Source organism: Bacillus sp. B4EP4a (genome assembly GCF_006680105.1).
GTDB lineage: Bacteria > Bacillota > Bacilli > Bacillales > DSM-1321 > Peribacillus > Peribacillus simplex_E.
In genome coordinates, this window is sequence record NZ_VHIK01000033.1 from 1 (window position 1) to 57,671 (window position 57,671).

A 57,671-nucleotide genomic window follows, 5' to 3' on the forward strand; every position below is an offset into this window, starting at 1 on the left:
ATCATCAGTCGCAACCGATTGAGCGAAATCATAAGACTTTGTTAAAATATTCACTAACTCAGTTAGTTTTGGTAACTGCTCAACTAAAGTGTTCAATGATTCCTGAACCTCAGGGTTTAATAATTGGTCCAGTACATCTAATTGTTTTTGGCTGGCATTAAGTTGTTCAGTTTGTGATTGGGTAATCGTTTCTGACATATCCAATTCTCCTTTGCAATAAGCATTTTGTTGATGTAAATAGAAAAACTTGTAAAATATTACACAATGTGTGGCAAGAAAAAATACTAACAAAAATGTAATAAAAGCTAAACTATAGTATATCCCTTTAGTTCCATGAAAACAGCTGATTTTTAAAAAAAGATTCATAAAATAATCTTTTCTCGCTTATTTAAGTACAGATTCTGCTGGAGGATTCCATTCTTTACCTAAAATGGACTTTGAGGGTGTCTATCATCATCGCCTGTCATACATATTTCCATCTTGATTTGCCATCCTAAATGATGGAGGTGAAAAAATGTGACTGATTCAGAATCTAAACTTACAGAAGAGAATGATGATAAGAAGCTTCATAAACTGGTTGGCAGTATGGAATATACTAAAGCTCAACTATCGGAAGGCATGAATGGAATTTCTGAAGTTTACCTCAAAAACAGTGAGGAAGGCACATCGGAAACACCTGATAATGTTGTGTAAGCATAGCGAAACAGTTATGGTTCCTTAATTTTACTTATTTTTGTAAACTTCTTACCCCTGTAAGTTGTTTGACTATTCTAAAAAACACCCTTGACTTTATGGTGGATTGACGTAAGATAAAGTATATAGCCATAGTGAACAGGTAGTTTTATCTAGCAAATACTACTCTGCCATCGCCTTAAATGGACTTGGTGATTTAAAAGATGAATTCTATAATAACTGTCGAATCTAATAGACTTCGCCGCCCAGCGAAGCTAAACCTAGATCAAAAACCAGTTATATCAATGATTTTTTATTGATATGACTGGTTTTTTTTTATTTCATCATTCATCTTGTCCCTTTTTTTGCCTAAGAAAATCCAGCGGCTGGCTGACACTCTTTCACACAATTAAGCGGTGAAATGGGCACGAAGCAATGTCAAAAGGTATAAATTATTTTAAATCTTGTAGCAGGGGTGGGAATTAAATGATAGGTACGAAGCAAACTAGGCTCGCAATTGATGTAGGAGGAACATTTACGGATGTGTTCGTTTTTGATGAAAGCACGAAGGAAATTTCAATCACGAAAACATCGTCGACTCCTCTGAATCCAGAAATCGGCATTTTGGATGGAATTGCAAAGGCGGAAATAGATTGTGAAAATATTAAAGTGTTTTCCCATGGTACAACAGTGGGCACCAATGCCTTGATTGAAAGGAAATTGCCAAAGACAGCATTGATCACATCCGCTGGATTTCGGGATGTATCGGAAATCCGCCGAGGAACCAAGCTTGAGTTATGGGATACATATGATGATGTAGCCAAACCGTATATCCAAAGAAGAGACCGTTTTGAAGTGGAAGAGCGCATCGATTTTGCAGGGAATGTCTTGACGGAAATCAATGAAGAGGAAGTACGGTCACTGGCAAGGAAATTAAAAAGACGCGGTACTGAATCAATTGCGGTTTGCTTCATGAACTCGTATGTAAATGGAAGCAATGAGGCGAAAGTGAAACGAATCATCCAGGAGGAACTCCCGGAAGTCTATATATGCATTTCAAGTGAAGTCCTTCCTGAGATTTTTGAGCATGAGCGCATGAGTACGACGATCGTCAATGCGGTTTTAGGACCGACTGTCAGCAACTATATTAAAACCCTTGAAGGTGAAATGAATAAACGGGGGTATGAAGATGACATATTAGTGCTTCACTCCGGCGGAGGGGTAATGACATCCCAAACCGTACCCCGTTATGCGGCAAGGCTGGCAAGTTCCGGAATCGCTGCAGGTGCGATTGCCAGTAAACATATCGCCCAGCTTTGCGGGTTCAATAATGCAATTGGGCTGGATATGGGAGGAACGAGCACCGATATTTCCTTGATGCATGAAGGTGATTTGCGGATTACTAAGGATTGGTATATCGAGTATGGATATCCGATTGGATTCCCAAGTATCGAAATCTTGACGATAGGAGCAGGAGGCGGAAGCTTAGCTTGGGTGGATGAAGGCGGTTCTTTACGCAATGGCCCTCAAAGTGCAGGCGCGGTTCCTGGACCTGCTTGCTATAGCAGGGGTGGCGTGGAACCGACCAATTCCGATGCCAATATTGTATTGGGACGGCTTGGCACACAACTATTGGATGGACAAATGGAACTTGATAAACAAAAAGCGATTGAAGTCGTGGATAAGATCGCCAAGAAATTCGATTATACGATTGAAGAAGCGGCGAATGCCATCACACGGGTGGCCAATGCCAATATGTGTGATGCGCTAAGGCTGATTTCAGTCAGAAGGGGATACGACCCCCGCGACTTTGCACTTGTGGCTTTCGGCGGGGCTGGACCCTTGCATGGAGCGTACCTGGCCAAGGAAATGGAAATCCCGACTGTCATCATCCCGCCGCATCCGGGTGTTGCCGCCGCAATGGGATGCCTGTTGGTCGATGTTCGTCATGATATATCCAAAACCTATGTCAAGAACGTCAAGGATGTATCGTTAAAGGATTTAGAGAAGGAATTCATCGGAATGGAAAAAGAGGCAGCGGAGTTATTGCAAGAAGAAGGGGTCGCTAAGGAAGCTTCCACATTGGTGCGCTATATTGACATGAGGTATTTGGGACAGTGGCGTTCATTGGCGATAGAAGTCGATTGCCCGATTTCTTCATTGGAAGAGACCCTTGATCGTTTCCATCAAGAGCATGAACGGGAATTTTCTTTCTCCGATAAAGAACAGACTGTGGAAATCTACGGGCTGCTCGTTACGGCTATCGGAACTGTGCCAAAACCTGAATTCCCGACTTATGAACCAGGGGGCACACTTGCTGATGCCTTGAAGGAAACGCGTGATGTCTATTTCGAAGAGGAAGGGTATGTGAATACGAACGTGTATAACCGGGAGCTCATTCCGGCCTTTTCTGAAATCTCGGGACCTGCCATAGTGGATCAGCTTGATACAACGACTGTCATTCCGCCAAATTTCACGGCAAAAGTTGATAAATACAGAAACTTGATTCTTTCCCAAAATAAATAAAAAGAGGTGGATTTCATTGTCGAATAAACAGTTAATTGACCAATCTGGAGTTGGAACAGGTTTAGATCCGGTGACATTTGAAGTGATAAAAAATGGCTTCGTTAACCTTGTAGATCAGATGGCTGAACAAATCCTTCGGACATGCTATTCCTTCGTCATTTATAATCGGGATTTCAGCTGTGCGCTTTGTGATGCAGAAGGAAATACAGTCATGCAAGGGACGCAGGATATTTCGGTTCATGTAGGAACACTGCATCTAACGGCAAAGGCGGTGCTCGAGGACTTCGATGGTGATATCCATCCCGGGGACGTATTCTTGGTCAATGACCCGTATCGGGGCGGTACTCATTTCAATGACACACGGGTTCTCTTGCCAGTCTTTCATGAGAACAAGCTCATTGCGTTCACGCAGACGAATGGCCACTGGGCCGACATGGGGGGCTCGACACCTGGCTCCTTTGATATCAATGCCAAGGAACATTTCGGCGAGGGAGTAAGGATTCCGCCTCTAAGGATATATAGTAAAGGAACATTTTTAAAAGATGTCGTCAATGTGCTCGTTTCGAACATGCGCGTCCCTGAGGAACGTGTCGGCGATCTTCGTGCTCAAGTGGAAGCGGCCAAGGTAGGCGAGCGCCAGTTGTTTGCCATCATCGAGAAGTATGGAATCGATACGACTTTGTCTGCCTTTGCGGAAGTTCAGAATTATGTGGAGCGATTGGCAAGGGCCAAGGTTGCGGCTTTACCGAATGGAACCTGGGAGACCGTTGATTATATTGATATGGACCCGGAAGCCGGAGACGGTCTGATCCCGATCCGGGTTAAGATGACCATCACGGATGACGAGATCCATTATGATCTTTCTGGATCGCATTCTTATATCGGCTGCTTTTTGAATGCCGGTTTCGGGGCATCTTTATCAGCAGCATACTCGGGAACCAAGACATTCTTTCCTGAAATACCTTTGAACTCTGGCTTTTACAGAGTGGTGAAGATCGAACTGCCGGAAAACTCCGTCGTCAATGCCCCTGCACCGATTGCCGTAACCGGTTTTTGTTCAGGGGCCTATGAAAAAATCATGAGTGCGTGCTTCGAGCTCTGGTCCAACATCATGCCGGAAAGAGCGATCGCATGCTCATTTAACCTGGAGTATTTACTTATCGGCGGTTGGGATCAACGCCAGGAGCAAGATAAATACTTCATGTGGTATGACTGGATGGCCGGCGGTCATGGAGGACGCTATGACCGGGACGGTGTGAACGCCACTTCGCCGACATTCGGTTTGGGCCTCAGTGTACAGCCTTGCGAAGGGCAAGAAAGATTGTCACCTGTCGTGACGATGAAGCATGAAATCATCACCGACTCTGCCGGGCCGGGGAAATACCGCGGCGGGTGCGGTGTAGAAAAGGGCGGTACTCTCACGAATGTCAAAAACACCGTCATGTCCTATTGCTGTGACCGTTCCCGTTCAATAACATGGGGGATTTTTGGAGGGCTTCCTTCTTCCCCGCATGGAGCATGGCTGAATCCGGGTAAAGAAGACGAACGATATTTAGGTGCGATTTTCTCAAATGTGAAGGTGCAGCAAGGAGATTCCTTTGTACGCCCATCCGCTGGGGGCGGGGGACTGGGAGATCCGCTTGAAAGAAGTCCCGAAGATGTCTTGGAAGATGTTATCGATGAGTATGTTTCAATTGAGCGAGCCAAAAAAGACTATGGTGTCGTGATCAAGGAAATCGATAAAGATCTCGATTTATTCGAAATAGATGTTGAAGCAACAAAACAAGCTAGGGCGTATATCAGGAACAACCGTAAACAATGGCTTGAGGAAAACATAGAAAGCGTGGAAGATAAATTCGCAAATGGCGAGCTGGATAGTCTGGATGTCATTCGCCAGTATGGTGTCATCATCGATTATGCAACGAATAAAGTCCTGCCAGAATCAACAAAACAGTTCCGTGAATCAATGAAAACCCGTTCATTGGCTTATTGGAAGTAACGTGAAAAAAAGGTTCCGAATTCATTCGGAACCCCTGACTGTAGATAAACTCGAAAAAATGAGTTTGCCTGCAGTTTTTTTAGTTGAAAAAAGTTTCAGTTGATTGGAGCGGGTGTTCGAGAACCCTGCTTAGAAAAGCGCGTCCAGGGGAGACCCCGCAGGCGCAAGCCGAGTAGGCTCCCCGACTGCCCGAGGAAAGCGAGTGCCTGAGCGGAAATCAACCTTAATGGAAGCCCATCAATTCCTTCACATGTTTACAATTATCTTTGGAAGTGAGCATTTCCAAGAGCGTAAAGGCAACGTCGAATCCTGTGGAAGGATTGTAGGATGTAATGATATTGTCCGTGACGACAATCGGTTCATTAACGACAATCGCACCAAAATCTTTTAGCTGCCCCTGTCTCTTACTGGTTGGATGATTGTATGTAGTGGCCTTTCTTCCATTCAATATCCCGCTTTTTCCTAGTGGTAGAGAGCCTACACAAATGGTTGCTATGATTTTGTTTTTATCATGAAAATACTTGATCACATCAAGAAACCTCTGATCATAAGCATCCTCATAGAAACCGGCTTCTTCAAAACCTCCTGGAATGGCCAAAGCATCGAAGTCATCAAGGTTCACTTGATCGAGGGTCAATTCCGGCTGCACGATGAAATTCCATGTGCATTTCAATTGTTCATGAAGTCCCACCGTAACCAGATCAGTCGTACCATCACCCTCTAATTTATTCCAGCCCAATACATCTGTAAACACACTTGCTTCAACCGCTTCGAATCCATTGGATAGCAGCATCAATACTTTTTTCATCGTGAATCCCCCTTATTTATATTTGTAATTTATTATATAAAAAGCGAATTCCCTAATACATACGATAAATTACGTAATCATTTCTTTTCTGTTTATTTTATAATGTATTTAGGTAAATTCTATTAATAATAAAAAGTGGGAGTGATTGAATTGGATCGAACGGATAAAAAGATACTTTCCTTGCTGGAGAATAATGGGCGCATGTCCATGAAAGAACTGGCACAGGAAGTTTCCTTAACGGCTCCAGCAACGAAAGAACGTGTGAATAAATTAGAGGAAAGCGGAGTGATAAAAGGATATAAAACGGAAATATCACTTGAAAAACTTGATAGGAGCATAACGGCATTCATATTATTCGAAACGGATAGATGCAAAGACTTTTATCAATTTAGCTTGAACCATCCGGAAGTACTGGAATGCCACCGGTTAGCCGGTCAATACAGTTATTTGGTTAAAATAAGTACATTTTCCATGGAAACGCTGGAAGACTTCGTCGATGAAGCCATTAAATATGGGAAATCGTCCACCCATCTGATATTTTCTTCCGCATCGAAAAATATTTTTTCAGGCGAGGAGATGTAACCGGTTTTTACCCATTTACTATCCGTATTTTTAATATAGGAGCAATTAGCAGGAAAAAACTCCACCCATATAGAAAGTAATTAGTAACAAAAATCACAGTTGGAGTTCAAAAAGGGAGTGGGGAAGAGTGAGTTTTGTTTATGAGGAAGAAAAGATAATGGAATTCCTTTTGCAGAATAAAAGTGAGTTTGAAGAATATCTTTTATCAGAAGCTGTCAATGTCAGGGGTAAAATTGAAGAAATTCTGCTGATTGGAAATGTCGACCTTTTGAATAATGCCCATAAGCTCATCCGTTATATAGTGGAACAGAATGAAACGGATATGATTGCATTTGCCGAACAAGAGGGAGTTACGTGGGCAACCCACTCTTTGACGCTTTCATTCAAGCTGGAATGGATTCAGGCCATCCGCAGAACGCTTTGGACATTTCTTTATAAGTTCGAAAGTGCAAAAGTAGTGTTCAGTGAATCCAAAACCTTTTTTGAATTAGAGAAAAAAGTGAATGAAAAGGTTGATGTATTTCTTAAATCCTTTTTCGTCAGCTACTCCGATTACAAAGACAAATTGATTCTGGCTCAGCAAAACTTGGTGGAAAATCTATCCGTCCCGATCATTCCAGTCACTTCCACTACCTGCGTCCTTCCGTTAATTGGTACAATCGATAATACACGTATACAGATAATTGAGGAAAAAGTATTGCAGGAGATAGGTAAACTGCGGATACAGACCTTGATCTTGGATTTATCCGGTATCATCGAAATGGAAGTTGAAATCATTAATGATTTATTGAAAATCCTCGATGGAACGGCAATGATGGGGTGTAAAGCTGTAGTGACAGGATTACGCCCTGAAGTGGTAACGAAAATGATCCGTTCAGGGGTTCAGATCGAGAATAGAGCAGAAACAAAGGGTACGCTGCAGCAGGCCTTGAAGGACTATCTTGTAGTCACCTAATCGTGAGGTGAAGTCGCCATGTTTTGGTGACTTTTTTTTGTAGGTAATTTGGAATATTAAGGAAAGGGTTTTGCTGTTTTTTTCGACTCGGATAAGTAAATGGAATGGGGAAACGGATGCTCCGATGCCGTTGAACCGAATGAGCTTGGTATCAATATGAAGAGGGTTACAGACTGTAAAAGAAAATCCAGTTTGCCTACAGTTTTTTCATTGAAAAAAGTACCAGCTGTTTTCAGAAATCCGCTCCCTTTCCGCCGACTGTCTGCCAAGCCTCATCAAAGCAAACGTATCTGGGGTCTTGGCTAGCCAGTTATTCGGTAGGAGTGTCGCAAATTTCTTCAATGGAACCCTCTAAAGAGGTTTTCTTTATTTCACTTCAGCAAAGAATACACATATGTATCATGAGGGATACCGTTTTGGTAAATATAACTCCTTAATATTCCTTCCTGGATGAAGCCCAGCTTAAGCAAGAGCTCACTTGATGGCTTGTTTTCCAGGAAAACGACCGCGCCGATGCGGGTTAAATCAAGGTCGTTGAAACCGTAAGCGATAATTTCTTTAAGAGCTTCTGACGCAAATCCTTTACGCCAATGTGCTGGATGGATTTCATAACCGATTTCCGCCCGTCTGTATTTGGGACTGTGGGCATGAAAACCGATGGTACCAATCAATTCCTGTGTATCTTTTCTTTCAATCCCCCATCGGATTGCTCGTTTTTCAAGATAGTTTTTCGCAAAAGACGTTATGATGTCCTTCGCCTGTTCGACATTTTTCAAAGAATCCTGGCCATAAAAGCGGGTGACTTCATCTTTGGATAAGCATTGGAAAACAGCTTCCGCATCACTTTCACGAATTTCCCGAAAGCGTAACCTTTCTGTGTTCAATACAGGAAACATTTTTTCCCTCCTTATATATCAGTTTTACATCTATTCGGTCTCCGCGATGGTTTTTCCTTTATTATGAAGCGCTTATTTTGCCGGTATTTTCGGTGGTAATCGGACAAGCTAACAATAGTTCAACATAAATAGCTTTGAATGAAGGGGAGATAGATCATGGGAAAAAAACATCGTAACCGTACCGGTTCACCGAAAAAGAATAACCATATTCCGAAAGCGGACATCATTGCAGAACATGAAGCACACGGTAAGGAATATTCTGCGAATAAACGAAAGAACGGCCCTGGTTCCAATACAGATTGAGTAAACTTAGTGACCGCTCTTGCCTTTAAGGGAGGGCGGTTATTTGTATTTCTTGCCAGCAAAGGGTTCATCCTATATCTTAAAGAATGAAGAAGCATTGAAGGGAGTTAGGATGATGAAAGCACTTGTCTTTGAAGATTTCGGCGGGCCGGAAGTCCTGTCTGTAAGGGAAATTGCAGAACCTGAACATTCAAAATCAGCCGTAATCGTTCGAATGAAAGCAATCGGATTGAATTTTGCTGATGTATATAGAAGGAAAGGGAATTATCATTTGGTGGGTGATCCCCCATTCATTCTAGGTTATGAGGGGGCAGGGGTCATCGAATATGTTGGGGAAGATGTCCATCATGTGAAAGTCGGTGATCGTGTCGGGTTCGCTGATGTTCCCCATGCCAATGCGGAGCTGGTTTTAGTTCCAGCTGATAAACTGTTACCGCTGCCTGAGGGCATTTCCTTTGAAACGGCCGCATCCGTTTTACTTCAAGGATTGACTGCCCAATATTTAACTCATGACAGTCATCAAGTTAAAGCAGGTGAAACCATTCTGGTCCATGCTGCTGCTGGTGGAGTCGGTCAATTACTGACACAGATGATCAAGATGAAGGGCGGTCAGGTCATTGGCTTGACCTCATCAAATGATAAAGCGGCTGTTGCTAAACAAATGGGTGCGGCTCATGTTTTCCTTTACGGATCGGACTGGGTGGATTCCATTATGGATGTAACCGGCGGTAAAGGCGTTGATGTCGTTTATGAATCAGTGGGACAAACCTTGATGGATAGTTTCAAGGCGACCAAGACTGGAGGAACTGTTGTATTTTTTGGGATGGCAGGCGGTGATCCTGAGAAAATCGATCCAAGAATGTTAATGGATACATCGAAAGCATTAATAGGTGGAGACCTTTGGAACGTCCTGACTACCCATGAAGAACGGACAAGAAGAACAGCAGAGCTGTTCCAATGGATTCTGTCAGGAGATATCCTCATCAAAGAACCGACTCTTTTCTCTTTGGAAAATGGGGCGGATGCACATAGACTTCTTGAAAGCCGGAAAAGTTCGGGGAAAATATTATTAATGCCATAACAAGTCATGTGGGCTTTCCATTCTAATTGGGGGCCCATTTCTTTTACCCGTAAAGCGGCCTGCCTAGATTCAACCCCTTATTCATACTGATGATCAAAACCTTTTTCAGTTCCTTTATATAGACCCATTCTTAGACCCTTAGAATAACTTCAGATAAATGCCCTTGCCCATGCAGGGGTCATGGCCTGCCGTCAAAAAAAACTGCTGCCCAAGTTCCCTTATCCACAAGGTCCATATGCAATACACGAATTCAGGGGAGAAATCCACAATGTGCCAATCACAAAACCACAATCGTCATTCTGCAATTCACAGTCGGTTTTCGTTACAAGCAAAAAAAGAGAACGGATCCGTTCTCTTGGAAAACAAATGACATATTAAAAGGCTTAAACCGTGTGGTTTTAAGAGGAAATGGAGAGAACGTCGAGACGCTCCTTTTGGATAGCAAAATAGGATTGGAGGGTTTCCTTTTTCTTAGTGAGAGGGAAGTTCCGGACAGCCGGGGCAACTGCATGATTGCCGAATTTAAGCAGCAAGGTCAACAGCCTGTCCAACTGGTCATATGTATCGTTTCTAATGCGTGCCATATATTCGGCCGCGACCTGCTTATCATAATCGGTACTTTTCCTTTTTCCTTCTGCCCGGAATTCTTCTGTCACTGTCTTTACACGGGAAATGAGCCATGTTTCGCACCAGTCGTTCAGCACATGACGGATGAAGTCTGCTTGATGGTACTTTTGGAGAATGGGCTTGATATGTTCAGCCATTTCCAAATCATTCACTTGCCGGCAGAGAGCTTTCTCGGAGATGTTTCTATGAAAATGAACGCGTTCAAGCAGGCTTTTGATGGATTCTGCCTGGTGGGCATACTTGACCATCTGTTCCATTGTTTCATTGTACATGATCTTGCTTAAATAAGCAGAGGCTTGTTTAAGCAAGAAGTAACTGCTCATTGGCAGAAATCGCCTGGCCAAATTTCCTAAGAGAATGAGAATAGACGAAACGGGCTAACTTCTGCAGTTCCTTTTGGATATCATTGGAGATGTTTTTCGTTTCCTGCAGAAATGAACGGAAAATATATTTGCCTGCCCGTTCCAATTCCTTGCATACAGAATCATTGATATGCCCAATGTAGCCAGAGTTAAAAATCGTTCTCCGCAACCATGTCCGTTCCGCCCTATTTTCCTTATATTGCTCCAAGACGCCTTCGGTAAAGGTGAATACCAGAATTTCTTTCTTTGAAAAAGCCCTGCTTGCAAAAGAAATCGTCACTAAATGGCCTAAAGCGTCATGGATGGCATCGACTGCATCCAATAAGCGCTTTCTCGTGAATGGCGAGTTGGAATCAGGAACGATTTCATTATAATCGAATAGAACTTCTTCAGACTTCAAAACAGACATTCGGAAAGCGCCCATAAGCAGCAGCCGTTTTCCATGAATTGTTAAGGCTTTGAAAGCATCGCAATAAAAGAAACGGTATTTCTTGCAATAACGGTCCGTCTTCCTGTTATAGCCAAGATTACTTGCAGGACCGAGGTTAAACTTATATAAAGTATCTTCTCCTTGATGAACAGGCACAAACACTTTTTTTAGTGATCCTTGTGGTGCGGTGAATTTATTGATGATCTGCCTTAAGTACTTTTCTGTCGTTCCTACTCCTCGGGCCATCATATGAAGCGGGCTCTGGATGACCCCGTCCCAATCACTGTGGAGCAAGGCGTACAAACACGTATCGAATTCAGTAGAAGATACATTCCTTAATAGGTATTGGTAAGTTTCTTCATAAATCATAAGGCTTCGCCCCCTTTGGCATCTATCCTTTTCTAGAGTCTATATAAATATTAAATCGATAAAAGTAGCATCGTAGGAGTAAATAATATTGGTAGTTTTTTTACGTTATTTCGATATATTTTAAAAATAGTAAATTAGTTGTACAAAAGTGATAAAATAGGTAAATGGAAACATACATGACAAGGAGAGATTTTTAAAACCATGATACTTTCACTACTCGTTTTCATCTTGAAAGGAATTTTATTGAAAATGCCATTTGCCATATTGGGACTTTCCTTGATTCCGCAGAGATGGATAAACGCAATCACCAAAAAGGAAATACCTTTTTTCATTGAACAGGTGCTGAGACTTTTAGTTTCTGCTACCGTACTGTTTTTCGTTATCGATATCATGCTGCTGGATCTTACTGCCGCTGCATTCTTTTCGAGTTTTGCCATTATTCTAGGGCTCATTCTCATCATCGATTCAAGAATGTATATGTACAGTGCCAGTGAATCTTCAAGTACCCGACGGAATCGGAGGGGAAATGAAGCTTTGATGCAACCAAAAACACCTTGGAACGTACATTTCAACAGTTTGATAGGTGTCGTTTTGATATTAGCATGGGGCATCATGCAGTTTTACTCCATCACTTTTGCCGCTGATCTGCATGGGTTGGCGAAGGTCGATAAGAAAAAAGAGCTGGAAGAAGTTCAAGATATAAAAACCATGCCGCTTGTTACAGTGAAAATGGCTGACGCAAAAGGCGATGCAGCGATTAATAAAATAGAAAATGCATCATATTTCACTGAAGGCGAATACCGTCTAACCAATATCAATGATGAATTGGCTTATACATCACCCATTGAAATGGATGGGTTTTTGAAAGCCGGGAAAGCGGAATACACGCCAGGTTATAATCTGATTTCCGCCGTATCGACGGATAAAGGGGCGAGTACTGTCAAAGGGAAGATGCTATATGCTCCCTCACAGTACCTCGATCATGATTTGGAAAGGACCATCCGCAAGGCATATCCGAATAAAATCATCCATGATTCATATTTGGAACCGAACGAAGATGGAAAGCCTTTCTTCGTAGCTTCAGTCGGACATTATTTGAAATACCGCAGCGGTCCTGTAGTGGACGGGGTGGTATTGGTAAATCCGGAAACAGGGGACACGAAATACTATCCAAAAGGAAAAGAACCTAATTGGGTAGATCGGACTTTCACATTGGAAACAGCCCTGGAATATTGGACCTACTGGGGAAAATATGTTCACGGATGGAAAAACCAGTCCTTGATTGGGCCGAAGAAAGATGTCCTGATTCCTAATGAGGATAATATGCAAGTTACGTTTAACGAAAAAGGCGAATTGATTTATGTAGTGGATTTTACCCGGGCTAAATCAAAAGGCAACTCCAAAACCCTTGTAGGTTATGGTGTTTTCAATGCCAAAACCGGTGAAATGACGTACTATAAAGGCGTTACGTCCGTTCTGACTGGAAAGGAGGCAAAATCCAACGCAAATGCGAGTGAGTTTTTGTCTAAATATCCAGGCTGGAAAGCCACTAATGGAATTTTCTATACGATTTACGGTGCTCCCACTTATGTAATTCCGGTTACAAAGGGCAGCAAGTTCCAAGGTGTGGCGATCGTTTACGCCAATAGCGATAATCCCCAAGTGGTCTTTGGGAAAACGAAAGACGAAGCTTTCCGCAATTATAAAAAACTGATTGCCTCTTTAGGGAAAGTGAGTGGTGTGACGCCTCAAAAAGGCTTTGAGATGAAAGAAATAAAGGGGAAGGTAATAAGGATCAATGATGCCAATCTTTCAAATGGATACGTATTCCATTTGATCGTCGAAGGCAATGCCAAGAGGTTCTCGGTGGACCCTGGGGTCAACGCGCTATCTGATATTGTGTTGACGAATGTAGGAGACCGGGTTGTGCTGAAGGTGATGGATATGGAAGAAGACATCGTTCCAGTCGATGAATTCACTAATCTGGACTTGCCAAAGAAATGATAATGGACCGGGTGGATACCTGCTTGCCGTCCTCGATATAAACATGAAAAAAAAGCATTGTTATCAGCAATGCTTTTTTTCATGTCTTCGAATGATTGTCATTATAAGTCCGATAGATTGAATGAATGGATGGATTCCATATAATATCCTTTTTGAATGACGGCTTTTATTGCAAAGTGCCCATTTATCCGTTTTCGCACCCGGTACAGCAGTGAAGCGATTTCTTCTGCCGTCACAATTTGCTCGGGATCACCGACTCTCTCTGGCCATACTTGCTGGACAATCTCTTCTTTTGAAATAAGGTTGTCCAAATTTTCATAAAGCAGCTTAAAGCAATTGAATTCCTTTGTCGGCATTTTAATGGGTGCTTCTTCATTGATGATCACGGTCTGAAGGTGCTCATTGATAGTGACGGTTTGCTGGAAATCGGGGTTCACCGGAGTGAAATCCCGTGTTAAATCGTTGTCGATGGAAATCATGAATTCAATCAGTCCATTGATCAAAGTAATGGAATCCCCCGGTTCAATGTGACAGGGATTGCCCGGTACGAGCGGCATCTGGTTCACCGAGGTACCGTGTTTGCTTGCCAAATCCTCAATGAAGAGTTGTCCTTCTTCCATATAAATCCGGCAATGTTCCCTGGAAACGAAGTCATTGTAAAGCTTGAAATCAGCTTTGGAGTGTTGGCTTGCACGGCCGATTAGCAAGCTTTTCCCTTCAAAAACATAAGCGAATTCCTCGGTTTGGCCTTTGTGCAAGGCTCTTAATACAACCTTGAAAGTTTTATAGATCATTCACTTCATACCCCTTAAAAAGTCTGAATATTTAAATTATTTTTATGGATTTATCATTTTGGCTACATGGCTGTTTAGTGGATTCAATTTTATAATTATAAATTATCAGTCGCTTACTTACTAACGAAAAATGAAAAAATACAAATTAGGCACAAAGCCATTATAACAAAGTGGAATGAAGGATGAAGAAGAAACTCTATTTTTGCTGATGTTGGCTTTGACTGTGGGAGGAGTGCTTCCTCAAAGCCGACCAGGCAGCACCGGAAGAAGTTTGCGATGAAAATGTACCTTACGCTTGTGGAAAAGGAGTTGACCAAAGGTGAGTATGTGGAGAGATAGGATAAATGCCTTCAGCATCCTGCTGATGATCATTAGTATGATAGTATATATTATTTTTCCCCAGCCCTTTACACTCATTCTGTACTGTATATTTGGCATTGCCTTTATCAGCCTGACTTTACTGAATTAAGTCTATCCTGGATTGGAAGAGGGAAAGAAGAAGATAGAAAAAGGTGGGGGAGCATGGTGAAAACATCAAGACCCATATTTTTTAACCTTTCAATCGCTTTTGAGAGGTTTCTTTAATAGTATCCGCGACAGCAATCACGTTGGGTTAGCTTGATGGGCATGTGGCGGTACCCCATTATACAAAAAAGTACCCTATAGGTAGACTTTTTTAGTGTCTACTCTATAGGGTACTTTTTAGCAGAATACTCACGCTGTTTTTAGTAGGCTAGATTTCAAATTCGTGGCTAGTCCTGAACTGTCTTGGCGTAACGTCTGTATGTTTTTTGAATACTTTTGTAAAGTAACTCTGGTCATTAAAATTAAGTATGAAACTTATCTCTGATACAGTATAATCGGTAAGAATTAGAAGCCTTTTTGCTTCCTCGATACGCTGCCTCTGAATATATTCACTTACTGGAATACCCGTTTCCTTTATGAATAACTGTGACAAATAGCTTGGATTTAATCCGGTGTGCTCACCAAGGTTTTCCAGGGTTATCTTCCTATATAAATGCTTAAAAATATAATTTTGACAGGACAATACCGGTTTAGAAACAATTTGCCCCTTATTTCTTCGCTCGACATCAACAAATTCAAGAAGTACGTCAATAATGGCATTTTCTACCTTATAGATTGCTTCTAATTCTTCAATATGCTGAATGTGCATATCACTCATTGTATATGCGGTTTCCCAGTCTAAACCTCCGTTTATAGCGGCTCGTGTCCAAAGCGTAACAGCAGTTATGGCAAAATTCTTCCTGCTTCTTAAATAGCTTTGTTTGGATAAAGTTCCAATCGATTCCTTAGGGAAAGACAGATAGGCCTTTAACGCTTCATCCTTTTTTCCAACCTTAATGAGGTGGTACAAATTTTTCTCAAAACTCGGATCCATATGGAAGAATTTGTTTTCACGCTGATTCGACACTATGACATCAAGATGGTCGGTTGGGGTAACTTTGGGTGAATAGATATATGACTGCTCCAATACTTCGTTCACCTTAAGAGTTTTCCCACAAACAAGGTAATAGAGGAGCGTTCCGATATAAGCCAGCCTCTTTTGGTTAATCACTGGGATATTTTCGTAATATTGGAACCACTGATCATGATAGTTGCCTGGCACCTTGTTATCTATTATAAGGATTTTTTTGGATTCCTCGGTTAATCCTTTATAGAAAGATGGTCCAATCACAATGGTTCCCAAAGATGGATGACCAGGCAGGCGTAGAATAAGAAAGTGCTCCAAAAAATTAGTCATATGGATAGCCGGCAATAAAGTTCCTTGGTAAAAATGTGTAATTTCACCAAGAAGCTCTTCAATCCCTTCGAATAAGGGATTAGCTTTAAAAGTTTCAGGTAATTTAATTGTGACTTTTTTATTCTCATTTAAATAAAAAACAGGTAAGTCGAATGTTTTGAACATAAGATTACAAATATATGGAATATCCTTCCTGTTAACCATTCTATTCATTTTCATATCACTTGCCTTTTTTTAGATAACTTATTTGTTTTAAATAGATATATCAAAATAACATTAGCTTCCTGTAAAAGATCCAAGCCCCATAGATAATGGAATAGCCTATTATTGATTTATAGAACTCTACTTTTTCCGCGCCAATAAGTCGGAAATAATACTCTTTCTAAATTCTTCGAATGATTATTTTGACCCGTTTTTTTAAAAATCTGTATAATTTTCAACTTACTAACCTTTAATATAAAACCCTTTCATTTCACCAAAGTCCAGTTTTAACAAATAATAAGGATTATGAAGCAAAGTTAGGCATTTTCACCTGTTTCCTTCGACACCTTGAAATTATACCAAATACCTACTAATTATACCATATATATTAAATATTGTTCTGTAACATTTAGAAGGCAATAATAATTTTGAAAGAGGAGCTGGAAAAATGGTTGGTTTATTAGATGGGAAACGGAAACTTACCGTACTAAGCCTTATTTTTACTTTAGTTCTTAGTATGGTAACTATTCCACTGACGACATCTGCTGAGGCAAATTCGTTTCCGTGGATGAACAAGGAACTTTCTGCTGAAGAAAGAACTAATTTGTTGGTGGATACAATGACACTGGAGGATAAAGTACATTTTATCACCGGTAATTTGAACAATTATTATGGCTTTTATAATAAGGGAGAAGAGAAATATGGGATTCCCGCGTTAACAATGGCAGATGGGCCTGTCGGGGTCCGGATTGCAAATCCGGATGTGCAGAATAAACAATCGACTGCTTTGCCTGCTGCGATTGGATTAGCTGCAACCTGGAATACGGAAACGGCTAAAAAATATGGGGAATTACTTGGGAATGAAGCATTTAATACAACACACAATGTATTGTTAGGACCTGGATTAGATATTGCTAGAAATGCTTTTGGAGGAAGGAACTTTGAATCCTTAGGAGAAGATCCATACTTACAATCACAAATGGCTACAAATTATGTGAATGCGGTTCAAAACAACAATGTATTAGTTACAGCGAAGCATTATCTATTAAACAATCAAGAAAAAGATCGCTTCACAAGTGATTCACAAGCAAGTGAGAGAGCAATAAACGAAATATATGCAAGACCTTTCGCAAGTGTGATAAAAGATGCAGATTTAGGTAGTGTGATGTGTTCCTTTAACCAAGTAAATAGTATGTATGCTTGTGAAAATGAAGATATCCTAACGAAACTATTGAGAGGAAATCTAAATTTTGCTGGCTTTGTCATGAGTGATTACGGGGCAAACGTAAGTACTTCAGAATCAATTAATGCTGGGTTGGATCTTGAAACGCCTGGAGACCCTAATGGTTTCTGGGGCGATCACTTAGTACAAGCAGTGAAGAACGGAAAGGTAAGTGAAGAAACAATAAACCAAAGTACGTATCGCATTTTATATCAAATGTTTGATAAAGGTTTATTTGATAACCCTGTGCAAAATAATGAAATTGACGCAAAAGCACATGGTGCAATTGCTCGACAAATCGCTGCAGAAGCAATGGTTTTACTTCAAAATAAAAAAGATGTCTTACCGTTAAATACGGAAAAACTAGATTCAATTGCTGTAATCGGACCGGATGCAGATACTGCTTCTGCTGCGGGTGGGGGTAGTTCTCTTGTGAATCCTACTTATACTGTAAGCCCACTTGAAGGGATTAAAAACCGTGCAGGGAAAAATGTAAAAGTAGAATATGCGGCTGGAACAGATCCAATTAGTGCGGGAGATATTCTTCCAGGACCAAATCCTGTACCATCTGCATTCCTAAAGCCATCAGCTGATGCAATAGAGAATGGATTAAAAGCAGAATACTGGTCGAATAAAAATATGGAAGGCGACCCGGTCTTTGAACATACAACAAAACAAGTTAACTTAAATCTAGGATTTTATAATTTCGAAGGCTTTAATGCTCAATCTTCTAAATTAGATAAACTTCCTACAAATTTAAATGGCATGATGTCGGCAAGCTATACAGGAGTAATCAACGTACCAAAATCTGGTGAGTACAAACTTTCTACCACTAGCTATGGTTCTAGTAAAGTATATATTGATGGCAATCTTGTTATAGATAATGCTGGAGAAGAACTAGGCACTGAAGAGAAAACTGTAACATTAGAAGCAGATAAAAACTATGATGTTAAGATTGAATATAAAACAGATTATCCAAATGCTTCTAGAAATGATGATGGCGGTCAATTACGTTTCGGCTGGGAAGCTGCTGACGATGTTGTAGATGATAATATTGCTAATGCAGTTGAGCTGGCGAAAAAATCAGATGTAGCTGTTATAGTAACAAGAACGTTTGATAGTGAAGGTTATGTAGATCGTTCCGATATGGAATTAACAAATAACCAAGAACAACTTATCAAAGAAGTTGCAAAAGTGAATAAGAATGTGGTTGTTGTAAATGAAAGTGGTATTGCTATTGAAATGGGAGCTTGGAAAGATAATGTTGCTTCTATTGTACAAGCTTGGTATCCCGGACAAGAACAGGGGAATGCTATTGCTGACGTATTATTTGGAGATGTAAATCCATCAGGTAAATTACCTGTTACTTTCCCAGTCGATGAAGATTCAACACCAGTATCATCGGAAGAACAATACCCTGGTATCGACGAAGTGTCAAAATACACGGAAGGTATTTTTGTAGGGTATCGTGGCTTTGAAAAAGCTGGGATAAAGCCAGCCTTCTCCTTTGGACATGGTTTATCTTATACAGAATTTGGCTACAAGAATTTAAAAACAAAGGTAACCTCTTCAAAAGACTCAGAAGAACCTACCTTTAAAGTATCATTAAACTTACGTAATACAGGCGATGTAACCGGATCAGAGGTTGTACAAGTGTATACTGGCAAACTGCCAACAGACGTAGAGACTGCGCCAAAACAATTAGCAGGCTTCCAGAAGGTAGAATTAAAGCCTGGTAAACAAGAAAGAGTAACTATTAAACTCGATGCAAAAGCCTTCGCTTATTATGATGAAGAGAAAAATGAATGGGTAATGCCTTCGGGTCAAGTACCTATTTACGTTGGTAGTTCTTCTGCTGATATTCGCTTAGAAGGTAGTATTACTGTTTCCAATGATAACAGTAAGAATTTTAATCAAGTGAGCAATGCAAATTCAGATAAAAATAATCTAGCAAAAGCAAACACGAATAAAGCAAACAAAAACAAACGTATTAACGCAAGTAAGAGGGACAGTCTATCTAGAAGATAATCCTTTTCCCCACAATGAATTTACGTTCATGTGGGGAATTTTTTTCAGATGAGGTGAGAAAATGAAATCCTATCGGAAAAGAACGACCTTAATCCTCCTTCTCCTGGTGTTATTTATAATGTTTATTAGTCGATTCAATTCTTATCTTGAAAGGGAAGAAATTTCGCAGGAAAAAGAAGTTTCTGTTTGGCTTACGACTGGTGATCAAAAGAACTTGTTAACTAGTAAATCCCCTATTCTTTTTTCAGACAAGGAAAAAACAAATGTGCAAACTATAACAATTGATCGTAATACAACTTATCAAACAATGGACGGTTTTGGAGCAGCCATTACTGGTTCTTCTGCCTATTTGATTCATAAAAAAATGGATGAATCGAAGCGGGAATATTTATTAAATGACTTATTCACCTCTAACGGAATTAATATCAACTATATTCGGCATACCATTGGGGCTTCTGATTTTTCTGTAGATGAGAATGGGAATCCAAGCAGCTACACATATAATGATACAAATGGTGAGCTGGATTTGGAACTAAACCATTTTTCCATCGAAAAAGATCAAGATGTAATTACTACCTTTCAGGCTGTCCTGGCAAAGAAAAGAGATATTAAGATTGTTGGATCTCCATGGACAGCCCCACCCTGGATGAAATATGGTGTAAAAATATTCAATGGCTGGTACTTAGACTATACCAATGAGGAAATATATAGAGCCTATGCTAATTATTTTGTTCGTTATGTACAGGCCTACGAACAAAAAGGGATTCCTATTGATAGCATTACCATTCAAAATGAGCCTGAATTTACTTCACCCAATTATCCGACGATGAGCATGAGTGCAGAAGAACAGGCGAAATTCATTGGACATTATTTAGGTCCAGTATTTGAGTCGAACGGTATCGAAACGAAAATCATCTCCTATGATCATAATTGGGAGGGGGCTTTAGATTATACTACAGCTTTGTTTCAAAATGAGGACGCAAAAAAATATACAGATGGTACTGCGTTTCACTGTTATGAAGGTACTCCGGCTGCAATGACCCAAGTCCATACAAATTTTCCTGATAAAAATATTTATTTTACCGAATGTAGCAGCGGGGAATGGAGCGAAGACTTTGGGGATAATTTAAGCTGGCAAATGTCCAATATTATCATTGGCGCCCCTCGGAATTGGGCAAAAAACGTATTGATGTGGAATATCGCACTCGACGAAAATGGAGGGCCCACAAATGGCGGCTGCGAGAACTGCCGTGGGGTTGTAACGATTAATCAAGCAACCGGTGAAGTTAAGAAGAATGTAGAATACTACGCCATTGGACACGCCAGTAAATTTGTTGGGTCTGATGCCGTTCGGATTGCCTCCACCACATACCTGAGAACAATTGAAACCGTAGCCTATCAAAACCCTGATCACTCTAACGTTTTAATAGCCTCAAATCCAAGTGAAAAAGATCAAGAATTTCAAGTGAATGATGGAGGGGCATTCTTTACTTATACTCTTCCTCCTAAAAGTGCTGTTACTTTTACCTGGGAGTCGAAATAATAAGTTTATTTATACTTTGATGCAATCAAGGTAATAAATCAATGGAGACAAAAAATTAATTCCTGGTACCAAGGCATTCGGATATAGATTAGTGAACAGTGTGGATCCAAAGTTTTAAAGTAACCAACGTCAGCGTTTTTGCCTTCGTGCCAAGTTTTTAAGGTTATCCTTTTCAACTTTTAGGATTGTATCCATTTCCGGATTTAGCTTATCATGGGGTACAGCCAACATTTTAACAAAAATATACGCTAAGACAATATTTGGAACAAAAAATGAAATTACATTTAAGTAAACCATTGCAAAACTAGGAGCACATATCATCCAACAATATTTATCAATGTTTGTATATTTTCGGCAAGGAATTCTTTGTTCTTTTCAATACCACGTTTTTTGCACCAAGCTACTCCACTAAATGCGTGGTAAAAGGAATAAAAAGGTAGAAAAGTTTCTAAATTTGGCAAGGTCCGGATGCTTTTGTATCCCAATATAAATTCCTCTTTAGTCTCTGGGTACACGTCCCATACATATTGCTTTATCTTTGTGAAGTCTATTTCAGATGGACCTCCATGCGCACTTTCAAAATCAATAAGCCCAGATATCTTTGATTCATTAAGAACTAATATGTTACCTGGACGAAAGTCCATATGAACTACGCATGGACCATCCACTTCCATCCAATGAGGGTTTCATCCATATAATCACGCTGAGCCGTATCACAATTTTAAACGGGAATCGACTAAGATATTCTTAAGCAGGAACCCAGTAAGGGTACCTGCTTTCTTTATTTCTAAGGGACAGGGAGGTTATTGGCGCTTTACACAATCGTTTTATGAAATCCCGGAAGGCACCAATGATTTTACATGACTTTAAAAGAGCCATTTTTAAACAGAAACGGTATAATTAATTGGCAGAAGTAGACATTAATATGGACTGCAACTGAGTTTTATTACGTGTTTTAATATGAATCTTGAGAGAAAGAACATTTATACAAAAGTCAAAATAAGAAAAGGAGAAACCATGACTAATGAAACAGGATGGAATTTAGACAATAGCTATGCGCGTCTTCCGGAAAAGTTTTTCACAAGCACGAACCCGACTCCTGTACGTTCACCGGAGTTGATCATTCTGAATGAACCTTTGGCGGATTCTCTTGGTTTGAACGTTCAAAAGCTTCAAAGCGAAGATGGTGTGGCGGTGTTTGCCGGAAACGAGATTCCCGAAGGTGCTTCGCCTCTTGCACAAGCATATGCTGGGCATCAATTCGGTCATTTTAACATGTTAGGGGACGGCCGGGCGATATTGCTTGGCGAGCAGGTCTTGCCAGAAGGCGAGAGGGTCGATATCCAGCTGAAGGGTCCAGGAAGAACGCCATACTCCCGCGGGGGCGATGGCCGGGCTGCACTTGGACCGATGCTGCGCGAATACATCATCAGCGAAGCGATGCACGGGCTCGGCATTCCTACCACCCGAAGTCTGGCAGTGGTGACGACCGGTGAAACGGTAATCCGTGAAACCGGGCTGCCTGGTGCCATCATGACCCGTGTGGCTTCGAGTCATCTTCGTGTCGGAACCTTTCAATTCGCTGCAAAATGGGGCACGCTCGAGGAACTCCGGACACTTGCCGACTATGCCATTAAGCGTCATTTTCCAGACATTGAAGCCGATGAAAGCCGTTATCTCTCGCTGCTGCAGGAAGTGGTCAAGCGTCAGGCTGAGCTTATCGCCCAATGGCAGCTGGTTGGCTTCATTCATGGGGTGATGAACACCGACAACATGACGATTAGCGGGGAAACCATCGATTATGGCCCTTGCGCCTTCATGGATGCCTATGATCCTGCAACGGTATTCAGTTCAATTGATAGACAAGGCCGCTATGCCTATGGCAACCAGCCGGTTATTGGGGGATGGAATCTTGCACGATTCGCTGAGTCCCTATTGCCGCTGTTGCACGATGACCAAGATCAGGCCGTAACACTGGCACAAGATAAGATTACTGTTTTTAATGATCTGTATCACTCTAATTGGTTAGCGGGAATGAGGGCAAAACTGGGGATATTCAACGAAGAGACTCAGGATGAAGCCCTTATTAATGGCATCCTCAGTATGATGAAGAAGCATGGTGCCGACTATACCAATACGTTCCGTGCTTTGACCTTTGATAAAGTGGAGGACACGGTCCTTTTCGGTACACCGGAATTCGCTCAGTGGCAAGAGCTTTGGCAGGCAAGACTGGGCAGGCAGAAGGAATCGAAAGAATCTTCGAATCAATTGATGCAGAACAGCAATCCTGCAGTGATCCCACGGAACCACCGGGTGGAAGAGGCGTTGGAAGCGGCAGTGGAACAAGGGGACTACAGTGTGATGGAACGGCTTTTGGATGTTCTTGCAAAACCTTATGCACACTGCGAGGAACAAGCTGAATACGCCGCACTGCCTGAGTCAACAAAACCATACCGGACCTTTTGCGGTACCTGATTATAATGGAGATTATGAAGGAGCTCCCGAGATTGAAGTTGATTCTTTGTCAACTTCAATCTCGGGAGCCGTTTTTGTTTATTTAGTAAAAAAGTTTTGTTTGAAGAATGTCCAGGGCACGGTCAATATCCGCTAAATCTTCCTTTGATGCATGTTGCAGCCGGCTTTGGAAACGGGATTCCACGATTGCAAAAGCCTCGTTCATCATCATTTCCCCCTCTTTGGAGAGGCGGATGTATTGTTTCCGTCTATCTTCCGAATCACTTATTTTTTCAATTAACTTCTTTTCGCTTAATTTTTTCAGTTCACGGCTCGTGTTAGGCATGGAGATGTGCTGACAGTCACTGATTTCACTTGGTGTGACAGGCTGACTGACTGTTATATATTCAAGAATTTTATATTGTACCGGCGTGATGGAATCGGATTTGGCGTTTTGGGTCAATTCGTGTGTCACTTGATGTACGGAAGTTGTAAATGTGACCATTTTTTCAAAAAGAGCTTTTTTGTCCATAACTTTCACCTCTCTTGTGAAGATATCAAAAGAGTTATCAAAATACAATTATCATTTGACAATAAAAATGGTACTGTTATATTATTGTTATCAATTGATAAGTAAATAGGGGGGGGGACGTCATGAACGTGCTGGTCATCTACACATATCCAAATCATGAAAGCTTAAGCCATGCTTTTTTAGAAAAAGTCATCAAAGGCAGTAACGAGAACCCCAACATAAAGGGACTGCAGGTCTTGGATCTATATGAAGAGGGCTTTAATCCGCTCTTGGAGTTCAATGAGCATAAACGAAGGCGTGATATGCATCGTGATCCTCAGCTTGAAAAATATAGAAATCAAATTACCTGGGCCGACAAGATTGTCTTTGTCTATCCAATCTGGTGGGGGAGGCCTCCGGCAATGCTGATGGGATACATTGATCAATTATTTTCTGCGAATTTTGCTTACAGGGATAAAAAGGGCTTGTTCCCAGAGGGTCTTCTAAAGGGAAAGTCGGTCGTATGTGTGTCCACTATGAAGGGACCTGCAAAGTATCCACTTCTCTGGTTGAATGATGCGCATAAAATCTTGATGAAAAGAGCGTTATTCAATTTTGTCGGAATCAAAAAAGTGAAGTTTTTCGAATTCGGTAATATGGAAAGCCCAAAGGGGAAACAGACTCAAAAGCTGGAAAAGGTTTATCGGTATTTCAGAAAGGTGGCAAGCTAAGTTATTCCGAGATTAATAGAGGGATTTCAGATGTAAACAAACTAGATAATAATTGATTTTGCCTACAGTTTTTTTATTTAAAAAAAGTTTCAGTTGATTTCAGAAATCCGCTCCCTTTCCGCCGACTGTCTGCCAAGCCGCATCAAAGCAAGCGGCTGTGGGGTCTCGGCTAGCCAGTAATTCGGCAGGAGTGTCGCAAATTTCTTCAATCCAATAAGGATTACAGCAAAAAAAACATTAAGGATAATCTAGTCTTGTATTAAATTCATGGTAATAATTTCGGATTCAGGATAAGATCCTTTAAGATCCCCAGTAATGGCTTGTACAATTTGTACGTTGATTGGAAGGTAGGGGCACTCGCTTTCCGCGGGCGGTCCGGGAGCCTCCTCGGCGCTTCTTGCGCCTGCGGGGTCTCCCTTGGACGCGCTTTTCTAAGCAGGAGTCTCGCACCTTCCGTTCAATTAACTTAGCTTTTTTCTACAAACTGTCTTGATCTATAAAGATTAGGCTTTTTTTATTTGTGTGATATTGAATTCTCTCAAGACCTGCGGAGCCAAATACACGCAGAGGTGATTACATAGTTTGTTATGTAACCACTTTGCCATCCGCCTTCTTAATCAATCCCGTTTTGTTTTCACGGACCTCCATTTGTTCTTGATGAGGGTAAGGATCATACAAATCACCATGATCGTCAATGAAGCCAATCCGCTAAACCATATGCTTTGGAATTCACTTACATAAGGCCGGATGATGTATGAAGCCAAAATGGCCAGGACCGCGCTTATCGGTATGTAATCAGCGACTTTCCCTTTGCTGAATACGATAACCAGTATTGGGGCCAGCAATGCCGAATATATATTGCCTGAATAAAATAAGAGCTCTAATAGGTTTGGGGAATAGAAGAGTGTAGCAACGAAAACCAATCCTCCGATACAGATTGAAAGCAGGCAGGCCATCCTTATTTTTTGCTGGTCGCTTTTTTTTGTTTTTAGTGGTTCAAGAATATTGGCTACGATCAGGCTTACCAATGAATGCAGGCAGGCACCGAATGTTGAGGTGATTGCACTGAAAGCGCAGAGCACAAAAAGGATGAAAAAGAATGGTGTCGTTATTTTGTTTGCCAATCCAGCAAGGATCGAGTGTATATCAGTGAAGCCGCCCGTAAAGATAACCATAATGAACAGGGATGAAAAGGAGAGCGGGAATATGATCCAGATAAGGCCGGATAAAGAGAATGTTAAGGGAACCTTTTTCATTTCCATCATGAATAATCGCTGCCATGATGTCAGGTCAAAGAAAAACTGGCCGAACCCGACAAGAAGTCCTGCTAAAAGAAAACTCCATAGATCATACTTATTGATTACGAGCATGTATGGATGGTATAAACGAATCCCATCATAAACAGGCTGAATCCCTTCCTTGACGAAAAAGTATAAAGGAATCAAGATTACCGCGGCAAACATGAAGATGACTTGAAAAGCGGCGAATCCATGAATGAGCTTTAACCCGCCGAATCCAGCATAAAGGACACAAAAACCGAAAAAAAAGAACAATCCGACATAGAGCGGGGTATCGAAAAGAAACTGACATAGGGTGGACGCGGCCATTCCCTGAATGAATAAGATGTGTAAACTGGTTATGACCAGAATCACGATCAATATCCAATATCCGAGGGGGTGAAGCCGGGCTTTTAAATAGTCCCCGATGGTCAACCCCACGGGGAAATCCTGCCGAACCCTTTTCCCGATGAAGCTGAACATGGACAGGGCGATCGCTCCCATCAGGGCGTATCCGATCCCTCCGAAAACTCCATACTTCACCATCGATTCAGGGGAGGATAATATTGTGGTTCCTGTCACCCAGCGTGCCAGGAGGGAGATGATCCCTAAACCCATCCCGATTTGAATGGGGCCTTGTACGTATTCTTGAAATGTACGTGATCGCAATGTTCATTTTCCTTTCTCGCGGAACTCCTTGGGCGTGATTCCCTCTATTTTCCGGAATAAAGTGCTGAAATAATGCTGGCTATTGAAACCCGAGTTTTCAGCGACGTCTGATATGCTCCAGCTGGTGTTATTGGTTAAGGCCCTTTTAGCGGCCTTTATTCTATAGTGCATTAAATATTCCGAAAAGGAAGTGCCGACTTCTTCATGGAATTTCCTGCTTAAATAAGTCGGATTGGTATGCACTTCACGAGCGATGTCCGAAAGGGAGAGTTTTTCGGCATAATTTTCATGAATGAATGAAAGCGAATGGTGAATAAGGGTTGAATAGTTATGAGAAGATTCCCTTTTGTCATACTTGGCCAGGACTTTATGCAAATCACTTTCTATTACGGGTTTCGTTAAATAATCAACAACGCCTATCCTGATGGATTGCTGGGCATAATCGAAACTTTGATGCGCGGTCACCATTATGATTTCGACTTCTTTGTTCAGTGCCCTTAGGTCTTCACCAAATTCAAGACCAGATCGCCCCGGTAGATTAATATCCAGGAAAGCGAGGTTGATTTTATGATTTTGGTTGAGGGTCAGTGCCTGACAGGCATCAGCAGCTTTGTAAAACTTCCAAAAAGGGTAGATGGACTGAATCATATATTCCATTTGTTCAAGGACCAATGGTTCGTCATCAACTAATAATACATTCATTCCGGCTCCGCCTCCTCCAATTTCTTATCAAAAACCAGTGGCCATGATACCTTTACCTTAGTTCCCGATTCATTAGAAACTATATTCAATTGTGCACGGTCATTAAAATACAAATATAAACGTTTTTGGATATTATCCAGGCCATGGCCGCCTTCGTCCGTAACGGAAGATTCATTTCCCATTAATCCATTATCCGCCACTTCCAGATATACCATCTGCGAATCCAGATAGAACCTGATATGCAGCAGGGCTTCACCCACTTTTTTTTCCAAACCGTGTTTAAACGAATTCTCCACCAATGTCTGGAGAATGAAGGGTGGGACCAGTGCGATTGATAATGGTTCTGGGCACTCCATGTCAATCTTGAGCCGATCACCGAAGCGAAGGGTCTGGATGTCGAGATAATGCTGGGTATACTGGATTTCCTGGGAAAGGGGGATCAACGGTTCTGATGCTTTATATTTGAATTTCAGGAATTGCGAAAATGCCTCTAAGGCCCGTATCAATTCAGCCGTCCTGTTCAGGCGGGCCAAGCCCAGTATGACGTTCAGTGTATTGAACAAAAAGTGTGGCTGGATTTGCTGGTTCAATTTATTATACTGTGCTTCTTGCAGTGCTTGCTCCAGGCGGATCTCTTTGTTTTTATTTTCAAGAAGGTCGATCCTTTTCTCGAATATGAATAGAAATAAAAGAGCGATAGCTCCCATGATGGGAGCTAAAATGAAGAGCATGATAATTAATGTGAATCCTTCGTAACTTAGCATGGAGAACCTCTGCTGGTTATATTTTTAAATAACTTGAATTATTCTGTTTATTAGTATCATACTAAAGACCCCTTCGGAAATCTACAGGTTATGACACAATGTGACAAGCCACTTGATGATTTTGTGCCGATCTTTTTAGTTCAGGCAGCTGTGTTTTGCAGATATCCTGTACAAAAGGGCACCGTGTATGGAAGCGGCAGCCGCTTGGAGGGTCGATGGGTGAGGGGACATCACCCGTCAATAGGATCCGTTCTCTTTCATGCACAGGATTCGGTACTGGGATGGCCGATAGCAATGCCCTTGTATATGGATGCTGCGGCTGTTCGAAAATGGACTTTTTATCGGCTATTTCGACTATCTTTCCGAGATACATGACCATTACCCGATCCGAGATATGTCTGACCACGCCTAAATCATGTGAGATGAAAAGAAAGGTAAGGTCGAACTGGCGCTGTAAGGATTTTAATAAATTCAGCACTTGCGCTTGAATGGAGACATCCAGTGCAGATACAGCTTCGTCACATATGATCAATTTTGGGTCCACTGCCAGAGCCCGCGCAATGCCGATCCGCTGTCTCTGGCCGCCGCTGAATTCATGCGGGTATCTTTCCATGGATTCCGGTCTCAGCCCGACATGTCCCAATAATTCTTCAATCCGGCTCTTTCGGTTTTCTTTAGGTACTACATTTTGGATGGCCAAAGCTTCTCCGAGAATTTGGCCGATCGTCTGTCTCGGATTAAGGGAGGCAAATGGATCTTGAAAAATGACTTGCAGATCCTTCCTGGTACGCCTCATTTCTTTTTTTCCTAAACTCAGTAAATCCTTATCCTGAAAGTGAATGCTCCCGCTTGTTGGTTCATCCAAACGAAGGATGGCCCTTCCGGTAGTCGATTTTCCGCAGCCGGATTCGCCGACTATGCTTAAGGTCTCGCCCTGATGGATATCGAAGGTAATATCATCAACGGCTTTAACATGATTGATGGTTCTTCCGAAAAACCCGCCCTTGATCGGAAAATATTGTTTCAATTGATCCACTTTAAGCAGAACCTTTTTCTCTGCAGCTGGTACACCCATCATTAAATTCCCACCTTCTCTTGAGCGTCATATTCCTTCTCCCATTGGGGGGTGAACATCCAACAGCTGACCTCGGTGCTTGGGCCGATAGCCTGGAGATCCGGTACGGCCTGTTCACAAATGCCCCTCGCATGTGCGCAGCGGGGAGCGAAGCTACAGCCCTTGGGCATGTTGTAAGGACTTGGAACGGTCCCGGGGATTGTAGTCAGTTCTTCCTGGTCCATGTCCAGACGCGGAAGGGAGTTCAATAAGCCAATGGTGTATGGATGTTTTGGGTTTGTGAATATTTCCTTGGCCAAAGTGTATTCGACGATTTTTCCTGCGTACATGACGGCAACCCGGTCACAGGTTTCGTATACGACACCCAAATCATGAGTGATCAAAATGACAGCCGTCCCGAAATCCTTTTGCAGCGTCTTGATCAGTTCGAGGATTTGAGCCTGGATCGTCACATCAAGTGCTGTTGTAGGTTCATCCGCTATTAAAACCTCAGGGTGGCAGGCAAGTGCCATGGCAATCATGACCCTTTGCCTCATTCCGCCGCTTAGCTCATGCGGCTCCTGTTTTGCCCTTTTTTCGGGTGAGGGGATGCCGACGAGCCGAAGCATGTCGACCGCTTTATTCCATGCTTCCTTCTTTCCCAGCTTTTGATGGAGCCGGATCGCTTCTGCAATTTGTTCGCCCGCTGGATATACGGGATTCAATGATGTCATCGGCTCCTGAAATATCATCGAAATTTCATTTCCGCGTATGGAACGCATCTGTTTTTCAGACTTCGTAAGCAAATCCTCCCCTTTAAAAAGGATGCTGCCACCGGCAATCTTGCCGGGTGGCGATGGAATGAGCCTTAATAACGATAGTGATGTTATGCTTTTCCCGCTTCCCGACTCCCCGACGATTCCAAGCGTTTCCCCTTTATTAAGGGAGAAACTGATTCCGTTGACTGCTTTACTCGTTCCTTCGTCAGTGAAAAAGTGGGTCTGCAGATTTTTTACCTCCAGAATTTTATCATCAACCTGTTTCATCATCATACCTCCTTAGTTCAAGTCTATTCTTTTGTTAAAGTATCGATAGAGGACATCCACTGCTAAATTCATGAATACGAAGATAACGGAAGCGATGAGGACCCCGCCTTGGACCATCGGCAAATCCCTCGTTCTGATTGCATCGACTATCAATCTCCCAAGTCCATTGATGGCAAAAACGGACTCTGTCAATACGGTGCCGCCAAGGAGTGCACCGAACTGGAGGCCAACGACTGTAATGACGGGGATTAGCGCATTTTTCAGGCCATGTTTATAAATGATGATATATTCTTTTAATCCCTTGGCTCTTGCGGTCCGGATGTAGTCCTGGCGAACGACTTCAAGCATGCTCGACCTGGTCATCCTGGCTACAATGGCCGCCCCTCCGGCCCCAAGGGTTATGGCTGGGAGTATCATGTGCCTGAAAGTTCCCCAACCTGAAACCGGAAACAAATGAAGGTTCACGGAAAAGAAGTAGATAAGCATGAGGCCCAACCAAAAACTAGGTAACGAGATTCCCAGTAAAGCAACGATCATGATGGAAATGTCAGCTGCCGAGTATTGCTTGGTAGCCGAGATGATTCCTGCGATCATTCCAAGCACGACGGTTATGAAAATGCTGGCAAGTGCAAGTTCAAGGGTGATGGGCAAACGGACCATGATTTCGTCCAAAACTGGGCGGCTGCTGCGGAGTGATTCCCCGAAGTCACCTTGAACGGCATGAAGGATATAGTCGACGTACTGATAGAGGATTGGACGATCCAAGCCAAGCTCATGCCGCAGCGATTCAATCGTTTCTTTAGTTGCTCCTTCACCTGCAAGCAGTGTTGCCGGATCTCCAGGTACCATTTGCATGATGAGGAAAACAACAAGACTTACTCCCAGTAAAACCGGTATGGTTTGAAGTACCCGTCGGATAATAAATACGAACATTTTCTCTCCTCCTTATTTTTTCATTCTTGGATCCAGGGCATCTCTAAGTCCATCCCCGAAGATGTTGAAACCAAGTACCAGTGTTGATATCGCTATCCCCGGAAACAAAGCGATGTGGGGGGCGCTGAACAAATAATCCCGACCGCTGCTCAGCATCGCTCCCCATTCTGGCGAGGGCGGCTGGGCTCCCAGTCCGAGAAATGATAATCCGGCTGCCGACAGAATGGCCGTTGCCAGACGTAATGTGGCTTGAACGATGACAGGCGATAGAATATTCGGAAAAATATGCTTGCATATGATTGTGAAATCAGTGGCTCCCAATGCACGAATGGCATCGATATATTCCAGCTTCCTGACTGACAATGTGGAACCGCGTACAATCCGGGCAAACATCGGTATGGAAAAGACGCCGACCGCTACCATTACATTGATTAAACTTGGACCAAGGGCACTGATGATGGCAAGAGCAAGCAATATTCCCGGGAAAGCCAGCAGAACATCGACAATCCTCATAATGACGGTATCGATCCATCTTCCGTAATAACCAGCTGTTAACCCGAGGAGTATGCCAATGAACGCCCCGAAGAATACAGAGACAAACCCGACCGTTAATGAAAGCCTTGTCCCATATAATAATCTGCTTAAAATATCCCTTCCCTTATCATCCGTACCCATCCAATGTTCGGCTGACGGAGGCTGGAGTTTGTTGACTAAATCAATTTCATAGGGATCCTGCGGTGAGATCAAAGGTGCAAAGATAGCCAATAAAATATAAAAAAGTACGATGTACCCGCCTATCAATGCCAATTTATTTCGCTTGAACTTTTTATAAAAGGCTTTCCAGTGTCTTAGTTTCGGAGATTTTCTTTCGTTTACATTCAATTCGGTATTATTGATTACGACCTCTGGCTTCATTGGACTTCCTCCTTTTCTTTCATTCAATTTATTCAAAAAAGGAATTGAAGTAAATATGATGCGGAAAAGCAGTAAAGATAATTAAAAAATGAGTAAAGATTCTGAAAATATAAAATTTCATTTTTTTTTATAATTTACAGTAAGCCCGATGTACTCATAGCTGAAAGTTACTTGGAGAAACAAAGGGAGGATGAAAAGGGAGGAAATAGAATGAGAAAAGGTATGATTGGGTTGCTTTTTGCCTCTTTATTAGGCATCTCATCCGTTTTATCAGGATGTGCAACAGAACAAACCGGCAGCAAGGAAACAGAGGAAAAAGCGAAAGAAGGAGGAACGCTGATCGTCGCGCGATTATCTGACGCGACCACGTTGGACCCTCATTTCATAACAGACATTCCATCTGCAAACGTCATTTATGAAAAGGTTTATCAAACATTGGTCATTCCTGACAAAAACATGAATCCTAAACCGCTGCTCGCAAAAGAGTGGAAACAGCTGGATGATGTCACTTGGGAGTTTAAATTGCAGGAGGGAGTCAAATTCCATGATGGGGCCCCATTCAATGCCGAAGCGGTGAAAACAAATTTCGACAGGATACTGGACCCGGCAACAGCTTCGCCGCAGGCTGGTAAATTGGAAATGATCAAAGAAATTAAAGCCGTTGACGAAACGACCGTACAATTCAAGTTGAAATATCCTTATGCTCCGCTGTTATCGATTTTAGTGAGTAATGAAGGAAGCATCATCAGCCCTAAAGCGATTAAGGAAAATAGTGACAAATTGGCACAAAACCCCGTTGGTACAGGGCCATTCGTTTTTAAATCGTGGAAGCCTGGTGAAGAAATCACACTTTCGAAAAACAAGGATTACTGGGGAGATAAGCCTAAGATCGATGGGGTGGTATTCAAGGTTGTCCCTGAAGATGCCACGAGGATTGCGATGATTGAAACGGGTGAAGCACATGTGACAGATCAAGTGCCAGTTACCGAGATTGATAGGATCGAAGCGTCGGGCACGATGGATTTATATCGCACGGAGGGACTTGCAGTTGAATACTTAAGCTTCAATGTTAAGAAAAAACCTTTTGATGATGTACGGGTCCGTAAGGCGGTCGCTCATGCCATCGAGGTCGATTCCATTATCAAAGGGGTTTATAACGACGTCGGTACGAGGGCAAATTCAACAATGAGCCCAAAGGTGTTTGGTTATGATCCGGATATAAAAGGCTACGACTACGATATTAATGAATCGAAGAAGCTCTTGACTGAAGCGGGGGTCAAGGATGGTTTGGAGTTTACACTGACGACGAGTGATCGTAAGGAAAGGATCAATATGGCCGAGGTGATTCAATCCCAGTTAAAAGGAATTGGAATCAAGGTCAAGATTCAAGTCCTTGAGTATGGGGCTTACATTGACGCGACAGCCAAGGGCGAGCACCAGGTAGCGATAGGCGGCTGGGGCAATGCCACCGGGGATGGAGATTATAATCAATTCAATCTTTTCAATAGCAAATCCCAAGGCGCTGCGGGAAATAGTTCATTCTACAGCAACCCGGAAGTGGATAAATTGATTGAAAATGCACGTAAAGAATCGGATGGCGATAAACGTAAGGAACTATATTCCAAGGCACAAGCAATTGAAAGGGAAGAAGTTCCATATGTTCCTATCCGTAACTATGAACACCTGGCCGTATATGGCGAAACGGTTAAAGGACTTTGGCTGAATCCGGCAAATTATTTAATGCTTGATGACGTAACCGTGAAGTAGGAATTCATCACAAAAGGAAGGCAGCATAAGGATGTTATGCTGTCTTCTCAATTAGGAGGGGAAAATATGATAGATTTACTGCTAATCCATGGGACCGTGATAACCATGGATCAAAACAGGAGAATTCTGCCGGATGGCGCCGTAGCCATACATCAAGGAAGGATTTTAGCCGTTGATTCCACCGAAAATCTGAAATTGCAGTATGAGGCTGTAAAAGTCATCGATTGCAGCCATCAATGCATATTGCCGGGGTTGATAGATGTTCATGGGCATGGGGGACATTCCATGTTCAAAACGATCGCAATGGAGAATATTGATTTTTGGATGCCCATCATGACGAATGCGTACAAGCATTTTGTGACAGATGACTTTTGGTATTACGAAGGAAAGCTATCCTCACTTGAGAGATTAAAGGCGGGCGTGACAACTGGGGTGAGCGTGTTAGGATCCATGCCGCGGTCCGATGAACCGATTTTTGCCATCAATCATGCAAAAGCATACGCCGAAGTGGGGATCAGGGAAGTGGTATGCACGGGTCCTTGCAACCCCCCATGGCCCCATTCGTTCAGCCGGTGGATTGACGGAAAGAGAGTGGTAAAGGAAGTTTCCTATGAAGAAGTGCTACAGGGGGCGGAAGCTGTAATCGAGGCGCTGAACCATGCGAATGAAGACCGCACGAGAGCCTTCATTACACCATTTGTCATCGTGACATCCGTGGATCCCTCGAATCCCACATCTCCTGACAGGCTTTATGGGCTGACTGATCATGACCTTTATCAAGCGAAGAAAATAAGGGAGATTGCCAGGAAATATAACACACGCATTCACTCTGATGCCTTTGGCGGAATGATTCATTTAGCGATACAGGATAAGGAAAATGCCCTATTGGGTCCAGATGTCCATTTACAGCACTGTCGGGGCATTTCCTTCGATGAGGCAAGAATACTGGCAGAAACAGGTACCAACGTCAGTGCATCACCTGGATTTGGCCAGGTTCATGCCCGTACCCCGATAACTGAATTATTGGAGATGGGTGCAACTGTGGCAATCTCCACGGATGGGACTTCCCCTTCCACAAGTTTCGATATGTTTCAGGCAATGAGGAAAACACAGTTTGTTCACCAGGCAGCGCTTAGGGACTACTATTATTTACCGCCAGGCAAGCTTTTGGAAATGATCACGATAGATGCTGCGAAATGCATTGGCTGGGATGATGAAATAGGCTCCATTGAGATCGGGAAAAAAGCGGATGTCATTACGGTCAATCTGCATCAGCCTCATCTGACCCCTGAATTCATGCATGTACACAGGCTTGTATTTCAAGCAGTGGCGAATGATGTGGAGCATGTCATCGTGGATGGGAAATTGATCATGGAAGGGAGGAATGTACGGACGGTCCATGAAAGTACAGTGCTTGATGAAGCGAATGAGGAGGCCTTTTCAACGATAAAGCGTGCGGGGCTCGAAAAGTATATGCAACCGACGAAATATTTCTGGGGCCATGCCAGGGCATATGTAGATGAAAAGCGATATGACGAAAGAGAAGACGCTGCCGCAATGGTGAAAGGGGAATAAGATGAAAACCAAGCTTAAAGGAAGATATGTAATTGGGTATGATGGATGCGATCATGTCATTTTGGAAAACGCAGAAATCATTTATGAAAAAGACACGATTCTGTATGTCGGAAAAAATTATCCAGAAGAAGTGGACGAGGTAATGGATGCCGGTAACGCCATTATCAGTCCCGGGTTCATAGATTTAAATGCATTAGGGGACATTGACCATGATATTTTACATTTTGAAGCCGATGCCGACAGACAGAAAAACCTTCTCTGGTCAGAGAATTATATAAAAAGCGGACATCCTGAATTAATGACCGAGGAAGAAGAAGCTTTTAAATCACTATATGCTTATTCACAACTCATCCTTCATGGCGTGACGACGGCGATGCCCATTACTTCCGTTTTTTATAAAAGCTGGGCAGAAACCTATGATGAATTGGCAGCTGCGGCAGAACATGCAGCTGGATTGGGGTTAAGGATTTACCTTGGTCCGAGTTTCCAATCAGGAATGAGAGTCGTCCAGCCTAACGGGAATATTAAACTGCATTGGGATGAAAAAGCCGGGGAAGCGGGATTACGGAAAGCGGTCGAGTTTGTAGAAAAATTCGATGGAGCTTATGAAGGTATGGTCAGAGGGATGCTTGCCCCAGAACGTATAGAGTCCCAAACGGCAGATCAATTAAAGCAGATTAAATATTACAGCGAAAAATTGGACGTACCGATAAAGCTGCATGCTGCACAAGGAAGTTTTGAATTCAACACCATCTGGAAAGCCCATCAAGTTACACCGATCAGATATTTGTACGACCTTGGCTTTCTCGGTCCAAGAACAGGGATCCCGCATGCCCACTTTGTTTCAGGATATAGTAAAGCGAAATATGGCCAGGGTGATGACTTGGCGCTGCTTGCTGAAACGAATACAACGGTGATTCATTGCCCTCTGATCATTGGGAGGCATGGGGAGGCGTTAGAATCTTTTGCTAAATATAAACGGGCTGGGATCAATATCGCCCTTGGAACGGACACATTCCCTCCTGATATGTTCCAGAATGTCAGGACAGGCAGCATGCTCTCACGGATGGTGGAAGGAGAAACGGAAGGCTCTGTCTATGCCGATTTCTTTCGGTCAGCCACAATTGATGCGGCCGCTTTTCTTGGCAGGAACGATTTAGGACGCATCGCAGCGGGGGCCAAGGCGGATATCAGCGCGATTGACTTGGACAGTTTTCATATGGGGTTAATCGATGATCCCATTCGAACCATGTTCGTAAGCGGGTCTGGAAGGGACGTTAAATTATCCATCATAAATGGAAAGGTAGTCATGAAGGATCAAATAATCCCCAATCTGGATTTAACGGAAATCAAATATAAGGGACAACAATATTATAAGAAGATGAGAAGAGGATATATGGAAAGAGATTATCAGGAGCTTCCCGAGAAAGAATTGTTTAAGCCATCATTCAAGGTCGTGGAATCGTTAAGCGAGACGGAAGCGATTTATGACAACAAGTAAAGAAAATGAAAAACATAGTAAAGATATTCGAAATAAGTAGTCAGAATATTTCCTATAATTAGATAAATGTTCGAAAAATGAAATTGGGAGGTAGAAGACCATGGGGTTAAAACGTGGGACAGGTAAGCTTTTTCTAGTCATGATCATGGCTATCATCATTACGGGCTGTTCTTCTAAAAATGACGTAAACACAACGGCAAGTGATCCGAACCGGGCATCAAACAAAGGGGGGACATTGGTCATTGCCCGCTTATCCGACGCTGAGAATTTGGATCAGCAGTTCATGTCCACGATTAACGCCGCTAGCGTCACTCACCATAAAGTCTATGAAGGTCTTGTACAACGGGATGAGAATAGTGAGATACAGCCAATGCTAGCAGAAAAATGGAAGCAAATAAATGACACGACCTGGGAATTCAAGCTTAGGGAAGATGTAAAGTTTCATGATGGCACGCCATTTAATGCAGACGCAGTAAAAAAGACGTTTGATCGACTATTGAATCCGAAGGTAGCTTCTCCCAGGGCAGTAGTGTTCGAAATGGTAAAAGAGGTGAAACCGGTTGATGAATTTACCGTGCAATTCATTTTAAAGGAGCCATTTTCCCCTCTCCTTTCCATATTGGCGAATCACGAAGGCGGAATCATCAGTCCGAAAACGATTGAAAAGTATGGCAAAAAGATTATCCAGGAACCGAATGGAACCGGTCCTTTCGTTTTTGATTCATGGTCCCCAGGCCAGGAAATCACATTGACGAAAAACGACAGCTATTGGGGAGACGAGCCAAAAGTGGACAAGGTCATCTTCAAGGTCGTCCCGGAAGACTCCACGAGGATATCGATGATTGAAACCGGTGAAGCGCAAATCGCAGAGCCTCTTCCTGTAGCTGTCATGGACCAGGTTGAATCTTCACCGGCAATGGATGTTTACCGCAGTGAAGGGTATGGTACCGAATATTTAGGTTTCAATGTCAATAAAGAACCGTTCAATGATGTAAGGGTCCGTAAAGCCATCGCCCATGCCATTGAAATGGACTCGATCATCAAGGGTGTCTTTAATAATGTGGGAGTGAAGGCGAACTCCTTGATGGGCTCTAAAGTATTCGGTTACAACGAAGATCTCGAAGCCTATGATTACAACCTGAAGGAAGCGAAGAAACTGATGGCCGAAGCTGGATATTCAGAAGGCTTGGATGCAACCATCCTGACAATGGACAGTAAAGAAAGAGTTAACTTGGCCGAGGTCCTGCAATCCCAACTAAAAGGTATCGGGATTAATTTGAAGGTGCAGGTTATGGAGTACGGTTCGTTCGTTGAACAAGTGAATAAAGGGCAATCGGAAATGTTCATCATCAGCTGGAGAAACGCGACCGGGGATGCCGATTATAATCAATATAATCTATTTCATACGGAATCACAGGGAGCGGCAGGAAATACATTCTTTTACAGTAATGAAAAGGTTGATCGTTTAATAGATGCCGCCAGGAAGGAAAAAGAAGAAGGGAAACGCAAAGAACTGTACGCAGAGGCACAGGAAATCGAGATGGGTGACACCCCGTATATTCCTGTAAGGGTCATAGAAAATGTTGCTGCAGTCGCTAAAGAAGTAAAAGGATTTTCAATCAGCCCTTCAGGTTATCTGGAAATAAATGACGTAACGATAAAGTGATGGGGAAATAAGAAGAAAAGGTTCATCCATTAGGGTGAGCCTTTCAGTTTGTAGACGAAAGGGGTTCGGAAAACGTATCTTTCATCAAATGATGTTCCCGACCAACTGACCCAAAGCAACATTTTCAATTCCTCAGATATGGTTTCTATCTAAGTGTTCTAACAAAGTTGATTGGAACGGGTGTGCAAGACTCCTGCGGGAAAAGCGCGTCCAAGGGAGTATAACTGTAGCCAGAAATGAGGATTGGAGTCCGAATAGTAAGGTGAAGGTCGAAAAAAATTCGTGAACGGTCGAATAAAGTGCGGGGTAGGCCGAATACTGTGCGTGAACGGCCGAATATTTTGTGGTTTAGGTCGATAAATTGCGTCAACGGCCCAAGACAGTGCAGCGGGTCGAACAAAGTGCTCCGGTCTTTATGGTTTTTTACTGTAATCTACATTGGATTGAAGAGATTTGCGACACTCCTGCCGAATTACTGGCTAGCCGAGACCCCACAGGCGCTTGCGCCGAGGAGGCTTGGCAGACAGTCGGCGGAAAGGGAGCGGATCTCTGAAATCAATTGAACTTTTTAAATGAAAAACTGCAGGCAAACTGAGTTTTCATAGAGTTGTCTACAGTCTGAAAGGGTTCATCCATTAGGGTGAGTCTTTTTCTTTGGCACAATAAGTAAAAATAACATAAAAACGAGTAAAAATTCTGAAATTATTTGTTGATTTTTAGAACTATAATGAAAGTGATGCATATTCAATCTGGAGTGGAAGGGTGAGTTTAATGTCTCAATCGTATTGGTTGACGAATGTACGCTTGGAAAATGGTTTTACTTATAATGAAAATGAAACGATCACCGGCACTGAAACCGGAAATTACCACATCAAGATTGAAAATGGAAAAATATCCTCGATTTTATTAGCGAAGGAATCGATAACGGATCAGGATCCACAGCATGATGTTCACGGTCTCCTGATGGTTCCCTCGTTTAAGGAAATGCATATCCACATTGATAAAACCTACTATGGCGGTCCGTGGAAGGCTTGCATGCCTGCCATTAATGGCGTGAAAACCCGGATAGAAGAAGAGCAGGTCTTACTGCCAGAATTATTGCCTACTGCTAAAGTAAGAGCGGAAACAATGCTGGATTTATTATTGGACTTCGGATCTACCCATATACGCACACATTGCAACATTGACCCCGTTATAGGTCTGAAAAACTTGGAAGCTACCATTCAGGCACTGGAAGGATATAAGGATAAATTGACGTATGAAATCGTCGCATTCCCACAGCATGGACTATTACGCAGCAATTCCGTCGGTTTGATAAGGGAGGCCATGAAGAATGGCGCGAATCTGGTAGGCGGCGTGGATCCCGCCACCATTGATGAAAACATAGAGCGATCACTTGAAACAATCATGGATATCGCGGTTGAATATAATTCCGATATCGATGTCCATTTACATGATCCGGATCACCTTGGACTCTTCACGATGCAGCGCCTCGCTTCACTGACTGAAGACGCAGGCTGGCAAGGAAGGGTCACGGTTAGCCACGCAAGCGGTTTGGCAGATCTTTCAGTCCCGGAGGCAACAGGCATAGCCGAAAGGTTTTCGGAAACAGGAATATCGATTACATCCACAGTGCCGATCTTCAGAACGATTCCCATCCCCCTGCTTCATGAAAAAGGGGTGAAAGTCGAATTAGGTAATGACAGCATCACTGATCATTGGACACCCTTTGGCATCGGGGACAATCTGGAAAAGGCCGGTCGCCTTGCCGAGAGGTTTCGCATGATTGAAGAACGTTCCTTAGCGCAAAGCCTGCAATTCATAACAGGAGGGAAGACCCCATTAAACCAAGACGGGGTCAAGGCGTGGCCTAATGTCGGGGATGAAGCGAATATCGTGTTGCTTGATGCCAGTTGTTCTGCGGAAGCGGTGGCTAGAAGGGCAAAGCGTGCCGCTGTCATCTTCAGGGGCAATGTTGTTAGCGGATCTATTTCATCTTTTGAGACGACAGGTGTTTAATCTTCTTTTAAAGAGAGTGATTTGATGAATGAAGCATACTGGCTTACAAACGTTACACTTGATAGTGGATTTGTTTTTGAGAATGAACGAATTGATAGGACGAAGACAGCTGCATACAACATGTATATAAAAAATGGGATCATAAAGGAATTGCAATTGGCTTCAAGTATGCCTTTGAAAACGGATGATCCTGTTCACGACGCGGGAAAGCTGCTTGCACTTCCTCCTTTCAAGGAGATGCATAACCATCTTGACAAGACTTATTTAGGACTGCCATGGAACTCATGCACTCTGGTTCCGAATTTAATCGAACGCTTAAAGTTAGAAGCAAAAGAGCTTGCTGAACTGGCTGAAACCGGTCGGCTCCGGGCTGAACGGATGCTTCAATTATTGTTAAGCGGCGGGGCGACGCATGTAAGGACGCATGTTAACATCGATCCATACATCGGTATGAAGAACTTGGAAGAGATTCAAAGCGCATTATATCGTTTCAAAGGGAAAATGACATACGAGATCGTGGCTTTCCCGCAGCATGGGCTGCTAAGAACGAATTCAAAAGGGTTGATGAGACAAGCGATGAAAGAAGGGGCGTCTTTGGTGGGCGGCCTGGATCCTGGCGGCGTGGATAATAATATAGAAGCTTCCCTATTTGAAATGGTCGATTTGGCCGTTGAATTTGATGCAGATATTGATATTCATATACATGATCCCGGTCATCTAGGTTTATATACGATCAAGAAACTGGCTTCTTTGATCGATGAAGCAGGGTGGAAAAACAGAGCGGCCATCAGTCATGCTTTTGCGCTTGGTGATGTTTCAATAGGAGAATCAAATGAACTGGCCAGTGAATTATCTAACCTGGGGGTAGCCATCATGTCTACAGTTCCGATCAACAGGGTCATTCCCCCGATTGATTCACTGCATGAAAAAGGTGTTCATGTTGCTCTCGGATGCGATGGCTTTTATGACTCCTGGTCCCCGTTCGGTACAGGAGATATGCTGGAAAAGGCAGGCCGATTGGCCGAGAGGTACAACTGGAAGGACGAGTATGGATTGTCTCAATCGCTCCAATTCATTACGGGAGGGGTCAAGACACTGGACCCTGAAGGAAATCGTTTATGGCCGCAAGTGGGAAATGATGCAAGTATGGTTTTGGTGGATGCATCATGTGCTGCCGAGGCGGTTGCCAGGAGATCGAAACGTGCTGCGGTTATGGTCAATGGAAATCTGGTTTACGGCGGACTCGATCGCGAATCTGCCTTGAAGTCGAATTGAAGGTCTATTTCAAGAAGGGATGAAGATCATGAACACAATCTATTGGTTAAAGAATGTTCGTTTGGAATGTGGTTACCGGAAAGAGAATGAAAGAGTTACAGGAACGATGACCGGGCTATTTCATCTGTTGATGGAGGATGGAAGGATCACGAAGATTGTCAAAGATGGGGAAGCCATACATGAAGATTTGCCTGTGGAAGATGCAAAAGGATTGCTGGCGTTACCATCCTTCATCGAAAAGCATGTTCATCTTGATAAGACACTGATGGGGGATGTTTGGAGAGCGTGCACTCCTTCTTCAAGTGTCATTGAACGCTTTGAAAATGAGAAGAGGGTTTTGCCTTCCATTGCAACAAGCACATGTAAACGTGCTGAATCTTTACTGGAAATCCTTTTAGCTTCTGGCTCTGCACATGTACGGACTCATGTTGATATTTATCCGGAAGTGGGATTGCAAAACTTAGAGCAGGTACAACAGGCGCTTGCTGGCTATTCTCATAGACTCAGTTCAGAAATCGTCGCATTTGCGCAGCACGGATTATTGCGGTCCGGTTCTGTCAAGCTTGTCAGGGAGGCATTGCGAAACGGAGCAGGAATTGTCGGGGCGGTGGATCCAGCCACAGTCGATAACAATATTGAAGCATCGCTGGTTCAATTGGTGGATTTAGCAGTGGAAGCGAACGCTGATGTGGACTTGCATTTGCATGATCCAGGCCATCTGGGCACGTTCACAATGAAACGTTTGGCAGCTCTGACCAAGCAGGCGGGCTGGGAAGGCAGGGTAGCATTAAGCCATGCTTTCGGTATCGGGGACGTATCCAGGGAAGAAGCCTATGATCTGGCTGACATTCTTAAGGATGCGGGGATTTCCATCGTCACCAGTGTCCCTATTAACAGGCAGATGCCCCCTGTCGATTTATTACATGAAAGAGGGGTTGAAGTATCAGTAGGAAATGATAATATCTTTGATGTATGGTCCCCTCTTGGGAATGGTGACATCTTGGAGAGAGCAGGAAGGCTCGCAGAACGTTTCAAATGGATTGATGAAGTCTCACTTTCCCGGACACTCGGGTATATAACCGGCGGAAAAACCCCGTTGGATGAAAAGGGTAACCAGGTATGGCCGAAAGCGGGAGATGCCGCAAGTCTGGTGTTAGTTGACGCAAGCTGTTCTGCAGAGGCAGTTGCCAGGCGTTCTGAACGTAAAGCGGTCATTTACAAAGGAAACTTGGTTTCCGGTTCACTATATAAACAAAAGCAGTCAATTGAACGGTAAGACTAAACCAAAAAGGATTTCTGGATACTTCCGGATTTCCTTTTTCGTTTTGGTTATGGAACGGCTTCCGCATCCATGTACTTTTACTTGCTTATGTTATATGCTGTGGAAGTGATTTTTTTCTATATTGGTTAAGGACTCCCTCCCATGTCATTATCGTTATTCCACCGAAATATTTTAAACGGACTGGCTTCTGCTTGTCCATTTGCCTTCCAGCCTTAGTCAAGCAAACAATTTAGCAGGGAGCCGCAGTCTTTGTTACTATTAATGGTAACGTTATCATTTCGCATGCGTCTGCAAAGGTCATCTGACATTGATCATGTGTCCAGCAATGGCAGCAGACCATCCTGTAACCGCGTTTATAGCATGGTGCGGTCTTATCGCCTTTTTCAACGGAAGGGCAATTGAAATTCACCATGAGCTTCAAAAGTATCATGTTCAAAGGAGATGGAATCTATGAAAAGTTGGAGTTCTTCTGTGACTCTATTTTCTTCTTTTCAATGGTTGTTTTTTATTTTTGCAAATACGGTAGTAGTGCCCATATCGATTGGCGCAGCTTTTGATCTTCCTCCCAATGTTACGGAAATGACGATGAGAAGCTCGCTCATTTTCACCGGGATCGCTTGCGTGTTTCAGGGGTGGAAGGGGCATAAGTATCCACTTATGGAAGGGCACTCCGGTCTATTGTGGGGAGTGATGCTGAATTTAGGGTTATCAGCACCATCCATAGGGCTCGGTTATGCTGAGATTGGAGGGGGAATTGCTACTGGCCTCATTGCTGCTGGTGTCGTGACCCTCATTATTGCTGCCTTCAACCTGATTTCTTTTGTCCAGAAGATTTTCACCCCCATGGTCATGACGGTTTATTTATTCCTTCTGACGTTCCAGCTCATCTTTGTCTTTTTCAAGGGGATGCTGGGGATTACGGAGAATGGGGAAATTAACATCCCGGTCAGTTTCCTATCAGTGGGGATTGTACTTTTAGTAAGTATATTAAAGATAAAAGGACCAAGGACCATAAGCAATTTCTCCATATTGATCGGGATTATGGTGGGATGGATTTTTTACGAGCTGCTATTTCCGGAGGCCGGGGGAGAAATGGGATCGACGGGTGCTTCATTTTCATTTTTCCCATTAGGTGCTCCAAACCTGGAATTCGGGATCATAGCGATTTCCTTCTTTGCAGGATTACTGAATTTGTGCAACACGTTCGCTTCCATTCAAGCCGCATCGGAATTAATCGGTGATGAAGCTGAACACAAACAGTATCGAAATTCTTTATTCATGACTGGCGGTTTTACCATTTTCGCTCCGTTACTTGGACTTGTTCCGTATACACCTTTTACTTCATCCATCGGATTTTTGCAGAGCACACAAATCTATGAGCGGAGGCCCTTCTTACTTGGAGGCATGTTATTGACCATAATTGGGCTCATTCCTCCTTTCATCGCTTTCCTGGCCACCATGCCGATAACAGTCGGGAATGCAGTATTGTTCGTTGCTTACCTTCAGCTGTTCGGTACGGCTTTCAATAGCGTCAAGGGCCAGCATTTCACTTCAGACACGATATTCAGGCTTGCCGTACCAGTATTGATTGGAGTGAGCTTGATGAACATCCTGCCTAATGCATTTTCGAATGTTCCCACGCTTTTACAGCCATTTTTGACGAATGGGCTCATAATGGGCGTCTTGATATCAATCGTGCTGGAAAAATCGGTGAACTGGAATCGTTATGAACAACTGCAGAACTAATTGGAAAGAGTGATGTGTGGATTCTTATTAAGCACAAGAGGTAACTTCCTATTAAAGATTCTATACAGCTTTCTTATATTTTGAAAAGACATGGAGAAACGCCTGATTGGATACGACAGTACATAAGTGATTCTCCCATCAATAAGGGTGGGGCAATCTTTATAATAAGGATTTTTTCATTGTAAATGACGAAGGAAAAAATTATTTTAAGGCAATTAATATGAAAACCAGAAGGGTGTTGGGGACCTTCTGGTTTTTTTGATTGTGTTTAAGGTTTAACAATTTTATAGCATAAACTTGTTCGGTTTGAGACATCAAACTTTCTATAAAGATTTTGCAAATGTCTTTTTACTGTATTAACACTAATAAATAGTTCGCTGGCAATGGTGATATTGGTATGCCCTTTTAGAACCAGTTGTAATATTTCTGCTTCTTTTAATGTTAAATCTGGTTGTCTGAGATCTTGAGAACTAGCCAGAATCTTATTTTTCAAAGGATTAATTAGGTTTTCTTTGGGAACGCTTACAGAATGATAAGGGAAATCGCTTGTTTTTTGCGATAAGAACCTAGAAATAACCTCTAAACACATAATATCGGATGTACTAAAAGGCTTCTCCTTTTTGGATCTAACGAAGTTCAGAACACCTTTAATACTGTTTCTATCATATAAAAAAACACCCACATCATAATAAAATCCATATTTTAACATAAAATCATTGTAGTATACACTTTTTTCATATAATTCAGGCGGAAGTAAATCAAGGTTTTTTATAACATTTTGTTTACTTGCTTTTTGCATATTATATTTTGGGATTAGCAAATCTAATTGATAAAAGTTATTAAGATAATCATCCATAACATATTTATCTATATTTAACGTAATAGGTTCGAACAAGTCATTATTATCATCACATAACCAAAAAATAGATTGGCAGTAACCAAATAAATTCTCAAAGGTCTGTAGTACTTTTTCACGGAAATTTTCATTAGAAAAAGTAATTTCATCCATAAAAGATAAAATTTTTTTGTAGCTGGGGTTAGACATATCCTTCATAGGCTTTCCTCCATGTTAACTTTTTTTGATTATATAACATTTTAAAATAAAATGAATTACTTTTTGATATAAAATGACCCATTTGGGTAATAGTAAATTTTCTGATTTTTCTGGATAATATAAAATAATTACATGTAATAGTTAATAAATTAGAAAGACTTTTTAAAATTAACCTAAGGAGATGAAAGAAACGGAAGTGTATGAGGTAGGAAAATAAACATCTCCTTATCAAAACTGAATAAGTGAATGCGTAGTACACTTTTGAGTTATTGATTTAAGGTTAATTGAAGGAGAGTAATGTTTATTTATATAACGTTTTTGTAACGGTTGTTAAATTTTTGGGTATATTTATGTGTTTTTTAGAGTTACTAATTACTCTATCTCTTTAAAAAAATCAATAAAATAATGGAAGAGGTATGCATTCATGTACAATTCAGAAATTGAAACGCTAACTCGTGCTGAAATAGAAGCACTATAAATGAGCAGATTTCAGACTACATTATGACATATCTATCTGAATATAGAGTTTATCGTACGAAGTTTAAAGAGCTAGGGATTACTCCTGATGACATTCATTTTTAATGGATGCCATTTACCAAAAACAAGAATTTAGAGTTCATTATCCATGTTGAAAAATCATAAAAATGTAATCGCTTTCCAACGCTGCGTGTAAACAAAGTTAGGAGCTTTTAGCTTATTCAAGATACGCATCACATAAGGAAACCTAGCAACCTATGTTTTTCAAAATTGTATGGTTAGTAATTTCGAAGTTTTAACAAAAAAATAAATAAGAGGTGGAGAAAATGAAAAAATATCAACTATTTATCGATGGAAAATGGACAGATTCACTCTCAGGAGAAACATTTGAAACGATTAATCCTGGCACAGGAGAAGTTCATGCCCTTGTTTCACAAGGGGGCGAGGAAGATTTAAACCATGCAGTTAAAGCAGCTCGAAAAGCGTTCGAATCCGGACCATGGGCGACTATGTCTCCTAGTGACCGAGGTAGACTTCTGTATAAAGCAGCTCAGAAAATGTGGGAGAATTCAGACTTTTTAGCGGAAGTAGAATCAAAAGATAATGGTTTACCAATCAATGAAACCAAGCATATAGCGCTTCCTTCTACCATAGATGTACTGGAGTTCTATGCAGGACTTGCAAATAAGGTTCAGGGTGATACATTAGCATCACCTCACAATCGTTTCAACTACACACTAAAAGAACCATTAGGTGTAATTGGCGCCATTGTCCCTTGGAACTTTCCTTTAATGCTGACGATGTGGAAATTAGCTCCTGCTCTAGCGGCTGGAAATACAATTGTTATTAAGCCAGCAAAAGAAACATCAACAAGTATTTTAGAACTGGCTAAACTGTTCCAAGAAGTCGGTATTCCTGATGGGGTGATTAATATTGTACCCGGTCCAGGTTCAACCGTGGGATCTGGTTTAGCTTCCCATCCAGACGTCGATAAAATTGCTTTTACGGGGTCAACGGACACGGGTCGCTTAATTATGCAAGCAGCTACAAAAAACTTGAAACCAGTTTCGTTAGAACTGGGAGGGAAATCACCTAACATTGTATTTGACGATGCCACTCTTGAAGATGCAGTTAATGGAGCGATGTTTGGCATTTACTTTGCACAAGGTCAAGTTTGTGCTTCTGGTTCTCGTTTATTTGTCCAAGAAAGTATTTATGATAAATTTATGGATCTTTTTGCTAGTAAAGTACAATCAATACGGGTAGGAAATCCCCTTGAAGCGACAACACAAATGGGTCCACAAGTTTCCGCACAACAGTTAAAGACGATTGAAAAGTATGTAGCGGTTGGTCTTGAAGAAGGTGCGGAATTAGTGACAGGTGGCCAAAGAGGCAAGAAAAATGGATATTATTTCACACCTACCATCTTTGGAGATGTAACCAACGAAATGACAATTGCGCGTGAAGAGATATTTGGACCAGTTGTGTCGGTTATTCGCTTCAAAGATGAAGAGGATGCTCTACGACAAGCAAATGATACTATTTACGGTTTAGCTTCAGGGATATGGACCAATGACTTAAAAAGAGCTCATCGTATGGCGCGTGGTATCCAAGCAGGAACTGTCTATGTGAATACGTACAGTATGCTAGATAGTACAACTCCTTTTGGAGGAATGAAACAAAGTGGATTTGGTAGAGAATTAGGGGTACAAGCCATGGATATGTATACACACTCAAAGAGTGTATGGATTGATTTAGGTGAAAAAGGCTTAAATTGGTACGGTGGCTAAGACTAGTATTTAGCTAATGAAAGTTAAAAATAAATAATGAAAGGAAACATTCTATGAAAACAAAGCAAAGAACTTTCAAAGCAGCAATTATTGTAATGACTGCACTAACTTTCATATTCTCTCCTTATTCACTAATTCATAATAACAATGCTTCTGCTCATGGCAGTGAAGTGGAATTAATTAAGCTAGAAACAGCTTTAGAAGGTACTGGTGCAACTGTTAAATCTGATTTTTGGAGTTTTTTTACAAAAAAAATCACCATCGAAAAAGATGATACGGTCATAAAAATAATACCTGATTCTGATAAAGCGTATATTAATGGAAAAGCGATTACACTTGAATCAAACGTGATAGAAAAAGATGAGAAAATCTACGTAACTGATCATTTTGTGAATGAAGTTCTCCCTAACATCAAGCAAACAGCTAAAATAAAAGAAGCTTATCATCCTTTAGATCCTTTAACTCCTAAAGAAATTAAAGCGGTGGTTAATGTAATCAAAGAGGCAGGGAAATATAAAGATACTCTTCGTTTTACAGAAATTACACTGAAGCTTCCCGAAAAAAGGAAAGTGTGGGAGTGGGAGTACGATAAAGAGAAAAAAGACAACGCATTTACAAGAAAAGCAGAGTTCATTGCATTGAATGGCAAACAAGTTATTGAGGGTGAAGTGAATATATCATCAAAAAAACTAGTTTCATGGAATGAAATGGACGGCGTTCATGGCATGTTAATTCTGGATGATTTTGCTACTGTTCAAGGAGCCATTGAAGCAAGTGAAGACTATGCAAAAGCGCTAAAAAAGCGGGGTATAGATGACCCTAAAAAGGTCGTTGCGACCCCTTTGACAGTAGGTTATTTCGATGGTGAAGATAAATTGGAGCATGATAAGCGTCTATTGAAAATAGTATCTTATTTGGATACAGGGGATGGGAATTTTTGGGCGCATCCTATTGAAAATTTGGTCGCTGTTGTAGATCTTGAAAAGAAAGCAGTTATTAAAGTAGAAGATGAAGGTGTCATTCCAATACCGATGCAATTAAACGCATATGATGGTAGAGATTATGAGAAGAAATCCGATGTAAAACCGCTTAATATTACCGAGCCTGAAGGCAAGAACTATGAAATAAAAGGAAATACGATTAGCTGGCAAAACTGGGATTTCCACTTGCGATTGGATACTCGGGTAGGACCTGTGTTATCAACCGTTACTTATGATGACCATGGGAAAAAAAGAAAAATTATGTATGAAGGATCGCTGGGTGGGATGATAGTTCCTTACGGAGATCCTGACGTTGGCTGGTACTTCAAGTCCTATTTGGATGCTGGTGAATATGGAATGGGCACATTAACTGCACCGCTAGAACTTGGAGCTGACGTACCAGAAAACGCCGTGCTGCTAGATGCAACAATTGCAGATAACTCGGGCAATCCTTACGTTATTAAAAATGCCATTGCAGTATTTGAACAATATGCGGGGCCAGAATATAAACATGCCGACCTTGCGACATTTAAAGAAGAAAATCAAAGCCGTGAACGCCGTGAATTAGTGGTTCGCTGGGTTAGTACAATAGGAAACTATGATTATATCTTTGATTGGAAGTTATCACAAAATGGAATAATTAATATTGATGTAGGAGCATCCGGTATTGAAGCAGTAAAAGGTGTTAAATCAAAAACAATGCATGACAAAACTGCAAAAGAGGATACAAAATATGGTACTTTGCTTGATAATAATATTGTCGGAACCACTCACCAGCACATTTACAATTTCAGGCTTGACCTAGATGTTGATGGCGAAAGTAATTCCCTAATGGAAATTAATCCAAAGGTAGAAAAAAATCAAGAGGGCGGTCCACGCAAAAGTGTTATGGTAACAGAAGAAAAAACAGTAAAGACGGAGCAAGAATCGATTCAAAAATTTGATTCTTCCACTATTCGACTGTTCAGTAATCTTAATAAGGAGAATAAGGTAGGAAATCCTGTTTCCTATCAAATCATCCCTTTTGCAGGAGGCACTCACCCGATTGCCAAAGGAGCCTTATTTAGTGATGATGACTGGCTTTTTAAGCGAGTTAACTTTATGGACAAGCAGTTGTGGGTCACAAATTATGACCCGGATGAGCGATATCCGGAAGGTAAATATCCGAACCGCAGCAAAACAGATACAGGATTAGGACAATATTCGGCAGACAACGGTTCCATTGACAATACAGATAATGTGGTATGGATGACCACAGGTGCAACTCATATAGCACGAGCTGAAGAATGGCCAATGATGCCAACAGAATGGGTACACGCCATGTTAAAACCGTGGAATTTCTTTGATCGAACTCCAACATTAGATTTACCAAAAGAAAATTCAAAGTGATTAAATAAAGTCCTTGTATAAGTTAGTGCAAGGGCTTTATTTTGGTTCGAAGCGAGATTGAATTTCATACATTAATTGTTTGGAGTTGCATCGTAATTCATAGATGAAAAGGATATTGAGGTTCTATGTTTCTAACTAGCACCAGACCCCTTTTCGAGTTGATAAGCTAAGCTCCTATCCTTGGCTTGCCAACTTAGTTCCAGGTTCTTTCAGCTTTGTCTCGAAGTTTTTCATTTGTACTAAGCCGCATAATTAATATAGTGATTATCCTGTTTCCGTCTTGAACCGTTTTATGAAGATTCAATAAAAATAGGCTTTTGAATCAGTGGCATTACCCACTCCCCTGACATATTTTGTTGGAGGAAGTATTTGACGTGGTGTTAATTCCCTGACCATTTCGTTCAGATTTCCTGTTCTAAGCACTACCTTATAAATAATAAACGGAGGTTATATAAAATGTATGAATTTCAAAATCAATTACAAAACCTTAATGTCGATGATTTCCAGGTAAGCCAGCCAATTCTTTGGGATCAAAACCAGTTCCAGCAAGGGTATTCTGCTGACGATTCCCGACTCTTTGGTTTCGGTTTTGGTTGTTTTGGTTGCCTTGGTTGCTTTATTGGGGGCTGTGGGTTCGGTCGTTGTGGAGGTTGCGGAGGTTGCGGAGGTTGCGGTTTTCGTTGCGGAGGTTGTGGTCGCTGCGGAGGTTGCGGCGGTCGTTGCGGACGTTGCGGTCAATAAGGTTTCAGGTCTTATAAAGAAAAGTCCCTGCTTTGCTGCAGGGACTTTTCTTTATAGCATTAGACATAAGGGACAAATTGTCGTACATAGGATTAAAGTGAAGTGCTGTGCTAAAAGCAGTACTTAGAATGCATCGGGTTAGGAGGAGCGGAATGGTGAATTTGACCCCTTCTATGCGTTTGAAAGTGAAGAGAGATACGTTTTTTCTTCCGGAACCGAATAGAGGTGTGTATTTCAGGAATAACATAAGTTCGTTCCGTATGGAGGGCAGTTCGATCGTCCAGTGGATTGAAAAGCTATTACCGATGTTCAACGGGAACCATACATTAAGCGAGTTGACGGATGGATTGCCTGGCCCATACCGGAACAGGGTGATGGAAATTGCCGAGGTTTTGTACGGTAATGGGTTTGTACGGGATGTAAGTCAGGACAGTCCACATCAATTAAGGAATCAAGTACTTGAAAGGTATGCTTCACAAATCGAGTTCCTGGAAAGCTGCGGCGATTCCGGGGCGTACCGTTTTGAAACTTATCGAAAGAAAAAGGCGTTGGCTATAGGCTCTGGCCCATTGTTCCTTTCATTGGTGTCCTCGCTGATTGAATCCGGATTGCCCGCATTCCATATCTTCATTACGGACACGGTACCGACCAATAGAAAAAGATTGAAGGAAATCGTGGCGCATGCGCGTAAGACGGACGACGAGGTTTCCATAGGGGAGGTCGTGCTTGAAAAGGGAGAAGAGATTGAATGGCAGGAGATCGTGCAGCCTTTTGACTCAATTTTATATGTGTCACAAGAGGGTGATATAGAGGAGTTAAGAGAACTTCATTCGGTTTGCAGGCAAGGGAAAAAGATCCTGTTTCCTGCATTGATCATCAATCAAGTAGGCATGGCTGGTCCGCTTGTCCATCCGGATTCCAAGGGGGGTTGGGAGTCAGCTTGGCATCGTTTACATCAAGCTGAGCTGGAAAAGAATCAGGCACCATCTTCCTTTTCTGCCACGGCCGGAGCGATGTTGGCCAATATAATGGTATTCGAATGGTTTAAAGACGCTACAGGCGTTACGACAGCAGAACAATCCAATCATTTTTATCTGTTGGATATGGATACAATGGAGGGAAAATGGCATCCGTTCATTCCCCACCCGGGAGTGACGGGAAAAGGGACTGCTGCATGGATTGAAGATTTTGATCAGCGGCTTGAACAGAAAGCGGACCCGAGTGAGCCGGGGAAGGTGTTTATGTATTTCAGCCGGTTGACATCCTCGGAATCCGGGATCTTTCATCGTTGGGATGAGGGAGATTTAAAACAGCTGCCGTTGGCCCAATGCCGAGTTCAGGTTGTTGATCCGCTGTCGTCCGGTCCGGCCGGACTGCTGCCAGAAATTATCCGTTCAGATCTGACGCATGAGGAAGCGAGAACGGAATCCGGTCTTTCAGGAGTTGAAGCATATGTATCCCGAACACTCAGCCAGCTCATTCCGACTCTTACACCGCTTCAGGGGGCAGACGATATAAAGGAATCGGTCGGTGTCGGAGCAGGGGAAACATTTGCTGAATGTGTTTGCCGTGGACTGCAAAGCTGTTTGGATAAAGAGTTTGACAATAAGCGGTTCAACCAGGAGAAACTCGTGTCGGTGCAGTTGGCTCAAGTGGAAGATGAACGCTGCAGGTATTATCTACAAGCGCTGACCCGGCTGCAAGGAGAGCCGATCATCGCGTTGGGTGAGGAAGTGTCCGGTTTCCCGGTAGTTTGGGCAGGAACGAGCGACGGCTGGTCCGGAGCTGTCGGTTTGAATGTAACGATCGCATTACGGAATGCCTTGCAGAAGGCCGTCATGAAAGTCCAAAACCAGACCGTTTGCTTAACAGCCCCAGGTATAGTGGCATCGCCTGTTCTTGAGGAAGAAAAGATGCCCCTGAATCTTGTGATTCCTTCTTGCGAGGTGAAAGGGAATTCCGAACTAGTACAGTCGGCCATTCAAGTTTTGAAGAAGAACAGTAAGCGAATTTGTGTTTTCGAATTAAATCTGGAACCTTTCTTGAAGGAAGAAATGGCAGGAGTGTTTGGGGTGTTTTTGCGAGAGGAGGAATCAGGGTGAAAACTGACGTATTGGTTGTCGGGGAAGGAGTGTTGGCCGACCATGTTCATGGGGACCTGTCCGGCCAATATCAGGTGAATCGCCAAACCGATTTTGAGGCAGGAATACCGCAAACGACGGCTATGGTCCTTCTGCTGCAAGATGCCTGGAATCCAGCTGTCCATTTAAAGGCGGAAGAGGTGATAAGGCAAGCGGGCATTCCATGGCTGCGGGGGTTCGTATCATTTGGAGAGGGAGTGATAGGTCCGTTGGTGCGCCCGGATGTACCTGGCTGCTCACAGTGTGCGGACCAAAGGCATCTCATGGCCGGGCGTGATCGAAAAGAAATGTGGGAAATCCGCAAACAGCTGGAGGAAAATGGGGGGATAGATCGTGATGCGGCTGCATCACGCACAGGCCTTTTACAGATGGCCCACTTGATTTGTGCAGAGGTAAGGAAGGCGATGAAAGGAGAATGCGCCCGTTCGGAAGGGCGTGTATCAATCATCAACTTGAAAACGCTGAATGGCTCGTGGCACTCATTTTTACCAGATCCATTGTGTCCGGTTTGCTCAACATTACCTGATGACTCGAAGGAGCGTGCTAGGATTTCGTTGCAGCCAAGTCCGAAAATCAGTCCCGACAGTTACCGTACCCGTTCAATGGAAGAGCTGAATGAAGTTCTGGCCAAGGATTACTTGGACCATCGCACAGGTTTCTTGAATAATAAAATGATAGACCTTGTGCCGCCATTTGCCGATGTAAGTGTTAATTTGCCTTTATTCATAGGAGATGAGGGGGCGGCAGGCCGTACTCTCTCATATGCGGTCAGTGAGATGACTGCCATATTGGAGGGATTGGAAAGGTATTGCGGTATGGAGCCCCGCGGTAAACGGACAGTCATGCATGACAGTTACAACAACCTTAAAGATTTTGCGCTCGATCCGATCAGGATAGGGGTACACTCGAAGGAAAATTATGCACAGCGGGATTTCCCGTTTCAACCGTTTAATCCTGACCGCTCGATAGATTGGGTGTGGGGCCACTCATTTTTGCAAGAGCGGCCGATCTTGGTCCCGGAATTGCTTTCCTATTACAGCTTGGGCTGCGGTCATGGGTTTGTCTATGAAACTTCCAATGGCTGTGCTTTAGGGGGAAGTTTGGAGGAGGCCATTTTCTACGGCATCATGGAAGTGGTCGAACGTGATTCGTTTCTTCTGACCTGGTATGCGCAGCTGCCCCTCACACGCCTTGACCCATATTCTGCAAATGACAAAGAACTTGAGCTGATGATTGACAGGGCGAGGGCGGCAGGGGGGTATGATATCCATTTGTTTAATTCGACCATGGAACATGGTATCCCGAGCGTATGGGCGTTGGCGAAAAACAGGAAACAAAAAGGATTGAATATCATATGTGCGGCAGGGGCCCATCTGGACCCGATCCGGGCCGTGAAAAGCGCGGTCTTCGAATTGGCTGGCATGATGCTGACACTTGACGATAAATTGGAAGAGAATCAGGATGAGGTTGAGAAAATGCTGCATGATTCTTCACTGGTACGGAAAATGGATGATCATGGCATGCTGTACGGTTTACCGCAAGCCGAAGAGCGACTGCAGTTTCTGCTGGATGATGACCGCCCAATGCGAACATTCGCTGAAGAATACGGGGAAAAGGTGAACCATCCGGACTTGACGGAAGATTTGCAGGAAATTCTTCAGGAGTTTCGCCGATTGCAACTCGAGGTGATTGTGGTGGATCAGACGACACCGGAAATTGCACGGAATGGATTACATTGCGTGAAAGTGCTGATACCAGGGATGCTGCCGATGACATTCGGCCATCATCTTACCCGCATAACGGGGCTTGAGAGAATACTGAGGGTTCCGATGGAACTTGGATATGCTAAACGGCCGCTTGAATTCGAACAGCTCAATCCGCATCCGCATCCTTTTCCATAAGCGGTGATTTAGGAGGTTGGAGGATGAGTCTAGAGGCATTTTTGCACAATTTGCATTTTGATATCGAAAAGGCAAGTCCGCCGGATTGGGAAGTGGATTGGGATGATGCACCGCTGACGTATAAGCTTTACCGTGACTTGCCTGTTTTTCCGCTATCACTGGAGGTGCCACTGACGCTAGAGGGGTGCGGCGGGTCTACAAAACAGGACCTCAAAGGAATCGGTCATTTCCTCTGGTATGCATATGGCCTGACCCAAGTCAGTCAGGTACCGAGTTCCTCGGAATCTGAGGAACTCATGCAGTCATTCCGGCGTTTTCCGCCATCAGGGGGAGCTTTGTATCCAAGCGAATTGTACGTGTACTTGAAGATGGAGGGATTACCTGATGGTGTATACCATTATGATGCGGCACACCACCGGCTGGTTTTGCTGCGGGAAGGGAATTTTGATTCATATATAACAAAAGCTTTGGGTGAAAACTTTGATATGTCCGCATGCTTTGGCACGGTTTTTGTATCGACGATGTTTTGGAAAAACTTCTACAAATATAATAACTTTTCATACCGTCTGCAAGGTCTGGATGCAGGCGTGCTTCTTGGACAGTTGCTCGAAGTGGCGAAACGGTTTGGAATCGCCGCTGGGGTGTGCTTCCAATTCCTTGATCGGGCCATCAATCATTTGCTCGGGCTTTCGGAAGAGGAAGAGAGCACGTATGCGGTGATCCCCTTATCGGCAGAACCTTCTTTTAGATTTAGAGAAGAAAGGAGTATGGACCGGCCTGCCACTTCAACGGAATTATTGCCGGAATTGACGGATATTCAGCCTGAACACTATGTTCGGTCGCAAAGAATCAGGGAATATCCGATGCTGACTAAAATGAATGCAGCATCCATGATCGAATCCACCCAATCATTCCGGCGGATCAATCCGAAGAATGGGGCGAAATCCGAAGGACATATTGTAGCCCTTCCTATCGTGAAGCGGCTGTCCTATGACTTGGCATCAGTTTGCCGGAAGCGGTTTTCACCTGAAATGGACTTCGCACTCGGGAAAGTCAGTCAATGGCAGCTGGCTGCTCTCCTGCAGGAGGCAACCGCTTCGTTCTCCTATCGAAATGACTTGGATGGAAAAAACGAGAACAACGAAAATCGCGTTTCAATATATGCATGTTTGTATAATGTGGAAGACATTCAAGATGGTGCATACCATTACGACAGCACGACACATTCATTACAACAGATACAATCAGGAGATCAGCGGCTCCGATTGCAATACGGAATGTCCCTCGATATCATGAATTTTCAGCAAGTGCCGATTTGCATACATGTAGTTGGCGAGCGGGACCATTCCAAAACGCAACTTGGATATAGAGGATACCGCATCCAGCAAATGGAGGCTGGGATGCTCGTTCAGAAATTACTGCTAGCTTCGTCAGCCCTCGGAATGAACGGGCACCCGCTGCTCGGCTTTGATGTGAATATGTGTGATGAACTTTACAGGATAGGCGGTCCGAGGAAAACGAGCCTGATACAAATCCCGATCGGATACTATCGGAATCGCCCTTGGCTGAAGGGGAGTCTGCATAGTTGAAAAGATGAAACGAAAGCCTCCATTTCATTTAAGGAAATGGAGGCTTTCGTTTTTATTTTGCAGTACAGCTTTTATCCTAAAAGTGCAATAATCTCGGCTGAAGATTATACTGGAATAAAAGGTTTTACTGCTTTTGGGAATGAATAGGTATATAAAGTTAATAATTTAGTACGCTTTTAACTAAACATTTTAAAGGATGTAGCTTATGGAATGGAAAACTGACAGAAAATCCAAGAAGCCTTTATATAAACAAATAGCGGCTTACATCGAGAGTGGCATTGCTGATGGAACATTTTTATTGGATAAGCCGCTACCGTCCGAACGCTTCTTGGCAAGTGAACTGGGAGTTAACAGAAGCACAGTTGTTGCGGCTTATGATGAATTGGAAGCAAATGGACTGGTTGAACGAATCAAAGGTAGCGGCACGATGATCAGCAAGGATATTTGGGGAATTACACGAAAACGTATACCTAGTTGGAATAGATATATCGAAGCGGGTTCTTTTTTGCCCAATATGCCAGTAACCCAAAGAATACGTAAAGAGACGGAAGGGCATAA

Annotated in this window: 45 protein-coding genes and 1 pseudogene (1 of these 46 running past the window's edge); 28 read left to right on the plus strand and 18 right to left on the minus strand. The window is 42.7% G+C overall.

What is annotated here, in order from left to right; translation table 11 throughout:
* A pseudogene (locus FNK51_RS16930) lies at nucleotides 1-198 on the minus strand (DUF1641 domain-containing protein); the annotation flags it as partial.
* 318 nt (nucleotides 199-516) lie between these two features.
* Here FNK51_RS16930 and FNK51_RS26630 point away from each other — a divergent pair.
* From FNK51_RS26630 to FNK51_RS16940, 3 genes are all read left to right on the plus strand, one after another.
* Nucleotides 517-693, plus strand: coding sequence for a hypothetical protein (locus FNK51_RS26630; RefSeq protein ID WP_181762281.1), 177 nt, complete (start codon nucleotides 517-519; stop codon nucleotides 691-693).
* Between the two features lie 465 nt (nucleotides 694-1,158).
* Nucleotides 1,159-3,198, plus strand: coding sequence for a hydantoinase/oxoprolinase family protein (locus FNK51_RS16935; protein WP_141994060.1), 2,040 nt, complete (start codon nucleotides 1,159-1,161; stop codon nucleotides 3,196-3,198).
* 16 nt (nucleotides 3,199-3,214) lie between these two features.
* Nucleotides 3,215-5,197, plus strand: coding sequence for a hydantoinase B/oxoprolinase family protein (locus FNK51_RS16940; RefSeq protein ID WP_286178748.1), 1,983 nt, complete (start codon nucleotides 3,215-3,217; stop codon nucleotides 5,195-5,197).
* Nucleotides 5,198-5,420: 223 nt separating this feature from the next.
* Here the strand turns inward: FNK51_RS16940 and FNK51_RS16945 are convergent, their stop codons facing one another.
* The gene (locus FNK51_RS16945) at nucleotides 5,421-6,005 is read right to left on the minus strand and encodes a DJ-1/PfpI family protein (protein ID WP_141994061.1); all 585 of its coding nucleotides are present in this window, start codon (nucleotides 6,003-6,005) and stop codon (nucleotides 5,421-5,423) included.
* Between the two features lie 150 nt (nucleotides 6,006-6,155).
* Here FNK51_RS16945 and FNK51_RS16950 point away from each other — a divergent pair, with 150 nt between their 5' ends.
* Both FNK51_RS16950 and FNK51_RS16955 read left to right on the plus strand, forming a co-directional pair.
* Entirely contained in the window at nucleotides 6,156-6,587 is a 432-nt protein-coding gene (locus FNK51_RS16950; protein ID WP_098373785.1) for an Lrp/AsnC family transcriptional regulator, read from the plus strand.
* Between the two features lie 127 nt (nucleotides 6,588-6,714).
* Nucleotides 6,715-7,542 (plus strand): STAS domain-containing protein, encoded by an 828-nt coding sequence (locus FNK51_RS16955; RefSeq protein ID WP_098373786.1) that lies wholly within the window; start codon nucleotides 6,715-6,717, stop codon nucleotides 7,540-7,542.
* 207 nt (nucleotides 7,543-7,749) lie between these two features.
* Here the strand turns inward: FNK51_RS16955 and FNK51_RS27265 are convergent, their stop codons facing one another.
* Together FNK51_RS27265 and FNK51_RS16960 are read right to left on the minus strand one after the other, a co-directional pair.
* Entirely contained in the window at nucleotides 7,750-7,884 is a 135-nt protein-coding gene (locus tag FNK51_RS27265; protein ID WP_286178749.1) for a hypothetical protein, read from the minus strand.
* A 29-nt stretch (nucleotides 7,885-7,913) separates the two neighbouring features.
* Nucleotides 7,914-8,438 carry a GNAT family N-acetyltransferase gene (locus tag FNK51_RS16960; RefSeq protein ID WP_141994062.1) on the minus strand — a complete coding sequence of 175 codons (525 nt, stop codon included), beginning with the start codon at nucleotides 8,436-8,438 and terminating at the stop codon, nucleotides 7,914-7,916.
* 156 nt (nucleotides 8,439-8,594) lie between these two features.
* On the opposite strand from FNK51_RS16960, the gene FNK51_RS16965 reads away from it, so the two are divergent.
* Together FNK51_RS16965 and FNK51_RS16970 are read left to right on the plus strand one after the other, a co-directional pair.
* Entirely contained in the window at nucleotides 8,595-8,741 is a 147-nt protein-coding gene (locus FNK51_RS16965) for a hypothetical protein (protein ID WP_141994063.1), read from the plus strand.
* A gap of 115 nt (nucleotides 8,742-8,856) precedes the next feature.
* Nucleotides 8,857-9,822 carry a quinone oxidoreductase family protein gene (locus tag FNK51_RS16970; protein ID WP_141994113.1) on the plus strand — a complete coding sequence of 322 codons (966 nt, stop codon included), beginning with the start codon at nucleotides 8,857-8,859 and terminating at the stop codon, nucleotides 9,820-9,822.
* 398 nt (nucleotides 9,823-10,220) lie between these two features.
* Here the strand turns inward: FNK51_RS16970 and FNK51_RS16975 are convergent, their stop codons facing one another.
* Entirely contained in the window at nucleotides 10,221-10,772 is a 552-nt protein-coding gene (locus FNK51_RS16975) for a hypothetical protein (RefSeq protein WP_141994064.1), read from the minus strand.
* Nucleotides 10,750-11,610 (minus strand): hypothetical protein, encoded by an 861-nt coding sequence (locus FNK51_RS16980; RefSeq protein WP_141994065.1) that lies wholly within the window; start codon nucleotides 11,608-11,610, stop codon nucleotides 10,750-10,752. Before FNK51_RS16980 ends, FNK51_RS16975 begins: the two co-directional genes overlap by 23 nt.
* Nucleotides 11,611-11,811: 201 nt before the next feature.
* Between FNK51_RS16980 and FNK51_RS16985 the strand changes: the two genes are divergently transcribed.
* Nucleotides 11,812-13,614, plus strand: a complete 1,803-nt coding sequence (locus tag FNK51_RS16985) for a hypothetical protein (protein WP_141994066.1) — start codon at nucleotides 11,812-11,814, stop codon at nucleotides 13,612-13,614.
* A 101-nt stretch (nucleotides 13,615-13,715) separates the two neighbouring features.
* Here the strand turns inward: FNK51_RS16985 and FNK51_RS16990 are convergent, their stop codons facing one another.
* Nucleotides 13,716-14,408, minus strand: coding sequence for an FHA domain-containing protein (locus FNK51_RS16990; protein ID WP_141994067.1), 693 nt, complete (start codon nucleotides 14,406-14,408; stop codon nucleotides 13,716-13,718).
* A 733-nt stretch (nucleotides 14,409-15,141) separates the two neighbouring features.
* Nucleotides 15,142-16,383, minus strand: a complete 1,242-nt coding sequence (locus FNK51_RS16995; RefSeq protein WP_181762282.1) for a helix-turn-helix domain-containing protein — start codon at nucleotides 16,381-16,383, stop codon at nucleotides 15,142-15,144.
* Nucleotides 16,384-16,819: 436 nt separating this feature from the next.
* Here FNK51_RS16995 and FNK51_RS17000 point away from each other — a divergent pair, with 436 nt between their 5' ends.
* Both FNK51_RS17000 and FNK51_RS17005 read left to right on the plus strand, forming a co-directional pair.
* Nucleotides 16,820-19,621 (plus strand): beta-glucosidase, encoded by a 2,802-nt coding sequence (locus FNK51_RS17000; protein WP_141994069.1) that lies wholly within the window; start codon nucleotides 16,820-16,822, stop codon nucleotides 19,619-19,621.
* 118 nt (nucleotides 19,622-19,739) lie between these two features.
* The gene (locus FNK51_RS17005) at nucleotides 19,740-21,164 is read left to right on the plus strand and encodes a glycoside hydrolase family 30 protein (protein ID WP_286178750.1); all 1,425 of its coding nucleotides are present in this window, start codon (nucleotides 19,740-19,742) and stop codon (nucleotides 21,162-21,164) included.
* Nucleotides 21,165-21,481: 317 nt separating this feature from the next.
* Here the strand turns inward: FNK51_RS17005 and FNK51_RS17010 are convergent, their stop codons facing one another.
* Nucleotides 21,482-21,838 carry a phosphotransferase gene (locus FNK51_RS17010; protein WP_141994071.1) on the minus strand — a complete coding sequence of 119 codons (357 nt, stop codon included), beginning with the start codon at nucleotides 21,836-21,838 and terminating at the stop codon, nucleotides 21,482-21,484.
* Between the two features lie 343 nt (nucleotides 21,839-22,181).
* On the opposite strand from FNK51_RS17010, the gene FNK51_RS17015 reads away from it, so the two are divergent.
* Nucleotides 22,182-23,639: a protein adenylyltransferase SelO gene (locus tag FNK51_RS17015; protein ID WP_141994072.1), complete on the plus strand. Its 1,458-nt coding sequence runs from the start codon at nucleotides 22,182-22,184 to the stop codon at nucleotides 23,637-23,639.
* Between the two features lie 82 nt (nucleotides 23,640-23,721).
* Here the strand turns inward: FNK51_RS17015 and FNK51_RS17020 are convergent, their stop codons facing one another.
* Nucleotides 23,722-24,150, minus strand: coding sequence for a MarR family winged helix-turn-helix transcriptional regulator (locus FNK51_RS17020; RefSeq protein ID WP_141994073.1), 429 nt, complete (start codon nucleotides 24,148-24,150; stop codon nucleotides 23,722-23,724).
* 122 nt (nucleotides 24,151-24,272) lie between these two features.
* On the opposite strand from FNK51_RS17020, the gene FNK51_RS17025 reads away from it, so the two are divergent.
* Nucleotides 24,273-24,860, plus strand: a complete 588-nt coding sequence (locus tag FNK51_RS17025) for an NAD(P)H-dependent oxidoreductase (RefSeq protein WP_141994074.1) — start codon at nucleotides 24,273-24,275, stop codon at nucleotides 24,858-24,860.
* 617 nt (nucleotides 24,861-25,477) lie between these two features.
* On the opposite strand, the gene FNK51_RS17030 is transcribed toward FNK51_RS17025, so the two are convergent.
* The 7 genes from FNK51_RS17030 to nikC form a co-directional block, all read right to left on the minus strand.
* Nucleotides 25,478-26,806: an SLC5/6 family protein gene (locus tag FNK51_RS17030; protein ID WP_141994075.1), complete on the minus strand. Its 1,329-nt coding sequence runs from the start codon at nucleotides 26,804-26,806 to the stop codon at nucleotides 25,478-25,480.
* Nucleotides 26,807-26,809: 3 nt separating this feature from the next.
* The gene (locus FNK51_RS17035) at nucleotides 26,810-27,508 is read right to left on the minus strand and encodes a response regulator transcription factor (protein WP_098373799.1); all 699 of its coding nucleotides are present in this window, start codon (nucleotides 27,506-27,508) and stop codon (nucleotides 26,810-26,812) included.
* The gene (locus tag FNK51_RS17040) at nucleotides 27,505-28,272 is read right to left on the minus strand and encodes a sensor histidine kinase (protein ID WP_141994076.1); all 768 of its coding nucleotides are present in this window, start codon (nucleotides 28,270-28,272) and stop codon (nucleotides 27,505-27,507) included. The genes FNK51_RS17035 and FNK51_RS17040 overlap by 4 nt, the downstream gene beginning before the upstream one ends.
* Before the next feature lie 88 nt (nucleotides 28,273-28,360).
* Nucleotides 28,361-29,350, minus strand: a complete 990-nt coding sequence (locus FNK51_RS17045) for an ABC transporter ATP-binding protein (RefSeq protein WP_283932160.1) — start codon at nucleotides 29,348-29,350, stop codon at nucleotides 28,361-28,363.
* A complete protein-coding gene (locus FNK51_RS17050; protein WP_141994077.1) occupies nucleotides 29,350-30,372 on the minus strand; it encodes an ABC transporter ATP-binding protein in 1,023 nt (340 codons plus the stop codon). Before FNK51_RS17050 ends, FNK51_RS17045 begins: the two co-directional genes overlap by 1 nt.
* A gap of 12 nt (nucleotides 30,373-30,384) precedes the next feature.
* A complete protein-coding gene (gene nikB / locus FNK51_RS17055; protein ID WP_141994078.1) occupies nucleotides 30,385-31,305 on the minus strand; it encodes a nickel ABC transporter permease in 921 nt (306 codons plus the stop codon).
* Nucleotides 31,306-31,317: 12 nt separating this feature from the next.
* A complete protein-coding gene (nikC, locus tag FNK51_RS17060; protein WP_141994079.1) occupies nucleotides 31,318-32,220 on the minus strand; it encodes a nickel transporter permease in 903 nt (300 codons plus the stop codon).
* A 210-nt stretch (nucleotides 32,221-32,430) separates the two neighbouring features.
* Here nikC and FNK51_RS17065 point away from each other — a divergent pair, with 210 nt between their 5' ends.
* The 9 genes from FNK51_RS17065 (at nucleotide 32,431) to FNK51_RS17100 (ending at nucleotide 45,051) form a co-directional block, all read left to right on the plus strand.
* Nucleotides 32,431-33,987: a glutathione ABC transporter substrate-binding protein gene (locus FNK51_RS17065; RefSeq protein WP_141994080.1), complete on the plus strand. Its 1,557-nt coding sequence runs from the start codon at nucleotides 32,431-32,433 to the stop codon at nucleotides 33,985-33,987.
* 66 nt (nucleotides 33,988-34,053) lie between these two features.
* Nucleotides 34,054-35,562: an amidohydrolase family protein gene (locus tag FNK51_RS17070; RefSeq protein WP_141994081.1), complete on the plus strand. Its 1,509-nt coding sequence runs from the start codon at nucleotides 34,054-34,056 to the stop codon at nucleotides 35,560-35,562.
* A 1-nt stretch (nucleotide 35,563) separates the two neighbouring features.
* On the plus strand, nucleotides 35,564-37,063 hold the full coding sequence (locus FNK51_RS17075) for a chlorohydrolase family protein (RefSeq protein ID WP_141994082.1): 1,500 nt from the start codon (nucleotides 35,564-35,566) through the stop codon (nucleotides 37,061-37,063).
* Nucleotides 37,064-37,163: 100 nt separating this feature from the next.
* Nucleotides 37,164-38,729 carry a glutathione ABC transporter substrate-binding protein gene (locus FNK51_RS17080; protein ID WP_141994083.1) on the plus strand — a complete coding sequence of 522 codons (1,566 nt, stop codon included), beginning with the start codon at nucleotides 37,164-37,166 and terminating at the stop codon, nucleotides 38,727-38,729.
* 401 nt (nucleotides 38,730-39,130) lie between these two features.
* A complete protein-coding gene (locus FNK51_RS26635; protein ID WP_181762283.1) occupies nucleotides 39,131-39,292 on the plus strand; it encodes a hypothetical protein in 162 nt (53 codons plus the stop codon).
* Between the two features lie 208 nt (nucleotides 39,293-39,500).
* Nucleotides 39,501-40,748, plus strand: a complete 1,248-nt coding sequence (locus FNK51_RS17085; protein ID WP_141994084.1) for an amidohydrolase family protein — start codon at nucleotides 39,501-39,503, stop codon at nucleotides 40,746-40,748.
* 24 nt (nucleotides 40,749-40,772) lie between these two features.
* Nucleotides 40,773-42,023 carry an amidohydrolase gene (locus FNK51_RS17090; protein WP_141994085.1) on the plus strand — a complete coding sequence of 417 codons (1,251 nt, stop codon included), beginning with the start codon at nucleotides 40,773-40,775 and terminating at the stop codon, nucleotides 42,021-42,023.
* 28 nt (nucleotides 42,024-42,051) lie between these two features.
* Entirely contained in the window at nucleotides 42,052-43,299 is a 1,248-nt protein-coding gene (locus tag FNK51_RS17095) for an amidohydrolase (RefSeq protein ID WP_141994086.1), read from the plus strand.
* 456 nt (nucleotides 43,300-43,755) lie between these two features.
* On the plus strand, nucleotides 43,756-45,051 hold the full coding sequence (locus tag FNK51_RS17100; protein ID WP_141994087.1) for a uracil/xanthine transporter: 1,296 nt from the start codon (nucleotides 43,756-43,758) through the stop codon (nucleotides 45,049-45,051).
* 268 nt (nucleotides 45,052-45,319) lie between these two features.
* Here FNK51_RS17100 and FNK51_RS17105 read toward each other — a convergent pair whose 3' ends face one another.
* Nucleotides 45,320-46,105 carry a response regulator transcription factor gene (locus FNK51_RS17105; protein WP_141994088.1) on the minus strand — a complete coding sequence of 262 codons (786 nt, stop codon included), beginning with the start codon at nucleotides 46,103-46,105 and terminating at the stop codon, nucleotides 45,320-45,322.
* An 803-nt stretch (nucleotides 46,106-46,908) separates the two neighbouring features.
* On the opposite strand from FNK51_RS17105, the gene FNK51_RS17110 reads away from it, so the two are divergent.
* The 7 genes from FNK51_RS17110 to pdxR all read left to right on the plus strand — a co-directional run.
* Nucleotides 46,909-48,372, plus strand: a complete 1,464-nt coding sequence (locus FNK51_RS17110) for an aldehyde dehydrogenase family protein (protein WP_063235107.1) — start codon at nucleotides 46,909-46,911, stop codon at nucleotides 48,370-48,372.
* Nucleotides 48,373-48,425: 53 nt separating this feature from the next.
* Entirely contained in the window at nucleotides 48,426-50,741 is a 2,316-nt protein-coding gene (locus tag FNK51_RS17115) for a copper amine oxidase (protein WP_181762284.1), read from the plus strand.
* A 456-nt stretch (nucleotides 50,742-51,197) separates the two neighbouring features.
* Nucleotides 51,198-51,482 (plus strand): heterocycloanthracin/sonorensin family bacteriocin, encoded by a 285-nt coding sequence (locus FNK51_RS17120; protein WP_141994089.1) that lies wholly within the window; start codon nucleotides 51,198-51,200, stop codon nucleotides 51,480-51,482.
* Between the two features lie 152 nt (nucleotides 51,483-51,634).
* Complete coding sequence (locus FNK51_RS17125) at nucleotides 51,635-53,584, plus strand: putative thiazole-containing bacteriocin maturation protein (RefSeq protein WP_141994090.1); 1,950 nt, start codon at nucleotides 51,635-51,637, stop codon at nucleotides 53,582-53,584.
* On the plus strand, nucleotides 53,581-55,524 hold the full coding sequence (locus tag FNK51_RS17130; protein WP_141994091.1) for a TOMM precursor leader peptide-binding protein: 1,944 nt from the start codon (nucleotides 53,581-53,583) through the stop codon (nucleotides 55,522-55,524). The genes FNK51_RS17125 and FNK51_RS17130 overlap by 4 nt, the downstream gene beginning before the upstream one ends.
* 23 nt (nucleotides 55,525-55,547) lie before the next feature.
* Nucleotides 55,548-57,113, plus strand: coding sequence for a SagB family peptide dehydrogenase (locus FNK51_RS17135; RefSeq protein ID WP_141994092.1), 1,566 nt, complete (start codon nucleotides 55,548-55,550; stop codon nucleotides 57,111-57,113).
* Between the two features lie 205 nt (nucleotides 57,114-57,318).
* On the plus strand, nucleotides 57,319-57,671 hold the 5' end (the start) of the coding sequence (gene pdxR, locus FNK51_RS17140) for a MocR-like pyridoxine biosynthesis transcription factor PdxR (RefSeq protein ID WP_141994093.1). It continues 1,078 nt past the right edge of the window; 353 of the gene's 1,431 nt are visible here — the first part of the coding sequence; the start codon lies at nucleotides 57,319-57,321; the stop codon falls past the right edge of the window.

Coding starts and splice junctions, on each gene's coding strand:
- FNK51_RS16975 (WP_141994064.1), bottom strand. CDS start 10,772: ATGAGCAGTTACTTCTTGCTTAAACAAGCCTCTGCTTATTTAAGCAAG.
- FNK51_RS16985 (WP_141994066.1), top strand. CDS start 11,812: ATGATACTTTCACTACTCGTTTTCATCTTGAAAGGAATTTTATTGAAA.
- FNK51_RS17090 (WP_141994085.1), top strand. CDS start 40,773: ATGAATGAAGCATACTGGCTTACAAACGTTACACTTGATAGTGGATTT.
- FNK51_RS17025 (WP_141994074.1), top strand. CDS start 24,273: ATGAACGTGCTGGTCATCTACACATATCCAAATCATGAAAGCTTAAGC.
- FNK51_RS17005 (WP_286178750.1), top strand. CDS start 19,740: ATGTTTATTAGTCGATTCAATTCTTATCTTGAAAGGGAAGAAATTTCG.
- FNK51_RS17045 (WP_283932160.1), bottom strand. CDS start 29,350: ATGATGGGTGTACCAGCTGCAGAGAAAAAGGTTCTGCTTAAAGTGGAT.
- FNK51_RS17050 (WP_141994077.1), bottom strand. CDS start 30,372: ATGAAACAGGTTGATGATAAAATTCTGGAGGTAAAAAATCTGCAGACC.
- FNK51_RS17120 (WP_141994089.1), top strand. CDS start 51,198: ATGTATGAATTTCAAAATCAATTACAAAACCTTAATGTCGATGATTTC.
- FNK51_RS17085 (WP_141994084.1), top strand. CDS start 39,501: ATGTCTCAATCGTATTGGTTGACGAATGTACGCTTGGAAAATGGTTTT.
- FNK51_RS17115 (WP_181762284.1), top strand. CDS start 48,426: ATGAAAACAAAGCAAAGAACTTTCAAAGCAGCAATTATTGTAATGACT.
- FNK51_RS17070 (WP_141994081.1), top strand. CDS start 34,054: ATGATAGATTTACTGCTAATCCATGGGACCGTGATAACCATGGATCAA.
- FNK51_RS17040 (WP_141994076.1), bottom strand. CDS start 28,272: ATGCTAAGTTACGAAGGATTCACATTAATTATCATGCTCTTCATTTTA.
- FNK51_RS16945 (WP_141994061.1), bottom strand. CDS start 6,005: ATGAAAAAAGTATTGATGCTGCTATCCAATGGATTCGAAGCGGTTGAA.
- FNK51_RS17080 (WP_141994083.1), top strand. CDS start 37,164: ATGGGGTTAAAACGTGGGACAGGTAAGCTTTTTCTAGTCATGATCATG.
- FNK51_RS17000 (WP_141994069.1), top strand. CDS start 16,820: ATGGTTGGTTTATTAGATGGGAAACGGAAACTTACCGTACTAAGCCTT.
- FNK51_RS17135 (WP_141994092.1), top strand. CDS start 55,548: ATGAGTCTAGAGGCATTTTTGCACAATTTGCATTTTGATATCGAAAAG.
- nikB (WP_141994078.1), bottom strand. CDS start 31,305: ATGTTCGTATTTATTATCCGACGGGTACTTCAAACCATACCGGTTTTA.
- FNK51_RS16990 (WP_141994067.1), bottom strand. CDS start 14,408: ATGATCTATAAAACTTTCAAGGTTGTATTAAGAGCCTTGCACAAAGGC.
- FNK51_RS17100 (WP_141994087.1), top strand. CDS start 43,756: ATGAAAAGTTGGAGTTCTTCTGTGACTCTATTTTCTTCTTTTCAATGG.
- FNK51_RS17015 (WP_141994072.1), top strand. CDS start 22,182: ATGACTAATGAAACAGGATGGAATTTAGACAATAGCTATGCGCGTCTT.
- FNK51_RS17110 (WP_063235107.1), top strand. CDS start 46,909: ATGAAAAAATATCAACTATTTATCGATGGAAAATGGACAGATTCACTC.
- FNK51_RS17105 (WP_141994088.1), bottom strand. CDS start 46,105: ATGAAGGATATGTCTAACCCCAGCTACAAAAAAATTTTATCTTTTATG.
- FNK51_RS17010 (WP_141994071.1), bottom strand. CDS start 21,838: ATGGAAGTGGATGGTCCATGCGTAGTTCATATGGACTTTCGTCCAGGT.
- FNK51_RS17095 (WP_141994086.1), top strand. CDS start 42,052: ATGAACACAATCTATTGGTTAAAGAATGTTCGTTTGGAATGTGGTTAC.
- FNK51_RS16980 (WP_141994065.1), bottom strand. CDS start 11,610: ATGATTTATGAAGAAACTTACCAATACCTATTAAGGAATGTATCTTCT.
- FNK51_RS17125 (WP_141994090.1), top strand. CDS start 51,635: ATGGTGAATTTGACCCCTTCTATGCGTTTGAAAGTGAAGAGAGATACG.
- FNK51_RS16960 (WP_141994062.1), bottom strand. CDS start 8,438: ATGTTTCCTGTATTGAACACAGAAAGGTTACGCTTTCGGGAAATTCGT.
- nikC (WP_141994079.1), bottom strand. CDS start 32,220: ATGAAGCCAGAGGTCGTAATCAATAATACCGAATTGAATGTAAACGAA.
- FNK51_RS16935 (WP_141994060.1), top strand. CDS start 1,159: ATGATAGGTACGAAGCAAACTAGGCTCGCAATTGATGTAGGAGGAACA.
- FNK51_RS17035 (WP_098373799.1), bottom strand. CDS start 27,508: ATGAATGTATTATTAGTTGATGACGAACCATTGGTCCTTGAACAAATG.
- FNK51_RS17020 (WP_141994073.1), bottom strand. CDS start 24,150: ATGGACAAAAAAGCTCTTTTTGAAAAAATGGTCACATTTACAACTTCC.
- FNK51_RS17065 (WP_141994080.1), top strand. CDS start 32,431: ATGAGAAAAGGTATGATTGGGTTGCTTTTTGCCTCTTTATTAGGCATC.
- FNK51_RS17075 (WP_141994082.1), top strand. CDS start 35,564: ATGAAAACCAAGCTTAAAGGAAGATATGTAATTGGGTATGATGGATGC.
- FNK51_RS16995 (WP_181762282.1), bottom strand. CDS start 16,383: ATGAATAGAATGGTTAACAGGAAGGATATTCCATATATTTGTAATCTT.
- FNK51_RS16970 (WP_141994113.1), top strand. CDS start 8,857: ATGAAAGCACTTGTCTTTGAAGATTTCGGCGGGCCGGAAGTCCTGTCT.
- FNK51_RS16965 (WP_141994063.1), top strand. CDS start 8,595: ATGGGAAAAAAACATCGTAACCGTACCGGTTCACCGAAAAAGAATAAC.